Source organism: Alphaproteobacteria bacterium (assembly GCA_030740435.1).
Taxonomy (GTDB): domain Bacteria; phylum Pseudomonadota; class Alphaproteobacteria; order UBA2966; family UBA2966.
The window spans coordinates 1-54,340 of the sequence record JASLXG010000071.1 but is presented as its reverse complement, the minus strand read 5'-3'; the positions used below and the strand labels follow the sequence as shown (position 1 = coordinate 54,340).

Genomic DNA, 54,340 nt, shown 5'->3' with positions numbered 1-54,340 from the left:
CTGTGGCCCGACCACTGCGTCCAGGGCACGGTGGGCGCTGAGTTTCATGCTGAGCTCGAGACAGATCATTTCGAGCTGGTGGTGCGCAAGGGCTTTCACCCTGAAATCGATTCTTATTCGGCCTTCGCCGAGAACGACCGTACGACCCGGACAGGCCTCGAGGGCTACCTGCGCGAACGCGGTTTCAAGCGCCTCTTCATCGGCGGCCTGGCCGGCGATTATTGCGTCCTTTATTCGGCCCTGGATGCGGTGGCGGCCGGCTTCGAGACCTTCGTCATCGACGACGCCACCCGCTACATCGACCTCGAGGGCTCGAGGGCGGCGGCGCACCAGGCCATGACCGAGGCCGGTGTGCGCATCGTGACGGCGGCCGAGATTTCCTGACAAGTGAACGACCTGGCAAGGGAATTCCTGATTTGACGATAAATCGCAACGAGGCCCTGGTGTTCCTGACCGGTGCGGTGACGCTCTCGCTGGAGGTGCTGGCGTCACGCATCATGACCCCCTATTTCGGGGTCAGCCTGTATATCTGGTCGGGCATTCTCTCGACAACGTTGTTGTTCCTGGCAGTCGGCTATCATTTCGGCGGACGTCTATCCCAGCGCCATGGCGAGCAAACCCTCGAGACCCGCTTCCTGGCGGCGCCATTGCTCTCGACGGCCTCGATCGTCGTCGCCGCCGCGATCTATCCGATTACATTCAAGATTCTGGCCGAGGGAAACTTGATTGTCGGAAGCTTCCTCGGCGCCACCTTGCTCCTGGCGCTGCCGTTGGTCGCATTGTCGGCGATGAATCCTCTGCTGATATGCTTGCAACGTCGCGAAGACAGGACCGGGGATGCGGGCGCCGGAAGAGTTTTCTTCATCAGCACCTTGGGTTCGGTGCTGGGTGTCATTGTGACGGCCTTTGTTTTCATTCCTAATATGACGAATCACCGGGCAGTTCTGTTGTTGGGTTTGATAATGTGCGGTGCGGCCATGATTTTGGTGTTACTTTCAAATTCACTCCCTCGGATAGATAAGCGGCGTCTTCTGATTGGCGGTCTAGCCATGACGGTATTTGTCGGGTTGTTTTTCATGGGAAGAAATCTCTATTTGGAACTAATAGACTCATCATCCTCCGCAGATCTCGAATTCAAAATTCGCGCCGAGTACACATCGGTGTTCGGTAATATCAAGGTGGCGGATGTGCAATCCAGAAAGGCGCCGGACACCACCGAAAGATACCTTGTTCAAGATGGATTAATTCAAAATCAAACGACTCTGAATTATCAATCAGCAACCATGTACACCTACGTTCTCGAGTCCTTTGCTCATATCTACGCACCGAAGGCGCGTGATGCCTTGGTATTGGGACTTGGTGCGGGTATTGTCCCGCGGCACCTGAGTCAACACGGTCTTGAGGTGTCGGTTATGGAAATAAATCCAACAGCGCTGCGGGCCGCAACTGAAAATTTTGGATTTGACCGCAATCGAGTGAATATCTACCTTGAAGATGCACGAACATTCGTTCGTAGATGTAACAACAAATTCGATGTCATAATAGTCGATTTGTTTTGGGGGGATAATGTCTCGGACTATCTAATGACAAAGGGGTTTTTTCTGGATTTGCGAAATTGCTTGAAAGACAAAGGGCCTGTGATAATGAATACTGGTTTTGATGAATTTAACAAAGAGCCAAATTTTCGACTGATGGCAACCGTGGCCTATGCTTTTCCCAACATATTTCTTTCCGGTATTCAGGGGGGCAATATTTTCATCGTTGGAACTGCTGGTGAAAGACCCGAAAAATACCAAATGGAATCAACTGATGTGCATGCCCGGGTGGCCAGTATGGTTAATATTTCAGTCACAGAGGTCCGGAAGATCAATCCATTTCTTCTTGGTGATTCGGAGCCCTATTCCGATGATCATAACGTTTTTTCCGTGTTGTTTTCTGATGCCAGTCTAAGATTGCGAAAACGCTTCGCAAAATCCATGTCGCCAAGAATGTTGGTGAACTAAAAGCCGTGAAGCGACGCAGGATGGTGACCAAACCCAGTGGCGGATCGGAACAGGCGGCAAATGCGGGCTAATGATCTGCTTGGCCGCGCCACCGGCCCGCCGACTCGTGCCCGCCGCCCAGATTGTGCATGATGGTCCCCGAGGTCTCCAGACGGACATTTCCAAAAGCAGCGAGGTTCCATGACCTACAAGTACATCCGTGTCGAAAAGAAAGACGGCATCGGCTGGCTCACCTTCGACCGGCCCGACGTGCTCAACGCCCTGATCCCGCCGATGATGGAGGAAATTATCGAGGCCTTCGAGGACTTGGGCGGCGACGATGCCGTGCGGGTGGTGGTGATTACCGGCGCCGGCAAGGGTTTCTCCGCCGGCGGCGATTACGATTTCCTGGTCGAGCTCACCGAAGCCCGGCCCTTCGAGGTGAAGAACACCGTCTACAGCTTCTTTGGCGCCGGCGTGCGCGCCGTCAAGCTCTGTCCCAAGCCGACCGTGGCCGCCGTCAATGGCCCGGCCGCCGGGGCGGGCTGCGAGATTGCCCTGGCCTGCGATTTCCGCATTGCCTCGGAAGACGCCGTCTTTCGCGAATCCTGGATCGATCTCGGCCTGCTCTCGCCGCTCGGCGGCATGTACCTGCTGCCCCGCCTGGTGGGCCTGGCCAAGGCCAACGAGATGCTGATGCTGGGGAGCCGGGTGGCGGCGGCCGAGGCCCAGGAGATCGGCCTGGTGCGCGAGGTGGTGGCGGCGGACGCGCTGATGGAGGCCGCCGGCAAGCTCGCCGCCAAGCTCGCCGCCGGGCCGCCGCTGGCGCTCCGGGCCATGAAGGAGGGCATCCGGCGCGGCCTCGAATCGACCCTGGCGGCGGAGTGGGAACACAACGTCTACGTCCAAAGCATGCTCATCGATTCCGCCGACTTCGCCGAGGGCGTTGCCGCCATGACGGAAAAGCGCAAACCCCAGTTCCGCGGAGAGTAGGCGCTGGAGGAACAGCCATGCCCGAGACCATCGGCAACAATATCGACCGCCTGATCTCCATCGAGTTCAAGAACCGGGCCGTGCCCTATGACACGCTTCTGCCGCTCTACGAGGCGGCGCGACGCGAGGGCGGCGGCCGGCCGCTCTGCCTGCGGGCCGCCGAGGGGTTGGTGGCGGCGGTGGGCAAGGGCGATGTGGTTTTCATCATGACCGGTGCCGGTTGCCCGCCCTGGTTGCCCAAGGGCGAGAACGACGGCCCGCCCGGCGCCGCGGCTCTGGCCCGGGCGCTCCACAAGGGGCTGGGGGCAGTTCCCGTCTACGTCTGCGAGGCCAACCACAGAGACCCCATCGTGGCCAGCAGCGAGGCCGCCCATATCATGGTGCGCAGCCCCGACGAGGCCCGCCAGCGCTTGGGTGCGGCGCTGGCCGTGGCGCCCACGCAGGCCTCAGAGGTGGCGGCCTGGGCCGCCGCGATCTGCGACGAATTCCAGCCCAAGGCGGTGATCTCGATCGAGCGCGTGGGGCCCAGCGAGCACGGCATCGTGCATTCGGCCACGGGCTGGGTCCTGGGGCCCGAGCTTGAGCTTCTCGACCTTAGCCCGGTCGTCGACGAGGCGGCGGCACGCGGCGTCTTCAGCGTCGGCATCGGCGACTATGGCAACGAGGTCGGCTTCGGCCGCATCCACGATGAGGCCAAGGAGATCATGCCTTTCGGCCGCGAGAGCCAGACCGAGGGCAGCCCGGGCGGCAACGTCTGTGCGGTCAAGACCGACGTGCTGATTCCGGCCATGATCTCGAACTGGGGCGCCTACGGCGTCGAGGCGGCGCTGGCTTTCCTGCTCGGTAATCCCGACCTCATGCACGGGCCCGAGATGGAGGGCCGCCTTCTCAGGGATTGCCTGGCCGCCGGCGGCCTGGAGGCCATGAACTGTTCCACCGCCTTCAGTATCGACAACTGCGAGGGCGAAAGCTCCCAGGCCATCGTCCAGTTGCTCGGCAACATGGTGCGGCTCAATCTCCAGGAGCCGGACCTGGGCGTGGCGCATTAGAATCGACCGCAGCATGAAGGAACACCGGACGTGTCAAATTTGCGCCAGATGATCGAGGCTGACGAACCGGTTTGCGCGCCGCTGGTGCTCAATCCGCTGATGGCCAGGATGGCCGCCGAGGCGGGCTTTCGCGCGCTCTACCTCGGCGGCGGTGCCTCGGGCTACCTCAACACCCACCTCGAGGCGAATCTCACGCTGACCGAGATGGCCCAGGCCGGGCTGGAGATCCGCAGTGCCTGCGAGCTGCCGCTGATCCTCGACGCGGCCGCCGGCTGGGGCGATCCCATGCACATGCACCGCACCGTGTCGCTGGCCGAGGCGGCCGGCTTCGCGGCCCTGGAGATCGAGGACCAGATCCTGCCCAAGCGGGCCCATCACCACGTCGGCATCGAGCACATGGTGACGCTCGAAGAGATGGTCGACAAGGTGCGCGAGGCGGTGGCGGCACGGCGCCATCCGGATACCCTGATCATCGCCCGCACCAACGGCGTGCGCGCCAGTTCCATGGACGATGCGCTGCGCCGCCTCGAGGCCTACCGTGCCGCCGGTGCCGACGTGCTGTTGCCGCTGCCCTTTAACGGCCGACGACGTGCGCTTTGTCGGCGAGCGCCTGGAGGGGCCGCTGATGCTGTTCTTGCGGCCGGGCTGGCTGGCCGGCATGGACATGACGCCGGCCGACATGGGGGCGCTGGGATTTCGTATCCTGGTCGATCCGTCGACGCCGCTGCTGGCGGCTTATGAAGCCATGCGCGCCGTCTATGCCGAAATGGCTGACGGATTCGCCATCACCTCGCGGCCGCCGCAGGATTGGAGCGAGCTGCAGGAAGCCCAACATGCCACCATCGATCTCCAGCGCCTCTTGGACATCGAATCCCGAACCGTCGAAAACTGAACAACAGACAAGAATCCCATGACAGATACCCCCCTGCCGCTTGCCGATATCCGCGTGCTCGACCTGACCCACGCCCGGGCCGGGCCCACGGCGGTGCGCCAGCTCGCCGACTGGGGCGCCGACGTCATCAAGATCGAGGTGCCGCCCGATCCCGGCAGCGACAACGACGGCGTCGGCGGCTCGCGCGCGGCACCCGATTTCCTCAACCTGCATCGCAACAAGCGCAGCCTGACGCTGGACCTCAAGAACCCCGACGGCCACCGCATCTTTCTCGAACTGGTGGCCCAGGCCGACGTCGTGGTGGAGAACTTCCGGGCCGAGGTCAAGCACCGGCTCGGCGTCGACTACGACAGCCTCCAGGCCCACAATCCCAGGCTCATCTACGGCTCCATCTCGGGCTTTGGCCAGGATGGCCCCTACAGCAGCCGCGCCGGCGTCGACCAGATCGCCCAGGGCATGGGCGGCCTGATGTCGATCACTGGTCTCCCGGGCCAGGGACCGGTGCGCGTCGGCATCCCCATCGCCGACCTCGCCGCCGGCATGTACCTGGCCCAGGGCATTTTGCTGGCCATGATCGAACGCGGCCGCACGGGAAAAGGGCAATGGGTCCACACCTCACTGTTGGAGGCCATGATCAGCATGCTCGATTTCCAGGCGGCGCGCTGGCTGATCGACCACGACGTGCCCGGCCAGGCCGGCAACGACCATCCCACCGGCATCCCCATGGGCGTCTTTCCCACGGCCGACGGTGCCATCAACATCGCGGCGCCGGGCGGCCGCTTGTGGGAGCGCCTGCTCGACCACATCGGCGCCACTGAGCTGGCCCAGGACGAACGCTTTGCCACGGCCGGCGCTCGGTCCAAGAACCGCCAACTCCTGAATGCCGAGATCGGCGCCATCACGGCGACACGCTCCAGCGCCGAATGGGTCGAGGAACTCAACGCCCGTGGTGTGCCCTGCGGGCCCATCAACAGCATCGACCAAACCTTCAACGATCCCCAGGTCCAACACCTGGGCATTGCCTGGGAGATGCAGCACCCGGTACGAGGCAAGCTCGCCATCGTCGGCCAGCCGGTGCATCTGGAGGGCGCCGAAAGACCGCAACAGGCGCGCCTCGCGACCCCGGCAGCGGGCCAGCACAACGACGAGATCCTCAGCGCCCTGGGCTACGACAGCGCCGCCCTGGCCGACTTGCGCGCTCGAAGGGTGATTTAGTACCCACTTTCACATTAGGATGGTACGTCTGATCGCTTAGCCGGCGCTGTGGGTAGGAAGCAGCGGGCCGCCGATGCGGGGCCATCGGCAAGCGCTGCTGACGCCCTCCACAGCGCCGGAAAAGCGACCCGAAAGGCGGCCATGAAGGACCATCGGACGTCGTCCCGCGGCCCTTGTGATGGACCACCATCACGGCGGGCCGCGCTCCTGGCCGGTGGTCCTTCCTGGCCGTCAGACGTGCCATCCTAATGTGAAAGTGGGTACTGAATGAAGCTGGCAACGGAGAAAATGCTCGCCCGCCGGGAAGGCGCCATCGGCTGGATGACCTTCAACAACCCCCAGCGCCACAACGCCCTTTCGCTGGAAATGTGGCAGGCCATGGGTGAGATCCTGCCGGCCTTTCAACAGGACCCGGCGGTGCGCTTGGTGGTCATGACGGGGGCCGGCGACAAGGCCTTCGTCTCGGGGGCCGACATCTCCGAGTTCGACGACAAGCGCTCCTCGGCCGAGGCGGCCGAGGAATACGCCCGGGTCTCGGAGGGCGGCCGTACGGCGCTGGCCAATTTCGAAAAACCGCTGATTGCCATGATCCGGGGCTACTGCCTGGGCGGCGGCCTGGCCACGGCCTTGGCGGCCGACATCCGCATCGCCGCCGAGGGCGCCCAGTTCGCCATTCCGGCGGCGCGGCTGGGGCTGGGCTATGGCTTTGCCGGCGTCAAGGTGCTCAACGACCTGGTGGGCCCGGCCCTGGCCCGCGAGATCCTGTATACGGCGCGCAGGCTTTCGGCCGAAGAGGCGCTGCGCATCGGGCTCATCAACCGCCTGGTGCCGCCGGCCGAATTGGAAACCACGGTTCGCGAGCTGGCCGAAAGCATCGCCGCCAACGCACCGCTCACCATCCGGGCCGCCAAACGCGCCGTCGGCGAGGCTTGCAGGGATCCCCAGGATCGCGACCTGGCGGCGCTCGAGGCCATGGTTGCGGCCTGCTTCGACAGCGCCGATTACGCCGAGGGACGGTTGGCTTTCAAGGAAAAGCGTGCGCCCAAATTTACGGGTTCTTGATCAGGAGGGCGTGGTATGGCGAAGGATCCCGATTTCGACGTTGTCGAGGCGGTCTGCGGGCTCCGCGAAGCCGAGGTTTTGGCCTGGGTCGGTGCCGAACTGGCGGCCGAAGTGCCGCCGTTGGAGATCGCCGATGCCCTGGCCGCCGGTCTCGAGCAACTGGGTGCGCGCTTCGCCGAGGGCAGCGTTTTCATTCCCGAACTGGTGATCGGCGGCGAGCTCTTCGCCAAGGCCGTCGAGCTGCTGACCCCGGCGCTCGAGGCCAGCGGCAGCACACTGAAAAAACGCGGCACCGTGGTCATCGGTACGGTCAAGGGAGATCTGCATGATCTGGGCCAGAAGCTGGTGGCTGTCACCCTCTCGGCGGCCGGCTTCGAGGTCGTCAACCTGGGCTGTGACGTGGCGCCCGAACGCTTCGTCGACGAGGTCAAACGCAGCGGGGCCCAGGTGGTCGGGCTGTCGGCGTTGCTCACCACCACCATGCAGGTGCAGGCCGACGTCGTCGAGGCGTTGGCCCAGGCCGGCTTGCGCCACCAGGTGCGGGTGCTGATCGGCGGTGCCGTGGCCAACCAGCGCTGGGCCGACGAGATCGGCGCCGATGCCTACGGCGCCGACGCCATCGACGCACTGGACAAGGTTCGTGTTCTGGTCGGCATCAACGAATGAATGCGTTTTCCGGGAGTAGGGCATGCAACCGCGACTGACGTTCCTGAGCGAGGCGGAAACCGACCGCATCATCGACGGCGCCTTCGAGGTGCTGGGCCGCGTCGGCGTCCATGTGGGCAGCGACCGGGTGCTCGACATGCTGACCGGCCAATCCGGCGTCGAACGCGATGGCGAGCGCCTGCGGCTGGGCCGCGATTTGCTGGAAGGCTGTCTCAAGACCTGCCCCTCGGAGGTCAGGCTCTACCGCCAGGACCGCGACGCCCCCATCGTCTTGGCCGGCGACGAGGTCAATTTCGTGGCCGGCTCGACGGTGCCCTACGTTTACGATCCGGACACCGAGGGCCTGCGCGAAGCCACCTCGCGAGATCTCGTCAACCACACCAAGATCATCGACCGCTGCGACCACATCGATCTGCAAAGCGGCTCTTTCGTGCCCTCGGACGTGCCCAAGCCCATCGTCAGCGCCTACCGCTATTACCTGGCGCTGCTCTATTCCCCGAAACCCATGTTCAGCGGCGCCTTCGGCACTGACGACATCGCCGTCATCTGGGGCGTCATGGCGGCGCTGGCCGGTGGCGACAAGGCTCTCTCGCAGCGGCCCATCGCGCTCCTCTGCGTCAATCCCTCGTCGCCGCTGGGCCTGACCGACGTGGTGGCCGAGAACGCCGTCTTTTTGGCCGAGAAGAACTTTCCCACCCTGATGATTCCGATCCCGCTGGCCGGCGGCTCGTCGCCGGTGACACTGGCCGGAACGTTGGTCCAGCACACGGCCGAGAACCTGGCCACCATCGTGGTCAGCCAGACCGTGCGGGCGGGCGCGCCGGTGATTTTCGGCGGCGGCCCCTCGATCATGGACATGCGCAAGGGCACGGCCTGCCAGGCCGCCAGCGAGGCCATCATCATGGGCGCCGCCATCGGCCAGATCGCCAAGCGGCTCGGCTTGCCTTCGTCGACCAATACCGGCCGTGCCGACAGCAAATGCGTCGACTACCAGGCCGGCGAGGAAACCGGGGCGGCGCTCAATGCCATGGCGCTGGCGCGCATCAACCTCATCCGCGGCTCGGGCACGCTGGAGTACGCCAACGTCATCAGCACCGAGAAACTGCTCATCGACAACGAGATCTGCGGCATGGCCAAGCGCCTGATCCGGCCCATCGACACCGGCGACGAGGCCCTGGCGCTCGATGTCATCATCGAACGCGGTGCCACTACCACGGGTTTTCTCTCTTCCCCCCATACACTGAAGTGGTTCAAGGACGAATGTTTCCTGCCCTCCGACCTCATCGACCGCGGCCAGCGCCGGGAATTCGAGGCCCAAGGCAGCAAGGACGCCTTCGGCCGGGCCCGGGCGCGCGTGGCTGAGATCCTGGCCGACTACACGCCCCGCCAGATCGACCCCGAACGCAAACGCGAAGCCGACCGCATCATCGCCGCCTACGCCGCCCAACACGGCATGGACCAGCTACCGGTAACGGAACTCGAATAGCGCGGCGGCGCCGTTTTGTCTTGAGGCCCCTCGGTTGGCCAAAAGAAACGAGTTCAGCGCTGAACTCGGAAGAATAGTTGTTATTTATCAATATGAATGACGACTGGCCCGCATTTCCCACCGGGCCTCGGCCAGGGCCGGATCGCGTACGATGTGCCGCGGCAGGGTCTCGCCGGCGATGAAGGGCATGACGAAGCCCCGCTCCAAATCGTCGCCTTCCTCAAGCTCGAAGACCGGCGCCCGGGCGTCGGCGCCGAAATGACGGCGCACGGCGGCCGCCAGGCGGTCGAGAAATTCGCCATCATCCGACACGCGAACTAACCTATGCCGCTGTACCCGAGAGGGGCAAGATGGCCGCTATCGGGTCGGGGACGAAATCGACATGCAGGATATGGTTGGCGAACGCAGCTTCGATTATCTCGTCGTGGGCGCCGGGTCGGCCGGCTGCGTGCTGGCCAATCGTTTGAGCGAATCCGGCCGCGACAGTGTCCTGGTGCTGGAGGCGGGTGGCCGCGACAACAACCTCTTGCTCCACATGCCGACGGCCTTTTCGTTGGCCATGAATCTGCCGCGCTTCAACTGGGGCTACCTGAGCGAGCCTGAGCCGGGCCTCGACGGGCGGCGCATCAAGCAGGCCCGGGGCAAGGTCATCGGCGGCTCCTCGGCCATCAACGGCATGGTCTACGTGCGCGGCCATGCCGGCGACTTCGACGCCTGGGCCCAGGCCGGCGCCGAGGGCTGGAGCTTCGCCGAGGTGCTGCCCTATTTCCGCCGGGCCGAAAGCTTCGCCGGAGGCGACGCGGCCTTCCGGGGGCACGATGGTCCCTTGGGCATCAGCGCCGGCAGCATGCGAAACCCGCTCTACCGGGCCTTTGCCGAAGCCGGCCGCCAGGCCGGCTATGGCTCGACCGAAGATCCCAACGGCCGCCAGCAGGAAGGCTTCGGCCCGATGCAGATGACGGTGCGCAAGGGCCGGCGCTGTTCGGCCGCCGGCGCCTACCTGAAGCCGGCGCTGGGGCGCCCCAACCTGGCGCTGGAGACTTTTGCCACGACGCGGGAAATTCTTTTCGACGAGGGCCGGGCGGTGGGCCTCGAATACGAAAAGGGCGGCGTTCGCCACCGTGCCCGGGCGCGGCGCGAAATTATTCTTTCAGCCGGCCCCTTCGCCTCGCCGCAATTGCTGATGCTGGCCGGCATCGGCGACGGCGAACATTTGGCCGAATTCGGCTTGCCCGTGCGCCACCACCTGCCGGGAGTGGGCCAAAACCTGCAGGACCACCTGGAATTCTTCCTGCAGGTCGAATGCACCCGGCCGGTGTCGCTGAACCGCCAGCTTGCGCCCTGGCGCAAGCTGGCGATCGGTTTGCGTTGGCTTCTCTTCAAGCAAGGTCTCGGTGCCACCAACCATTTCGAATCCGGTGCCTTCATCCGCTCCCGTCCCGATCTCGACTATGCCGATCTGCAATACCATTTTCTGCCCGGCGCCATTGCCTACGACGGCTCCTCCGCCGCCCCGGGCTGGGGCTACCAGGTTCACGTCGGCCCCAACCGCCCCCAGAGCCGCGGCCGCCTCAGGCTGCGTTCAAGTGATCCTCACGAGCACCCCAGCCTGCTGTTCAACTACCTCAGCCACGAGGACGATATCCTGGCCATGCGCCAGGCCCTTCGGCTGACCCGCGAGGTGCTGGCCCAGGAGGCTTTCGCGCCCTATCGCGGTGCCGAGCTTTCGCCGGGCGCCGAGGTAACATCGGACGACGAAATCGACGCCTTCATCCGGGGCGCCGTGGAAACCGCCTACCACCCTTGCGGCACCTGCCGCATGGGCGCCCAGGCCGGCGATCCCGCGTCCGTTGTCGATGCCGCCGGCCGGGTCCGCGGCGTTGGGGGCTTGCGCGTCGTCGACAGCTCGATCATGCCCCAGATAACCAACGGCAATATCAACGCGCCGACTATAATGATCGCCGAGAAGATGGCCGATCACATCCGTGGCCGCGGCGTTCCGCGTGAGGATACCAGTAGATGAGCAGCCCCGAATTCCTGAACAAGAAACTCTATCGCAAAGGCGAGATCGTCTTCGACGAGGGGAGCGAAGGAAATACCGCCTTCCTCATCGAATCGGGCAGCGTCGAGGTCTTCAAAACGGTCGACGGCGAACGCGTCAGCCTGGCCCATCTGGGCAAGGGCGAGATGTTCGGCGAAATGGCCCTGATCGACCAGAGCCCCCGCATGGCCGGCGCCCAGGCGACGGAGGCTGCCAGCATCGTGGTCCTTCCCCGCGCCGTGCTGGACTCCAAATTGGACCGCTCGGACAAGTTCGTCAGGGGCCTGATCAAGATCCTGGTGGCCAATCTGCGCAACGTCCACCAGTCCTACATGCGCCGAGCCCGCAGCATCGACGACTACCTGGGCGCCGTCGACTTCTTTCTCGCCGGCCTGGGCGACTACCTCAATACGCCCGGCGGCGAAGCGGTCAGCGACCTGGCCGTGGCCCACCTGGAGCGCATCGACGAGGCGGTATTCGAACTCAAAGCGGTCTTCAAGGATCATCACGACAGGCGCGATAGCGTGCTGCGTGAGAGCGACACCACGCCCCAGGGCGAGCCTGGGCCTCCGGCGGAGGTCGCCGACCTGGTGGCTGATGAGGGCGAGGACCAGCCCGAACAGTAGTTGCTATGCTTGCGGCACCGTTCAAACTCGGCTGAACCAGGAGTCCCGCGTGTCGATCGATTGTACGCCTTCGTTGACCAGCCCAAGCCCCGTCCTGCCCCTCGAACCACCGGCGCCGCTGGAGAGCTTCGAGCTGATGATGGATGACGGTGCCCAAATCCGCCTGCGCCGCCACGGCCGGGCCGGTGGCGCCCGCCTCTTCGTCAGCCACGGCAACGGCTTTGCCAGCGACGGCTACTTTCCCTTCTGGCGGCTGCTGCTCGATCGTTTCGAGGTTATCGTCTTCGACCAGCGCAACCACGGCCTCAACCCGCTGCACGCCGGGGCCCACGATTTCCCCCGCTTCGCCCGCGATCTCGAGGCCATCATCGCGGCCGTCGACGAGCGCCTGGGCCCAGGCACCAACATCGGTGCCTTTCATTCGCTGTCGGCGCTGGCGGCCATGATGCACGCCGCCGATTTCGGCTGGCGCTGGGATGCGCTTTTTCTCTTCGACCCGCCGCTGCCGCCCTTGCCCGGGCACGAGGTCTACGAGGCCGCCGCCGCGACGCAACGCAAGCTGGCGGCCTGGGCCACGGCGCGCCGGACCCGCTTCGACGATCCCGGCGAACTGGCCGAGGTCTTCGCCGGAACCCGGGCCAACCGCTCCTGGCAGCCAGGCGCCCACGACCTGATGGCGCGCTCGGTACTGCGTTTGGATGTCTCGGCAGGCGAATGGCGCCTGGTCTGCCGCCCCGAACGCGAAGCCGCCGTCTACCTCGACGTGACGCCGACCACGTTCGCCTACCGCATCGACCGTTACGGCGGTCCCGCGAAGATGATCTGCGGCGACCCGGAGATGCCCAGCCCGGCCGTGACGGCGCTTTCGAACGCTGCGTTGCATGCCGAATTCGGGTATCCGTATGAGGTCGTGCCGGGCACCGGGCACCTCTTGCAGCTGGAAAAGCCGGACGTCTGCGTCGATATCATGACCCGGTTTCTGGAGGAACGCGGGGTCGCGTTCTAGGGCCCGCCTCGGCCCTCCCGCGTCTGCATCAACAACGTCGCGCTGCCGGTCTGCACCGTCTCGCTGGCCTGGTTCACGACCTCGAAACCGAGCTTCACGACACCGCGGTCGGGCTTGGCGCTGGGCCGCTTCTCCAGCGGCGTGACCAGGGCGTGGATGGTGTCGCCGAGCCTTACCGCGCCCTGAAAGTCCCAATTCACGTTAAGCAGCGCCAGCGCCGTGCCATCGATCAGATTTTGCTGCGACATCAGCCCGATAGCCATGCCCAGCGCCAGCGGGCCGTGCGCGATGCGCTCGCCGAAAGGGCTCTGGGCAGCAAAGGCGGCGTCGCAGTGCAGCGGATTGAAGTCGCCCGAGAGCCCGGCGAACATAGTCACGTCAGCCTCGGTCACCGTGCGGGCGCCGGTGGTGATGCTGTGGCCGAGCTCGAACTCCTCGAAATAAAGACCCATGATTGTGCCTCAAAGCTGGGGGCGGCGAGCTTAACGGGTTAGTCTGACGATCGCCAAATCTCCGCCACACGGGGAACCCATCATGAACGAAAACGAAAACCTGGTACGCGACTTCATCGCCGCCTGGTCGCGCCTCGATGCGGCCGAGTTGGCGGGCTATTTCACCGACGACGGCTGCTACCACAACATGCCGTTCCAACCGGTCCAGGGCCGCGACAAGGTCGAGCGCTTCATCGCCGGCTTCATCAAGGACTGGACAGCCACCGAGTGGGAGATCGTCAGCCTGACCTCTCAAGACGACCGCGTCGCCGTCGAGCGTGTCGACCGCACGCGGCTCGGTGACAAGGGCGTCGATCTGCCTTGCTTCGGGCTTTTCGAAATGTCCGAGGGCAAAATCAAGGTCTGGCGCGACTACTTCGATCTTGCTACCTACACCAGCGCTGCCGCCTGAACGGCGGCGGCAGCCCCCCCCAACCGGCAACCGAGAAGGACCCTCCGAGATGGCTGAGTACAAGGACATTTTCTACGAGATCAAGGACCAGGTGGCCACCATGACCATCAACCGGCCCAAGTCGCTGAACTCCTTCACCGGCGACACCATCATGGAGATGCAGGACGCCATCGAGGACGCCAGCACCAACCCCGAGGTCGGCGTGCTGGTGCTCACCGGAGTTGGCGAGCGGGCCTTCTGCGTCGGCGGCGACGTCAAGTGGGAGGCCGACGGTGGCCTCGACGGCCTCGACTTCAAGGTCAACCGCATGGTCGTCGATTGCCCCAAGCCGGTGATCGCCCGCATCAACGGCTATTCCATCGGCGCCGGCAACCACATCGCCTATTTCTGCGATTTCTCCATCGCCGCCGACCATGCCCGCTTCGGCCAGACCGGCCCGCGCGTCGGCTCGCCGGCCTCGGGCCATATCGTGCAGCACCTGGCCCACGTGGTGGGCCACAAGCGGGCCCGCGAGATGTGGATGATGTGCCGCCAATACACCGCCGCCGAGATGATGGATTGGGGCCTGATCAACGCTGTGGTGCCCTACGCCGAGCTCGACGCCGAGGTGGCCCGCTGGTGCCAGGAGCTCCTGGCCCTGAGCCCGAGCTGTCTCCGCGTCATCAAGCAGACCTTCCGCGACGACCTCGACCCCTTCATCGACTCGACCGTCAACGACGTGGTGGCGCGCGTCATCCCGAAGTATTTCGAGACCGGCGAGCAGCAGGAAGGGGCCAACGCCTTCCTGGAAAAGCGCGCGCCCGACTTCAGTCCCTGGCGTTAGTTACCCTGCCAAAGCCGCCTCGGCGGCCAGCCGGTCTTCCTCGAACTGGTAGACTGGCTGGTCGCCGCGGGGCTCGCGCTCGTCGCCGCTGTCCATGTCGTCCTCGGCGCGCTGCCAGCCCGGGTCGGGCCAACTATAGCCGAGATCGAGGATGGTGCCGGGCTCCTTGATGCCCTCCAGCGCCTCGAGGCCGGCGCGTACGATGGCGGTTTGCTCTTCGGGCTCGAAGGGGCGCCCGGTGGTGTGGCCCAGCGGATAGTCGACGAAGACGGCGCGCGGCGAGTTGCCGGCGGCGATGATGTCGCGGGCGCTGGCCAGGCACACTGTCGGCGTGCCTTGGGCTTCGATGTGTCGGGCGATCAGACTCACGGTCTGATGGCAGACCGGTCACAACGGCACCAGCGCCACCACGTCGACCTCTTGGCGGGCGAACTCGGCGGCCAGCGCGGGGATCAGCTCCTCGCGCGCGCGGCGTTGCGAATAGACGGCGCCCATGCACGAATATAGCTCCTCCGCCAGCTCGCCGATCACGCCCTCGGCCTCGAGCCGGCGCAGGGGCTCGATGGGAAAGACGCAGTTGGCGTCGCGCCGGGCGTCGGGCAGGTAGTGCTCGGTGAGGTGCGAGAAGCGGATCTCGGAGGTCGGCGTGGTCTTGGGGATGGCCCGGAACGAGGTGTCGTCCTTGTAATAGTAGGCCACCTGGCCCTTGACGTAGACGCCCGCCGTCGAGAGCACGCCGAGCTTGCATTCGGCCAGCGGCTTGGTCATGGGCGCGAAGGCCGGCGGCTCGTCCGCCTGGAACCAGCGATAGGTCTGATAACCCAGCCGCTGGTAGCGGTCGGTGATGGAAGCGATGTAGTCAAAAGGCGGCATGGGGTTCTCCTTCTGCTGCGTGACTAGTCTAAGCGTGCTGGGCGCGTCTCGGCAATCCGGGTTAGGATCGCCGGCATCATGCCTAAACACAGCCAGATAATTGTCCGGGAAATCCCCCGGGGCGCGCTCGCGGAGGGGCATTTCGAGCTGCAGCAAAGCGAGGTCCCGAGACCGGCCGCCGGCGAGCTGCTGGTGCGGACGCTGCTGATCTCGCTCGATGCCGCCAACCGCGCCTGGATGCAGGGCCCGACCTACCGCCGGGCGGTCAAGGCGGGCGACGTCATGCATGGCTACGTCATCGGCCAAGTGGTGCAATCGAGGGCCCAAGCCTTCGCCGCCGGCGACGTGGTGGCGGGCGAGGGCGGCTGGGCCGAATTCGCCACCATGGCGGCGGCCGAGGCCAGCCCGGTGCCGCCCGAGCGGCCGCTCAGCCATCATATTTCGGTCTTTGGCATCGCCGGCAAGACGGCCTACCACGGCCTCATGCGGATCGGCGCGCCGCGTCCCGGCGAGACCGTGGCGGTTTCCGCCGCCGCCGGTTCGGTGGGCTCGCTGGTGGGCCAGATCGCCAGGCTAAAGGGTGCCCGCGCCGTGGGCATCGCCGGCGGCCCGGACAAATGCCGCTGGCTGGTCGAAGAGCTCGGCTTTGCCGAGGCGGTCGACTACCGGGAAAGGGGCTTCGCCAAGCGTCTGGCGGCGGCCTGCCCGGGCGGCATCGACGTCTACTTCGACAACACCGGCGGCGCCGTGCTCGAGGCCGCGCTTTTCCAGATGAACCAGGGCGGCCGCGTGGTTTGCTGCGGCGCCGTCTCGCAATACGACACCATGGATATGTCGAGCCCCCGCGGCGTCCCCGGCCTGATCGTGGTCAAGCGTCTCAAGCTGCAAGGCTTCATCGTCATGGATTTTGCCGCCCACGACGCCGAGGCCGTGGCCGAGCTCTCGGCCTGGGCCGAAGCGGGTGACTTGGTGGTGGTGGAAGACGTCATCCCCGGCCTGGAAAATGCCCCGGCGGCACTGATCGGACTGCTGGCCGGCGAGAACCGCGGTAAACGCATGATCGAGGTGGCGGCGGAGCAATCGGGCTAACGGCGCGGGAGAGCGACATGGATAGCTACGATCCTCATCAGGCACCCGATCCGGAGGCCTGGCAGTCCTTGGACGAGCAGGAATGTCTAGATCTGGTGGCGGCTTACCATCGCCGGGCCGGGGTGGAGCTGCCCAACGAGTTGCTGCACGCGGCAATTCATGCGGTGGTGGAAAACCAGATCCTGATGGGCGGCGAGATTTCCACCGGCGAGACCATCGGACGCCTGATGCGGGAGGGCCTGGACCGGCACGACGCCATCCATGCCGTGGGCAGCCTCGTGGCCGATTTCCTGCACCAGCATATGACAAGAAAAAGCGGCGTCGGCAACGGCGACGCCGCGGTGGCCAACGCCAGGCTCGACGAAGAGATCAAGAATCTCACCGCCGCCAGTTGGCTGGAAGAGTTTTCCGAGGAGTAGCGCCAGGCTTCTGGCCGGCCCTGCGGACCGCGCCCTGCGGGCCGCGCCTAACGGCGCTTCTTGCCGAAGATCGAGTCCCAGTTGCTGCGGTAGCGCTGGGTCACCAGCTTCTGGCGCTCGCCGCGGCCAGCGCCTTTGCTGTCTTTGCCGCCTTTGCTGTCTTTGTCGCCGCCGCTATCGCCGTCAGAGGATGCCATCGGGCAAGAGGCACAGTCGGGCTTGCTGGGCGTCGGGGAAGAGGTGGTCTCGGCGCTGGTTTCGCTCATGGTCCTACTCTGCTAGGTCGCTGGGCTCCCTGGCCCACAACAGCCTCGCCAATTCGGCAACCCGGTATCTAGGTCATCAAGTCGCAGAAATCAAGGGGTGCGGAGACAGGCCAGATCTCCCCCACGAGCCCCCGCCAGACCGCGGCAGGCGAAAAAACAGGAATAAATGCGTCCCTCTGCCCGCCCACCGGTTTGCTGACGCCTGCGGGAAAAATCGCTACAATCGACTGTGATGCCTGCATCCGTGATGCTTGGTGCCGCGCGCCGATCCCGATAGGGGATGGCCGGCCCCGGCACCGGCCATCGGGACATCTCAGATAGGGAGGTTGTCATGGTCGAGAGCGTCTACAAAGTGATTGAGATCGTTGGCACGAGTTCGGAGTCCTGGGAGAGGGCGGCCGCCGCCGCCATCGAACGGGCCAGCAAGACGTTGCGCGATCTGCGTGTTGCCGAGGTTGTCAAGCAGGACGTGCAACTCGAGGACGGCAAGGTCGTGGGCTATCGCGTGCGGCTCAACATCTCATTCAGGTTCGAAGACGAGTAATACCGAATCCGAACGATCAATTCGGGTTCGCTTCCGAGCCGCCGTTGAGGCGGCGGCCCAGGGCGCGGATGCGCGTGGTGTTCAAAGCCGAGCCCGAGGGCCGGGCCACGGATTTCCACTACGAACTGGCGTAGGGCGAGGGGATGCCGGTCAAAGCCACTCTGCTAACAATAAAATTCCTGAGGGTTTTTTGCGACCGCGTGGGCCGTTGGGGCTCGCTGCTGATCATACCGCTGATCCTGGTCACGGCCTGGGACATCTTCGCTCGCAAGCTGGTGTGGATTCAGTTGTGGCTGATCGAGAACGCAGGCGCGATCTTCCAGTCCACCATCCTGCAGGAGATGGAATGGCATCTGCACACGGGGCTGTTTGCCCTGGTGCTGGGCATGGGCTACGTCAACAACCGCCACGTCCGTGTCGATCTCTTGCACGAGCGCCTGACCTTTCGCAGCCAGGCCTGGGTCGAGTTCCTGGGGTGTTCCTTCTTTTTGCTGCCGTTCGCTGCGCTGGTGGTCTATTTCGCCTTCATCTACACCTACGAATCCTACGCCATCGGCGAGATCTCGGCCTCCCTGGTCGGGCTTTCGCACCGCTGGCTGATCAAGTCGGTGCTGCTCATTGGTCTGGTCGTGGCCCTGCTGGCGGGCATCGCCGTCTGGCTGGAAACGGTATTGGTTCTCTTTGGCCCGCGCGAGCTGCGCTTCGAGATGATGACGCTCAAGCGCCGTGAGACGGCCGCGGCCGGCGAGAACGATGATTGACCTGCCAATCCATGAGCGCACCTTCAAGAACCTGCTGGGCAGGCTGGCCGCCGAACGAGGCGAGCAGAAGTTCCTGAGCTTCGAAGAGCGCAGCTTTACTTACGGCGAAACGGAGAAGATATCCAACCGCCTTGCCAACGGCCTGGCGGAACTCGGCGTCAAGCACGGCGATCACGTGGCGACGCTGCTCAACAACTGCCCCGAGATCCTCTGGTGCTATTTCGGCCTGGCCAAGCTGGGCGCCGTGACGGTGCCGGTCAACACGGCCGCCAAAGGGGAACTCCTGGCCTATTACATCCGCCAGTCCGACGCCCGGGCGGTGATCGTCGAGGCGGCGCTTTTCGACCGCCTGGCCGAGGTGGCGGGCGACATCGAGGGCCTGGAGCACGTCATCGTGTTCGACGAGCAGGGCGAGCTCGCTGCCGATCATGCCAGCCGCCTGAAGGTCCCCGTAAGCGACTACGCCGAGCTGGAGCGGGCCTCCCCCGAGCCCCCCGAAAGCGAGCCCCGCTTCAGCGATCTCGCCTTTCTGCTCTACACCTCGGGCACCACCGGCCCCTCGAAAGGCAACATGTGGGCCCAAGCCACCATCATCACGTCCGGCCTGGATATCGTGCCGGCCTATGGTTACACCGCCGACGATGTCTTGTTCGTTTGCCTACCGCTCCTGCACGGCAACGCCCTTCTCACCAGCCTGATGCCGGCCCTGGTGGCGGGCGCCGGGATCGCGCTCTCGCGGCGCTTTTCGGTCTCGACGTTCTGGGACGAAATCCGCCAGCACGGCGCGACGCAGTTCAATTCGCTGGGCGCCATGACGAATTTCATTTGGGCCCAGCCGGCCCGCCCCGATGACGCCCAAAATCCCGTGCGCCAATGCATGGTCGTGCCGACGCCCACCGAGTTCTACGACGACTTCCAAAACCGCTTCGGCCTCGAGTTCACCTCGCTGTTTGCCATGACGGATACCTGCATGGTGACGCTGCGCGGCCCCACCGACCCGCCGGAAAAATGGGCCTCCGCCGGCCGCACGCGCCCCGAGGTCGAGGTTCGAATCGTCGTCGACGACGACATTGAATTGCCGGCGGGCGAGGTCGGCGAGATCGTGCTGCGCGGCCGCGACCCCTGGCACCTGGCGCTGGGCTACTACAACAAACCCGAGGCTACGGCGGAGGCTTTCCGCAATCTCTGGTTCCACACCGGCGACCGCGGCCGGGTCGACGAAGACGGGTACTTGTACTTCGTCGACCGCAAAAAAGACGCTATTAGGCGCCGCGGCGAAAACATTTCGTCCTACGAGGTCGAACAAATCATCCTCAAGAACGAAACCGTCGAAGACGTCGCCGCCTTCGCCGTGGCGGCCGAGACCAGCGAAGACGAGGTCATGGCCAGCGTCGTGCTGCGCCCGGGCTCGAACCTCACCCCCGAGGCGCTGATCGATTTCTGCCAGGCCAACATGGCCTATTACATGGTGCCGAGATACGTCGAGTTCGTGCCGGACCTGCCACGCACCATGAGCGAGAAGGTACAAAAATACAAACTCCGCGAGGCGGCTGAGGCGCGGCTGGGGGAGGTTTGGGACCGGGAGAGAGAGGGCATTGTGGTGAGGCGGTGAAGCGGGAAGGCAGGAGCCCTCATTTCTCACCCTGGTCATGGCCTGCGTCGCTCTCAGGTGGCGAAAAAGCGGGAAAAAGCGGGGCAGGAACGCATTTTTCCAAAAAAATCGTTGTGCGGCAGAGGCTTAAACTGGGGACAGGGACCTATTTACGCGCTAAAACCCAAGCCGGTAGCGTGACAGGAGAACCCTCGATGACGACCAAACGCATCTGGCATGGCTGGACAACACCCGAGCGGGCCGACGATTACGAGCGGCTGTTGCTGGGCGAGGTGTTCCCCGGGATCGAGGCCAAGGGTATCGCCGGCTACCGCAGTATCGAGCTTTTGCGCCGCGACCTCGGCGACGAGGTCGAGTTCGTCACCATCATGACCTTCGATTCGCTGCAAAGCGTCATCGACTTTCAGGGCGAGGACTACCAGCGCTGCTATGTGCCCGACGCCGCGCAAGCTATTCTCAAGCGCTGGGACCAGGTCTCGGATCACTTCGAGGTCAAGGAAGTGAGAAACTACGGGTAAAACCCACTCCGACCCCAGTTTTACGGGTAAACCCACCCCACTCCGACCCCAGTTTTACGGGTAAAACCCACTCCGACCCCAGTTTGGTAAAACCCACTCCGACCCCAGTTTAGGGAAGGCGTTTTCGGGTCGCTCGTGCCTAAATGGGACACGAACCGAATTGCTCTGCAATTCGGATCATGTCCCTTATCACCCAACCGCTTCCTTGCCCATCATCGCCCGGGCGATCAGCAGCTTGGAGATCTCCGCCGTGCCGTCGCCGATTTGCCAGCCCAGGATATCGCGCAGGCGCTGTTCGAAGGGCAGCTCCTGGGTGTAGCCGTAGTGGCCGTGGATGGTCAGGCACTTGCGCACGATCTCGAAAGTGAGTTCCGGCACCCACCATTTGCACATGGCGCCCTCGCGGCTGTGGCGCTGGCCGGTCTGGCGCATCCACAAGGTCTTGTAGCAGAGCAGGCGGGCCGCCTCGAGTTGGGTTTCGGCCTCCGCCAGGGGAAAGCTGATGCCCTGGTATTGCGAGATCGGGCGGCCCATGGAGCGGCGCTGCTGCACGAATTCGCAAGTTTCGTCGACCGAGGCTTGGGCCGCTCCCAGGCACTTGAGCGCGATGTAGGCCCGGTTGGTGTCGAAGAAATCGGCCACCATGAAATAGCCCTCGCCCTCTTTGCCGATCAGGTGGTCGGCCGGCACGCGCACGTCGTCGAAAGCCACGCTTCCGCGCTTGGCGCCGCGGCTGCCGATGTCGGCCCAGATGCGCGCCTGGCCCACGCCCGGCGTCTCTTTGGGAATGAAAAAATTGCTCAGACCCCTGACCCCCGTGCTGCCTTCCTCGGAGCGACAGGTGATGATGAAATAATCGGCATCGACCCAGGAGATCGAGTTCTTGACGGCGTTCAGGCGCCACTGGTTGCCCTCCCGGACGGCGCGGCCCTTGAAAGCGGCCATGTCGCTGCCGCTTTCGGGCTCGGTGAAACCGACGGCGATGATGGCCTGGCCCGCCGCCACGGCCTGGCGGGCCGGGATGCCGATCTCGTCGGGCAGGCCGGGCAGGCGGTAGAGCTCATAAGGCTCAGTGGCGATGAGCAGCGGCAGCGCCGTGTTGAAATCCGCGTACCCCGCTTCCTCGACCAGGATTCCCCGGCTGATGAAGTCCATCTCGCGGCTCACCAAGCCGGCCGCCACGGCCGCCTCGATGATTGGACGCGGCAGCGCGCCGCCATCCCATTCGGCGCGCCTGGGCGCGATGACCTCGCGGCCGAAGCGGCGCATCTGTTCGCGGTAGAGGATTTGTTCCTCGGAGAGGGCGAAGTTCATGGTCATATTCGGTCTCCCGGGTGGGGGTTGGAGGCGCCAAGGTAGTAGAATAGGGCCGGAGTCGAAATTCGAGTCGTAATTCCAAACGTGCTAGCTTCGGGCCAGCGATGAACGATACGTCACCAGCCGCTATTTCCAACCGCCTGGCGCCCGAGCTCGTGGCCGGGCTGAGCCAGATCGAACGGAAGGTGCTGTGGCTGGCCTGTTGGATGATCCACCATGCCAACCATGTGCGGCCCTCGCGCGACGGCCTCAAGGTGGGCGGCCACCAGGCCTCGTGTGCCTCGGCCACGACACTGCTGACGGCGCTTTACTTCCACCAGCTCGAGGCCGCCGACCGGGTTGCCGTCAAGCCCCACGCGGCGCCGGTCTTCCACGCCATCCAGTACCTCATGGGCAACCAGGACCTGGAGGCGCTGAAGGCCTTTCGCGCCCTGGGCGGGGCCCAAAGCTATCCCTCGCGCAGCAAGGACCGCGACGGCGTCGATCTCTCGACGGGCTCGGTCGGGCTGGGCGTGGGCGCCACGCTGTTTGCCTCGCTGGTGCAGGATTACGTGCATCTTCACGGCCTGGTGCCGGCCGACCGGCCGCGGGGGCGGCTGGTGGCGCTGATGGGCGATGCCGAACTCGACGAGGGCAACGTCTTCGAGGCGCTGCTGGAGGGCTGGAAGCACGACGTCAGGGACCTCTGGTGGATCATCGACTACAACCGCCAAAGCCTGGACGGCGTGGTCAACGATTACCTGTTCGCCAAGATCAAGGACTTCTTCGCCACGGTCGATTGGCAAGTGGTGACGCTGAAGTACGGCAACCGACTGCGCCAGGCCTTCGAGGGGCCGGCTGGCGGGGCGCTCAGGCAATGGATCGATGATTGCCCCAACCAGCTCTATTCGGCGCTTTGCTTCAAGGGCGCCGAGGGCTGGCGCCAGCACCTCAAACACGACTTGCGCGGTGTCTCCGGCCTCAAGGAACTCCTCGACGGCCACGACGACGAGAGTTTGCACACCCTGATGACCAACCTCGCCGGCCATGACATGGAGACCGTGCTCGATGCCTTCCGCGAGGCCGAGGGCGACCGGCCGCACTGCTTCGTGGCCTACACCGTCAAGGGCTACGGCCTGCCGATTGCGGGCCACAAGGACAACCACGCCGGCATGATGACGCCCGACCAGATGGCCGAGTTCAAGGCCGCCATGGGCATTCCCGACGGTGACGAGTGGCAGCCGCTGGCTGGCCTCGAGCTGACGGCCGAGGCGCTGGCCGAACTGATCGAAGCGGCACCCATGGCGCGCCGCCGGCCGGACGGGCGCTTGGCGCCGCTGGTTACCTCGGCGGCGCTTTCGCCCGAGGGTGGCGCCCCCGGCGCCCAATCCACCCAGGAAGCCTTCGGGCGCATCATGAGCGAGCTCGGCAAGGCCGACGACGAGCTCGCTCGGCGCATCGTCACCACCTCACCCGACGTTACCGTCTCGACCAACCTGGGCGGCTGGGTCAACCAGCGCGAGGTCTTCCACCGCCACGAAAAGGCCGACATCTTCCGCCAGGAACACCTGCCGTCGGCCCAGCGCTGGACGCTGTCGCCGCGCGGCCGCCATATCGAGCTGGGTATCGCCGAGAACAATCTTTTCTTGCTGCTCACCGCGCTCGGCCTCTCGGGCGAGCTCTTCGGGGCGCCGCTGTTGCCCATCGGCACGCTCTACGATCCCTTCGTCAGCCGCGGCCTGGATGCTCTCAATTACGGCTGCTCCCAGGGCGCCAGATTCATGGTGATCGGCACGCCGTCGGGCATCTCGCTGGCGCCTGAGGGCGGCGCCCACCAGTCCTTCCTCACCCCGCTGATCGGCCTGGGCCAGGACGGGCTCAGCGCCTTCGAACCGGCCTTTGCCGACGAGCTGGCGCTGCTCATGAGTTGGGGCTTCGAGCACATGCAGGCCGACGATGGCGGCGCGGTTTACCTGCGCCTGTCTACCCGCACCCTGGAGCAGCCCGAGCGCCAGATGACGCCCGAGCTTGGCGCCCAGATCGTGGCCGGCGGCTATTGGCTGGTGCCACCGGCGCCGGGTGCGGAACTGGCCGTCGTCTACTCAGGCGCCGTGGCGCCCGAGGCCAGGGCCGGCCACGCCAAGGTCTGCCAGGACATCCCCGGTGCCGGCCTCTTGGCGGTGACGTCGGCCGACCGCCTGCACGCCGGCTGGCTGGCGGCCGGGCGCGGGGCTGAACTTGGGGCCCCCAGCCACGCCGAACAGCTTCTGGCGCCACTGGCCCCTGATGCCGGCCTGGTGACGCTGATCGACGGCCATCCCGCGGCGCTCGACTGGCTCGGTTCGGTGGCCGGCCAGCGCGTGGTGCCGTTGGGTGTCGAGCGCTTCGGCCAGTCCGGCGATATCGTCGACCTCTACCGCGAATACGGCATCGACGCCGACGCCGTGGTTGACGCCGCCGCCGCCGCCGCGCTGCGTCGGGCGAGGGGGTGAGGCGCGGGGCTCAGGCGGAGCAACCCTAAAGCGCACCCGAGGTGCCGAGTCCGAAAATGGCCAGACGGCGATGGTTGCCGGCGCCATAATGGCGCCATGGATCTCGATCGCGACATCTGCTACCGGGCGCTACTCACCCGCGACAGCCGCTTCGACGGACGCTTCTTTACCGCCGTACGAAGCACCGGCATCTACTGCCGTCCGATCTGCCCGGCTAGGACGCCGAAGCTCGAGAACTGCGAATTCTTCCCGCTGGCCGCGGCGGCGCAAGAGGCCGGATTTCGACCCTGCCTGCGCTGCCGTCCCGAGGCGGCGCCGGGCACGCCGGCCTGGGCCGGTACCTCGACGACGGTGGCACGGGCGCTCAGGCTGATCGCCGAGGGCGCCCTGGACGGGGCAGGGGTAGCCCAACTGGCCGGCCGCCTGGGTGTGGGCGAACGCCATTTGCGCCGGCTCTTTGCCAGCCACGTCGGCGCCTCGCCGCTGGCCGTGGCTCAGAACCGGCGGCTGCTGTTTGCCAAAAAACTCTTGGACGAGAGCGATCTGGCCATGACCGAGGTGGCGCTGGCGGCGGGCTTTGCCAGCCTGCGCCGCTTCAATGGTGCCATGCGCGGCGCCTACGGCCGGCCGCCCGGGAGCTTGCGCCGCCAGGGCGGCTGGTCCGGAGGCGCCACGGACTTGCGCCTGCAGCTCGGCTTGCGCCAGCCCTACCACTGGCCGGCGATCCGCGATTTCCTCGGCCGCCGCGCCATCCCTGGCGTCGAGGAGGTGACCGAGAGCTACCGCCGCAGCATTGCCGTCGCCGGCAGCCACGGTGTGGTCGAGGTGGCGCCCGGGGCACCCGGGGCGCTGGTGGCCCGCATCAAGCTCGCCCGTCCGATGCCGATCATCGGTATCGCCCAGCGCCTGAGGCGCCTTTTCGATCTCGACCTCGATCCCGCCGAAGTGGCGGCCCAGCTTGGCCAAGACCCGGTGATCGGCGCCGACGTGGAGCGGCTTCCCGGCTTGCGCCTGCCTGGCGCCTGGGACGGCTTCGAGCTCGGCGTGCGCGCCATCCTGGGCCAGCAGGTGACGGTCAAGGGGGCGACGACGCTGGCCGGCCGCCTGGTGGCGAGGTGGGGCGAGCCGCTGACGCTCAACGGCCGGCCGACCGCTTGCGGCGGCCTTGGCCACGTCTTTCCCGAAGCCGCCCGGCTGGCCGACGCCGACCTCACCGGCATCGGCCTGCCGCGGGCCCGGGCCGCCACGATTTCGGCCCTGGCCGCCGCCGTGGCCAGCGGCGAGCTGAGCTTCGACGGGGCGCTGCCGCCGGACGAGGCCCGGGCCCGCCTGCTGGCGTTGCCCGGCATCGGCGCCTGGACGGCGGACTACATCGCCATGCGGGCGCTCGGCGACCCCGACGCCTTTCCCGCCGGCGATCTGGGCTTGCGAAAGGCGTCCGCTGCCCGTGGCGGGCCGATTGATGCCAAGGGCCTGGTGGAGCTTTCGCAGGCCTGGCGGCCCTGGCGGGCTTATGCGGCATTACTGTTGTGGACGGCTGGGAAGGGGGAGAAAGAATGAAATTGCTGGTCGACGAAATCACCTCGCCGATGGGCACCATGCTTCTGGTCAGCGACGGTGCGGCGGTAGTGACGTTAGACTTCGCCGACTGCCGCCAGCGCCTCGAGGGATCGTTGGCGCGCCGTTTCGGGCCCTTTGAATTGCGGCCCGCGGCCGATCCCGGCGGGTTTTCCAGCGCCGTTCGGCGTTATTTTGCTGGCGACCTTGGTGCCGTTGCCGAACTGCCGGTTCGTCTCGCCGGCACGCCCTTTCAGGAGACCGTCTGGGCCGCCCTGCGCTCGATCCCGGTCGGCGCAACCACGACCTACGGCGAACTGGCGGCCGGCCTTGGCCGGCCCGGCGCGGCCCGCGCCGTGGGCCGCGCCAACGCCCTCAACCCGGTCGGCATCGCTGTCCCTTGCCACCGCGTCATCGGCGCCGACGGCTCGCTAACCGGCTACGCTGGCGGCATCGAGCGCAAACGCTGGCTGCTCGAACACGAGGGCGTTGTGGTGGCGGGGCTGGGTTAAGCCGCGGATTGCGGGCGGCTGCGGATTTCCCGCTCGAGCTGGTCGCCGATACGATCCTCGAGGGATTCCAGATCGTAGCGCTGCTGCAGGTTCATCCAAAATTCCGCCGAGACCCCGAAATAGTGTTCAAGTCGCAGCGCCGTGTCGGCCGTGATGCCCCGCTTGCCCAGGCGGATCTCGTTGATGCGCCGGGGCGGTACGTTGATGTCCCGGGCCAGGCGCGACTGGCTGATGCCCATGGGCTTGAGGAATTCTTCGCCCAGGATTTCGCCGGGATGAATGGGGGGCAATTTGCTCATGGTTGGAGACCGACTCAACGCAAGTGCGCGAAGATGGAAAACCGTTCCTGGCCCTCGATGGCGCGGGTGATGTGGCCGGGGCCGGTTTCGTCCTCGCCCAGATAGATGCCTCCGGGCAGCACACGATGGCGCTCGCCCAACCCGTTCTCGATTTCGGCACCGCCTGTAATGAAGAGTACCAACTGGCGCTGCGGTGCGCGGTGCCAGTAGTAGTTCAAACTGGTCGGTGCCAACACGTACTGCAAACCGACCAGCGGGATCTCGGCCGTCAGGCGTTCGCCGGCTGTCTCGGTATAGGGCAGCAGGTCGGATTTCGTGCGCGAACGGTCGTCGTCGGTCCAGGTGCGCAGGAAGGCGGCCCCGTTTGGATCGTCCGCGGCCTGGTCTAGGCGATCCGCCGTGGCTTCAGCCGCCGGCTGCAACGCCCCGGTGTCCGGCGCGGCTGGGCCCGAGAGCCTGAATTCAGGCCAATGGACCGGACTTTCGGCCCGGCGCACGGCGCCGGCGGTGCCGGAGGCGGTCATCAGCAGTAGCTCGCCAAGGCCGAATTGGCGCCTGGCCCCCGCTGCCAGGGTGACGTCGAGGCTGCCTTCCAGAACCACGATCAGGCGATCGGGGCCCTCGCCCTCGGGGGCCGAGGCGAATCCGGCCGGGGCCCAGCCGAAGCGGATCGCCGCGGCCGCCTGGCGCTCGGTGATGTTGAAGGGCGACGAGTCGCGCCCATAAGGCCGACTTTGATCCTCGAACCGCGCCTCGCCGTCCTTGCCGATCAGCGCCTGGGTGATGTCAAACGTGTCTCGCATGGCCATACGACTAACATCGGTGCCGGAACGGGGCAATCGATGTCGGTTGACAGGGTGGATCAATGTGAAGGCCGGGCGTTTGGCGACAATCTCAACGTTCTGCGGGTAGTATCAAGTCCGGACTTCGGCCGCGAGGAATTCTTCCGGTGTCACGATGCGGAAACCCCATGTCGTGGCGGCCGGCGCGGCCAAGGCCAGCAAATCGTGATCTCCGGTAACCAAATAATCGGCTTTTCCGTCAGCGGCGAGTTCCAGGAACATGTTGTCTTTCGGGTCCCTGCTGGCGTCAATCGTCGATGAAACCTGAACCCAATGGACGACGGAGGCGAACAATCGCAGGAATTCACGGCGCCTGGATAGGTCGACATAACGGTCGAATTTGCGGCGCTCGAGAACGTCCTCTAATTCGCCGTAGGTTGCTGGGGAAGAGAGGATCAAGCCGTTGTCGGCAGCGTGGTCAAAGGCTTTGCGCGGCGGCGTGCGGGAAACGAGGAGCGCGGAAACGATCAGATTGGTATCGAGGACGCTACGTAATTCGGTTGGCATCCATCAAGTCGCCGAGTTTCTCGTCGTCGAGGCCCGCTGCTTCCGCTTCGGCGCTGGCCGCGTCCATGACGGCGGCAATCTTCCGCCCTGCCGTATCTCGTGACTCGAGGATCAAAAGGCGCACCTCTTCGTCCGGGCGCACACCAGCCTTCCGCGCCAAGTCGGGGGGAAGTTCGCACCCCTTGTAGATTTCGGGGCGGGCGGGTTTGGCAACCATTTTCAAATTCCTGAGTTCGTTCCCTGATGATAGGCGCAAAACAGGGAAATGCCAAACGCACAGGCCGTTGAAGTCTTTTTCCGCCCCCCCCCCTCAGGCCGCCGTTTGGCGCTTGTCCGCGAAAGCCGCGCGCAAGCTCCGGGCGGCGCGTTCGGTGGCCACGGCGGCCTCGCCGAAGACGCCGGCCATGGAGAAGAAGGCGTGGATCATGGTGGGGTATTCGGCCAGTTCGACCGCCACGCCTGCCTCTTCCAGGCGGGCCGCATAAGCCCGGCCCTCGTCGCGCAGGGGATCGAAGCCGGCCGTTATGATGTGGGCCGGCGGCAGGCCCGAAAGATCCTCGGCCCGGAGTGGCGAGACCAGGGGGTCGGCGGCTTGCTCGGGCGATGCCAAATACTTGTCAAAGAACCATGCCATGCGCTCACGGGTGAGGAAAAAACCCTCGGCGAAAAGCTCGTAGGACTTTTGCGTCATGGCGGCATCAACCACCGGGTAGACCAGAAGCTGGAAACCGGGCTGCGGGCCGCCATCATCGCGACACGCCAGTGCCAGCGCGGCGGCGAAGTTGCCGCCCGCCGAATCACCGCCCACCGCCAGCCGCGCCGCATCGCCGCCGATCTCGGCGGCGTTGTTGGCGGCCCAGGCGAAAGCGGCGCGGCAATCGTCGAGGCCGGCCGGGAACTTGTCCTCGGGCGCCAGGCGGTAATCGACCGAGATCACCACGGCATCGGCCGCCCGGGCCATGCGGCGGCATGGCTCGTCGTGGCTGTCGACGCTGCCCAACGCAAAACCGCCGCCGTGGAACCAGAGCAGGACCGGCCGCGGCGCGCCGCCGGCACCGGGCTGATAGATGCGTATGGGAACGTCGCCGCCCGGTCCCGCTATGGTCCGGTCCTGGCTGGCATAGATCGGCGTGGGTCCACCGCGGAAGGGCGCCAGGGCGTTGGCCAGTTGCACCCGCGCCTCCAGCGGGTCGTCGGAGGGCACGTTGGAGCCGGCCAGGGCGCTGATGGTCTGGGCTCGGCTGTCCAGCGTGTTGCCGTCGATGGTGATGCGCCGGCCGATGTGGCTGAGGCCGGCAAAGAGGCCGGGGCCGCGGGCCAACATGGCCATGATCTCGGGATTGAAGCTGGGGGCCGGGCCGGGGCCGGTCATGGGGCGTTCCTCCGGGGCTGGCGGACGGCGCCCAGTGTATAGCGCTTTCAGGGCAGGACGCTAAGGTCCAGTTCAAGCACCTCGCCCATCCAGACGGCATAATCCGTGTGGTCGGCGATGTGGTTGCCGGTGCTGGGGTGAAGCAGCAGCACCAGCCCCTGGCGGTTCCGCATCAGCCAGGGCACGATCTCGGCAAAGAGATCGGGCTGGAAAACGAAGAGATACATCCAGCGCGGATGGGGCCCGACAAGTTGCTCGTGCCAGCGCCCCATGACCACGTCGAAATGCCGCTCGACCTCTGCGCGCAAGCTGCGCGCAGGATCGCGGCTGGCCGCTCCGAAATAGACGTGGACGTGATAGTCGCGGATGGTGCCGGTGACCGGCTCAGGCGGCTTCGACTTCGACGCCTTTTTCCGCCACCAGGGCCGAGAGCTCGCCGTTTTCGTACATCTCGCGGATGATGTCGCAGCCGCCCACGAATTCGCCCTTGAGATAAAGCTGGGGAATGGTCGGCCAGTCGGAAAACTCCTTGATGCCTTCACGCAACGCCGGGTCCATGAGCACGTCGATGCCCTTGAACTTGACACCCAGATTGGTCAGCACCTGGACCACGGCGGCGGAGAAGCCGCACTGGGGAAAGACCGGCGTGCCCTTCATGAAAAGCACCACCGAGTTGTCGTCGATTTCCTGCTGGATGCGCTCGGAGACCGGATTGTCGCTCATGCCATCTATCCTCTATATGTTTGCTATTCCGGGACCGCCGTCTGCAGTGCCAGAGCATGAAGTGTGTCGCCCATGCGTCCTTTCAAGGCCTTGTAGACCATTTGGTGCTGTTGTACCCGGGATTTGCCCACGAATTCCTGCGCCACCACCAGGGCGGCGTAATGGTCGCCGTCGCCGCGCAAGTCCTCGATGGTCACTTGGGCCCCGGGAATGCTCTCCTTGATGAGCCGCTCGATGTCGGCAGATTCCATCGCCATGGTGTTTTCCTTCCAGCGCTAGGTTGTCGGCGAGGCCATGTAAGCGGGCAGCCAGCCGGCATGCGCGCGGCGTAAATCCGCTATCGATATGGTATGAACCCGGTTGACTGTCAAACCCTTTCCACCCGTACGGCCCAGCCGCTGGGCCGGGATATGGGCCGCCGCGGCGCTTTCCAGCACGGCCGCCGCCGAGGTTTCCGGCAGCGCCAACAGATAGCGCCCCTGATCCTCGCCGAACAGCACGGCCGGCAGTTCAAGCGCACCCTCGGCGATCTCGATCTCGACGCCCAGGTCGCCGGCCAGCGCCATTTCGGCCAGCGCCACCAGCAGGCCGCCGTCCGAGATGTCGTGGCAGGCATCGACCAGGCCGTCAGCGATGACCTGGCGCACGAAGTCGCCGTGGCGGCGCTCGCAGGCCAGGTCGACGGGCGGTGCCGGGCCGGCTTCCCTTCCACAGACCTCGCGCAGATAAAGCGATTGTCCGAGATGGCCCCGGTTCTCGCCGATCAGCAAGACCACGTCGTCGGCCTCGCCAAGCGCGAGATCGGTGACGTTTGCCACGTCCTCGATCAGGCCGACGCCGCCGATGGTCGGCGCCGGCTGCACGGCCGAGCCCTGGGTTTCGTTGTAGAAGGAGACGTTGCCCGAAACCACGGGGAATTCGAGTTCTCGGCAGGCCTCGGCCATGCCCCGGATGCAGCCCACGAACTGGCCCATGATCTCCGGCCGTTCGGGGCTGCCGAAGTTGAGACAGTCGGTTAGCGCCAGCGGCCGGGCGCCGACGGCGGTGAGGTTGCGCCAGGCCTCGGCCACGGCCTGGCGGCCGCCCTGCAGCGGCTCGGCGGCGCAGTAACGCGGCGTGCAATCGCTGGTCACGGCGATGGCCTTGCCGCGGTGGCCTATCCTGATGACACCGGCATTGCCGCCCGGGCGCTGCACCGTGTCGCCCCGCACCAGGTGGTCGTACTGCTCCCATATCCAGCTTTTTTCGGCCAGGTCGGGCGAGCCCAGCAGGGTGGCGAGCGCCGCCATGGGGTCGCCATGCTCGACCTCGGGCGTTGCTTCCGGTGCCGGAGCTTCGACGAAGGGCCGGTCGTATTCCGGCGAGGCATTGGCCAGCGGCGCGATGGGCAGGTCGGCGACGACCTTGCCGGCCATGCTCACCACCATGCGGCCGGTATCGGTGATCCGGCCGACCACGGCGAAATCGAGTTCCCATTTCTCGAAGATGCGGGCGGCCTCGTCCTCGCAGCCCTGGCGCAGCACCATGAGCATGCGTTCCTGGCTTTCCGAGAGCAGTATTTCATAGGGCGTCATGGCGTTTTCGCGCTGCGGCACCCGGTCCAGGTCGAGTTCGACCCCGACGCCGCCCTTGCCGGCCATCTCGAAGGACGACGAGGTCAGGCCGGCCGCTCCCATGTCCTGGATGGCGACGATGGTGTCGGTGGCCATCAGCTCGAGGCAGGCCTCGATCAACAGCTTTTCGGTGAAGGGGTCGCCGACCTGGACGGTGGGGCGCTTGGCCTCGCTGTCGTCGTCGAACTCGGCCGAGGCCATGGTGGCGCCGTGGATGCCGTCGCGGCCGGTCTTGGAGCCCACGTAGATCAGCGGATTGCCCACCCCGCCGGCGGTCGAATAGAAAATACGGTCCTGCTCTGCCAGGCCCACGGTCATGGCATTGACCAGGATGTTGCCATTGAAACTGGGATGGAAGGTGCATTCACCGGCCACCGTGGGGATGCCGACGCAGTTGCCGTAACCGCCGATGCCGGCCACCACGCCGTCCACCAGGTGTCGGGTCTTGGCGTCCTGGGGGCTGCCGAAACGCAGCGCGTTGAGGTTGGCGATGGGCCTCGCCCCCATGGTGAAGACGTCACGCAGGATGCCGCCGACGCCGGTGGCGGCGCCCTGGTAGGGCTCGATGAAGGAGGGATGGTTGTGGCTTTCCATCTTGAAGATCACCGCCTGGCCGTCGCCGATGTCGACCACGCCGGCGTTTTCGCCGGGGCCGCAGATCACCCAGGGGGCCTCGCTGGGCAAGAGGCGGAGCCACTTCTTGGAGGACTTGTAGGAGCAGTGCTCGCTCCACATCACGGAAAAGACGCCGAGCTCGGTGAGGTTGGGGGCGCGGCCCAGGATCTCCACCATGCGCCGGTGCTCCTCGGGCGAAAGCCCGTGCTCGGACACCAGCTCGGGCGTGATGACGGTGTCTTCCCCAGAATTTTCGGCCGCACTCACGCCAGGCTCCGGGCCAGATTCTCGAACAGCGCCCGGCCGTCGCTCGAGCCCTGAGCCTCTTCGATGTGGTTCTCCGGGTGCGGCATCAGGCCCAGCACGTTGCCAGCAGTGTTGAAGATGCCGGCGATGGAGCGGGCCGAGCCGTTGGGATTGCTGCTCGCGGCCACGCCGCCCTCGGCATCGCAGTAGCGGAAGGCAACGCGGCCCTCGCCCTCCAACTCGTCGAGCGTCTCTGGGTCGGCGAAATAATTGCCGTCGTGGTGGGCTACTGGGATCGAGATCACCTGGCCTTCGGCATAACCACCAGCGAAGGGGCCGCGGCCGGCCCCGGCCTGTAGGTGGACGTTGCGGCAGATGAACTTGAGGTCGCGGTTGGGCATCAGGGCGCCGGGCAGGAGGCCCGCTTCGGTGAGGGTCTGAAAACCGTTGCAGATGCCCAGCACGGCCACGCCGGTTGTGGCCCGAGCCACCACCTGGCGCATGATGGGTGAGCCTGCGGCCATGGCGCCGGAACGCAGATAGTCGCCGTAGGAGAAGCCGCCGGGCAGCACGATCAGATCGCAATCCGGAAGCTCGGTGTCGCGATGCCAAACCGTCGCCGGTGGCCGGCCACTGACCTGCGCCAGGGCGTAGCAAACGTCGCTGTCGCGATTGCTGCCGGGAAAGATGATGACGACGGACTTCATGGCCGCCGGGCGGTCCCCCCGGCCCCAGCCTCGACCTCGATGGAATAGTCCTCGATGACGGTGTTGGCGAGCAATTTGCCGCACATCTCCTCGACCCGTTGACGGGCCTCGCCGGCATCCGTGTCGGTTAGGTCCAGTTCGATGTACTTGCCCTGGCGGACGCCCTCCACGCCACTGAAGCCAAGGGCCTCCAGGGCCCGGGCGATGGCCTTGCCCTGGGGGTCAAGGACCCCCTTCTTCAGCGTCACGTGAACCCGAGCCAACACCGCAGAAAACCGCTATTGCATCACCGTCGGGCCCTGGAAGTCGCGGGGCCCGGACTCGGGCATGATACCGAGCCGGCGGGCCACTTCCTGGTAGGCTTCGGCGGCGCCGCCAAGATCGCGGCGGAAGCGGTCCTTGTCCATCTTCTCGTTGGTTTGCAGGTCCCACAGCCGGCAATTATCGGGGCTGATTTCGTCGGCCAGGATGGTGCGCTGCTCTTCGTTGTCGAAATAGCGGCCGAACTCGAGCTTGAAGTCGACCAGCTTGATGCCGATGCCGAGAAAGACGCCGGAGAGAAAGTCGTTGATGCGCAGGCTCATGGACATCATTTCATCGATCTCGTGGGGTGCCGCCCAGCCGAAGGCGGTGATGTGCTCCTCGGTGATCAGGGGATCGCCGAGCTCGTCCGACTTGAGGCAGAACTCGACGATCGAGCGCGGCAGAACCGTGCCCTCGGCGATGCCCAGGCGCTCGGAAAAGGCACCGGCGGCGACGTTGCGCACGATCACCTCGATGGGGATGATCTCGACCTCCTTGACGAGCTGCTCGCGCATATTGAGGCGGCGCACGAAATGGGTCGGGATGCCGATCTCAGCGATGCGCATCATCAGGTATTCCGAGATGCGGTTGTTGAGCACGCCCTTGCCGGTGATGGTGCCGCGTTTCTGGTTGTTGAAGGCGCTGGCGTCGTCCTTGAAATACTGCACCAAGGTGCCGGGCTCGGGCCCTTCGAACAGCACCTTGGCCTTGCCTTCATAGATCTGTCTGCGGCGCGACATGAAATTTGTCCGGATTGTCTTGAGGGAGCGCCTGGGGCGAGCCCGGGGCGGCGGGCGCCCTCGGCGGCCCGCGAATTGACGAGCGGACCATAACCGAATTGCTCTCGCCTTACAACGATTTGCAGCCGCCGCCGGGGCACAGCCTGGGCTGCCGATGGACGGTTGATTCCGGCCCCTCGAGGGGCTATGCCTGGGGCCGCCATTATTTCAGGGGATTCGGGCGGCATGACCAGCTTTGACAAACGCAAGAAGGCCCACGAGGCGAAGTTTGCCCGTGATCAGGAATTCGAATTCAAGGCCAATGCCCGGCGCAACAAGCTGTTGGGCTTGTGGGCGGCGGAATTTCTCGGCCTGGCCGGCGACGATGCCAAGGCCTACGCCCTCGAGGTGGTCAAGTCCGACTTCGACCGGCCCGGCGACGAGGACGTTTTCGAAAAGGTTTCGGCCGATCTCAGCGCTGCCGACGCCGATGTCTCGGAACACCGTTTGCGCAACCAGATGGAGGGTCTGCTCGACGAGGCCCGCGAGCAGATCGATAACGAGAGCGCGGGCTAAAACTCCCCGAAGACCCGCCGGAAAATGGTGTCGACCTGGGCGGTATGATAGCCGAGGTCGAAAAGCGCCGCCAAATCGGCCGCCGGAAGGGATTTGCCGACGCGCTCGTCGGCCTCCAGCAGGGTCTGGAAATCGGCCCCTTCCTGCCACACCCGCAGGGCGTTTTCCTGGACGATGAGGTAGGCCTCTTCGCGGCTCGTGCCGGCCTGGGTCAAGGCCAGCAGGACGCGCTGGGAATGGATCAAGCCGTGCAGGCTCTCGAGGTTTTGCTGCATGGCTTCGGGGTAGACCAGCAGCTTGTCGATGACGCCGCTGAGGCGCGCCAGGGCGAAGTCCAGCGTCACCGTGGCATCGGGCCCGAACATGCGTTCCACCGAGGAATGCGAGATGTCGCGTTCGTGCCAAAGCGCCACGTTCTCCAGCGCCGGCACCACGGCGGCCCGCACCACGCGGGCCAGTCCGGTGAGGTTCTCGGTGAGGATCGGGTTGCGCTTGTGGGGCATGGCCGAAGAGCCCTTCTGGCCCTGGGAAAAGAACTCCTCCGCCTCGCGCACCTCGCTACGCTGCAGGTGGCGGATCTCGGTGGCCAGGCGCTCGATCGACGAGGCGATGACGCCCAGCGCGGCGAAAAAGGCGGCGTGGCGGTCGCGAGGAATGACCTGGGTCGAGATTGGCTCGGGCGCCAGGCCGAGCTTGGATGCGACGTATTCCTCGACCCGGGGATCGATGTTGGCGAAGCTGCCGACGGCGCCGGAAATGGCACAGGTGGAGATCTCGGCCCGGGCCGTCACCAGGCGCTGGCGGTTGCGTTCGAATTCGGCATAGGCCTGGGCCAGCTTGAGGCCGAAGGTGGTGGGTTCGGCGTGGATGCCGTGGCTGCGGCCTATGCAAACCGTGTCCTTGTGCTCGATGGCGCGCCGTTTCAGGACCAATAGCAACTCGTCGAGGTTGGCCAGCAGGATGTCCGAGGCGCGCGTGAGCTGCACAGCCAGGCAGGTGTCCAGGACGTCGGACGAGGTCATGCCCTGGTGGACGAAGCGGGCGGGCTCGCCCACATGCTCGGCCAGATTGGTCAAAAAGGCGATGACATCGTGCTTGGTTTCACGTTCGATCTCGTCGATGCGGGCGATTTCGAAGGCGCCTTTTTGGCGCACGGCCTCGGCGGCCTGGGCCGGGATGACGCCCAATTCGGCCTGGGCCTCGCAGGCAAAGGTCTCGATATCGAGCCAGATTTGAAAGCGGCTTTCGGGCTCCCAAATGGCGACCATCTCGGGCCTGCTGTAGCGCGGGATCATGGCGCCAGGCGCTCCTCGGCCAATTCCACCCAGTAGCGCACGCCCTGCGTCAGGATCTCGTCGTTGAAGTCGTAGCCGGCGTTGTGAACCATGCAGCTGCCCTCGCCGTCGCCGTTGCCGATGAAAAGATAACAGCCCGGCCGCTTTTGCAACATGAAGGCGAAATCTTCCGATCCCATCAGCGGCGGCGTGTCGACCACGACGTTGTCGTCCCCGGCCACGGCCCGGGCGGCGGCGATGGCGTGGGCGGTTTCCTGGTGGCTGTTGATGGTTGCCGGATAGCCGCGCTTATAGACCAATTCGTGGCTGGCGTCGTGGGCGGCCGAGATGCCCGCCAGCACGCGTTCCATGGCGGCCTCGATCAGATCCTGGACAGCGGGCTCCAGGCTGCGGGTACAGCCGCGCAGTGTGACGCTGTCGGGAATCACGTTGAAGGTCTCGCCGGCCGTCATCTGGGTGACCGAGATGACGGCTCCTTCCAGGGGATCGACGTTGCGCGAGACGACGGTCTGGAAGGCCTGCACGGCCTGGGCGGCGATGGGAACCGGATCGATGCCGGTGTGGGGCATGGCGGCGTGGGTGCCGCGGCCGGTGATGACAGCCTCGAAGGTGTCGAAGGCGGCCATGATGGGGCCCTGGCGCACGGCGAACGAGCCCACTGGCAGCTTGGGCATGTTATGCAGGCCGTAGACCTCGTCTACCGGGAAGCGCTCAAACAGCCCCTCTTCGATCATCACCCGGGCACCGCCCTCGTTTTCCTCGGCCGGCTGGAAGAAGAATTGGATGGTGCCGTCGAACCTTTGGCTTCGCGCCAGGTATTTGGCGGCACCGAGCAACATGGCGGTGTGGCCGTCGTGGCCGCAGGCGTGCATCTTGCCCTCGTTGACGGAGCGATGGCCGAAATCGTTGGCCTCAACGATCGGCAGCGCATCCATATCGGCGCGCAAGCCGATGGTGCGCGGCGACGAGCCCAGCCGCAGGGTGCCGACGACGCCGGTGCCGGCCAGGCCGCGCTCGACCTCGAGGCCGAAGCTCTCGAGCTTTTCGGCGACGATCTTGGAAGTCCTGACCTCTTCGAAGGCGAGTTCGGGATGGCGGTGGAAATCCTGACGCCATTCGACCAATTCGTCGCGCAACGCTTCGACGGTTTCGTTGCTCTGGGCGGCCTCGGACATGATGTAACCTCGGCTGTTGGGACGGGCCGATTGCCCGTCCCGAATTCCTAACTTCTGGGATCACAGCCGTCAATCGGCGCTTCTGGCGGCGGCTTCAGTTCGCCGCCGCCAGGAGCTGGCCGACGGGGGCAAAAGTGCCCCCGGCGGAGCCCGGCGTCAGGTTTGCCGTGGCGCCCGGCTGGCGGGGCTTCGGCAGGACGGTGATTTCGACCCGCCGGTTGCGCCGCTCCCGGGTGCCGTCGGGCGTGGCGATGCGGGGCCGGCCCTCGCCGTGGGCGCTGAGCGCCAGGCGCTGGCGGGGGATGCCGAGGCCATGCAATACCGCGCCGACGGCGGCGGCCCGGCGTTTCGAGAGCCCCATGTTGTGGGCCTCGCTGCCGGCCCGATCGGCATGCCCGGCAACCTCGATAGCCCCTTGGAGTTTCCTGGTGTTGCCGGCCAGGGCAACCAGCAGATCGAGATCGGCAGCCTCTAAGGTGGCGCTGTCGAAAGCGAAATGGATGGTGCGCGGGGCGGGTTTGTCGAGCTGCTCCATGGCCGCGTCGAAGCCCTGGCGGCAGGCCGCGATGTGGTGGCGCTGCCAGTTTTCCTCCTGCTGCTCGACCCAGCAGTCAAAGCGCGCCTGGGCCATTGCGGCGACCTTGGGCAGCCGATCCCGGGCGCCCTTTTGCAAGGTCTCGACCAGGCGTTGGTGGGCCTCGATCAGGCCTTTGACCTGGTGTTCGGGCAGGTTCCAATCAACCGGGTTCTCAGGCTCGACGGGACTTCCTGCCGCCGTTTGCAGGCCCTTGGCGGCGAAGTGCCGGGCGTCGGGCCAGTCGATCATTTGCTCGGCCTCGAACTCGGCAAAGGAAAGGTACTCACGCGTCAATTGGCGCGTGAATTCGGAGCCCGTTGGCGCGGTTTCCCGCAAGGCCGTCAATTCCTGGGCGCAGGCGCCAAGAATAAGTGCCGCCAAGGCGATGGCGATCGGCCGCAAATTGGTCATCTCCGTCTCCTCGTGTCCTTGAAGTCTCCGGGAGACAGGAGTAACGGCCGATGGTGGCGATTTGGCGGCCAATCGTGGCGATCTTGCGGCGCCGGCAAGGTAATTGTGTGGCCCTGGGGCCCGAATACCCGCTTGAGTTCCCTGTCATATCCGCCAAGGGCGTTTGATTAGATGCAGATTCCAGACATATATCAGTAACCTGATTGTGCTTTCATAGAGCCGTGCCTGGAAGCACCAGTGATGATCTGAAGGACCCTTAGATGTTTGCAAACCCGAATGCCAGGTGGCCATTGGCCTGTGCAGCCGCCGTGCTGGCATTTGCCTCGTTGAGCGGTTCTGCTGGCGCGGCCTCGGCCGGCGCCAACCATAACCGGGTCATCAACCTGGCGGGCAAGCAGCGCATGCTGACCCAGAAGATGAGCAAGGAATTCCTGCTCATCGCCCTCGAGATCGATCAGGCGAGGAACCTGAAAAGCCTGAGAGCGACCCGCAACCTTTTCGACCGCACCCTCAAGGGGCTGCGCCGTGGCGATCTCGAATTGGGTCTGCCGCCGACCAAGAAGCCGGCCATCTTAAAACTGCTGGGCAAGGTGGATGGGTTATGGCGCGAATTCGATGCGGCAATCAGTAGAACAATCCGGTCGGGCGCCATCAGCGGCAAGCGACTGGTCGCCGTGGCGTGGTTCAACCTGCCTTTGCTGGCAGCCCTGGACGAGACCGTCAGTGCATACCAGGGCAATGCCAAACGGCAGGGCGTGGATCCGGCGCTGGCCGTAGCCATTAATGTTTCCGGCCGCCAGCGCATGCTGACGCAGAAGATGTCCAAGGAATTTCTGCTCATCGCCTACGGCTTCGAGATGGACAAGAACAGAAAAAGCCTGAAAAGGTCCGCGGCTCTCTTCGAAACGTCGCTCGACGGATTGCTGGCAGGCGATGCCCAGTTGGGATTGCCGCCACCGCCAAGCAAGAAGATCGCGGCCCAGCTCGAGCGCGTGAAGCGGCTTTGGCTGTCGTTCGTGCCGTTGTTGGCGGAGGTGTCCAAGGGCAAAAACGTAAGCTCGCGGACGGTGCAGGAAGTGGCCTCCCGCAATCTTGCGCTGCTGCGCGCCATGAACAAGGCGGTAAACATGTACGAGGCGCTCTAACCCTCCGACGTCCGGCTCGTGACGCATCCGGGTGCGGGCGATATAATCGGCCCAATTTAGCGACGTTAGGCGCTTGCAGCGCCGCCGCTTCCCTTGATGAGGCGTCGACCATGGCCCAATACACCGTCAACACCCTCGAACACCACTGGATGCCCTTCACCGGCAACCGCGACTTCAAATCCGATCCCCGCCTCCTGGTGCGGGGAGAGGGCATGTATTACTGGAACCACAAGGGCGAGAAGCTGATCGACGGCGTGGCCGGGCTGTTTTGCTGTGCCGCCGGGCACGGCCGGCGGGAGATCACCGAGGCCGTGACCAAACAGCTCGAGGAAATGGACTACGGCCCCCACTTCCAGACCGGCCACCCGGCATCCTTTGAACTGGCCAGCCGGGTGGCGGCTCTGACGCCGGGATCGCTCAATCGTATCTTTTTCGGCAATTCCGGCTCCGAGGCCATCGATACGGCGATCAAGATCTCTCTGGCCTACCACCGGGCCCGCGGCGAGGGCCAGCGTCAGCGCCTGGTATCGCGCGAACGGGCCTATCACGGCGTCAATCTCGGGGGCACGGCGCTGGGCGGGCTGGTCAAGAACCGTGAGGCCTTCGGGCTTGGCCTCCCCGGGGTCTTCCACATGCGTCACACCTGGCTGGAGGAGAACAGGTTTACCAAAGGCCAGCCGGCGGCCGGCGCCGAACTGGCCGACGATCTCCAGCGTTTCGTCGAGCTCCAGGGCCACGACACCATCGCCGCCTGCTTCGTCGAGCCCATCGCCGGCTCCACCGGGGTTCTGGTGCCGCCCGTGGGCTATCTCGAGCGCTTGCGCCAGATCTGCGACCGGCACGGCATCCTCTTGGTCTTCGACGAAGTGATCTGCGGCTTTGGCCGCACCGGCCAGGCCTTCGCCGCCGACAGCTTCGGCGTCACCCCCGACATCATCACCATGGCCAAGGCCTTGACCAACGGCAGCCAGCCCATGGGTGCCGTGGCGGTCAAGGAGGGGATTTACGACACCATCGTCGATGCCGCCCCCGAGAACGCCGTCGAACTTTTCCACGGCTACACCTATTCCGGCCATCCGGCGGCCTGTGCGGCCGGCATCGCCACCATGGAGATCTACGAGAAAGAAGGGCTCTTCGAGCGCGCCGCCAAGCTCTCGCCGGCTTTCCTCGACGCCGTGTTCGCTCTTCAGGACATCTCCATCATCACCGACATCCGGGGCTATGGCATGCTGGCGGCCTTCGATCTGGCCCCGGCCGCCATGCCGGGGCTGCGCGGCCTGGAAGTCCTCAAGCGCCTCTTTGCGGCCGGCCTGCACGTCAAGATGACAGGCGATAGTTGCCTGTTGTCGCCGCCGCTGATCGCCGAGGAATCGCACATCGAGGAGATTTGCTCCATCGTGCGCGGCGTCCTCGCCGAGCTTTGATGGATGGTGCTGTGATGGCAGGCAAACTTCCCGATCAGGCCCAGGTCGTCATCATTGGCGGCGGCATCGTCGGCTGTTCCGTGGCCTACCACCTGGTCAAGCGGGGCTGGTCGGGCGTGGTGCTGCTGGAGCGCAAGAGCCTGACCTCGGGTACCACCTGGCACGCCGCCGGTCTGGTCGGCCAGTTGCGCGCCACCCATAATCTTACCCGCCTGGCCCAGTACACCACCGAGCTCTACGCCTCGCTGGAGGCCGAGACCGAACAGGCCACCGGCTTCAAGCAGAACGGCTCGCTGGCCGTGGCGGCCGACGAAGAACGCTTCGAGGAGCTCAGGCGCGGCGCCTCCATGGCGCGCTGCTTCGGCCTCGAGGTCGAGGTGGTGACGCCGGCCGAAGCCGGCCGCATGTGGCCGCTCTTGAACATCGACGACCTGGTGGGCGCCGTCTTCCTGCCCAAGGACGGCCAGTGCAATCCCACCGACACGACGCAAGCCCTGGCCCGCGGGGCCCGCAATGGCGGTGCCCGAATATTCGAGAACACTGCCGTCAGGGCGGTTCACACGAAGGCGGGAAAGGTCAGCGGCGTGGCCACCGACCAGGGCGATATCACGGCCGAATACGTGGTCAACTGTGCCGGTATGTGGGGGCGCGAAATCGCCGCCAGCGTCGGCGTCAACGTACCGCTGCACGCGGCCGAGCACTTCTACGTCGTCACCGAGTCCATGGACGGCATGCACGGCAAACTGCCGGTGTTGCGCGATCCCGGCGGCTGCACCTACTTCAAGGAAGATGCCGGCAAGATGCTCTTTGGCGCCTTCGAGCCGGTGGCCAAGCCCTGGGGCATGGACGGCATCCCCGAGAACTTCGAATTCGGCCACCTGCCCGACGACTGGGAGCATTTCGAGCCGATCATGGAACTCGCCCTCAATCGCGTGCCGGCGCTGGCCGAGGCCGGTATCCAGCTCTTCTTCAACGGCCCCGAGAGCTTCACGCCCGACGACCGTTATTTGCTCGGCGAGGCGCCCGAGCTGGGCAATTTCTTCGTTGCCGCCGGCTTCAACTCGATCGGTATCCAATCCGCCGGCGGTGCCGGCCGGGTGCTGGCCGACTGGATGGTCGATGGCCACCCGCCGATGGATCTCTGGGACGTCGACGTGCGTCGCTGCCTGCCCTTCCAGGGCAACCGGCGGTATTTGCACGACCGCACGGTGGAAGCGCTGGGCTTCTTGTACGCCATGCATTGGCCCTACCTCCAGCCCGAGACGGCACGGCCGGTGCGCACCTCGCCCCTGCACGAGAGGCTCGAGCGGGCCGGTGCCTGTTTCGGCGAAACGGCGGGCTGGGAGCGACCCAACTGGTATGCCCCCGAGGGCGCCGATGCGCGCTACGAATACAGCTACGGCCGCCAGAACTGGTTCGAATATTCGGCCGCCGAACATCGGGCGGCGCGTCAGGGCGTGGTGCTCTTCGACCAGACCTCGTTCGCCAAGTTCCGCCTCGAAGGCCCCGACGCCGAGGCCGAGCTCGGCCGCATTTGCGCCGGCGACGTGGCGGTAGCGCCGGGCCGCGTGGTCTATACCCAGTGGCTCAACGTGCGCGGCGGCATCGAGGCCGATCTCACCGTGGCGCGCCTTGGCGAAACCGCCTACCTGATCGTCAGCGCCGCCGCCAGCCAGGTGCGGGATTTTGCCTGGCTCCAGGCCTCGCTCTCGCCCGAGGCCCGGGTCACGGCCACCGACGTGAGTTCGGGAATGGCGGTGATCGGCCTGATGGGCCCCAAATCACGCCAGTTGCTGGCCGAACTTACGCCTACGGCGCTCGACGACGCCGCCTTCCCCCGGGGCCACCATCGCGAGATCGAAATCGGCTACGCCCTGGCCACAGCCATGCGTATTTCCTACGTCGGCGAATTGGGCTGGGAGATCTACCTGCCGACCGAATTCGCACGCTCGGCCTACGACGTCATCGTCGCCGCCGGCCGCGGCCACGGCCTGCTTCACGCCGGCTTTCACGCCATGGATTCGCTGCACCTGGAGAAGGGCTACAAGCACTGGGGCCACGACATCACCGACGAGGACACGCCGCTGGAGGCCGGCCTGGGCTTCGCCGTGGCCTTCGACAAGGCGGCCGATTTCGTCGGCCGCGAGGCCTTGCTGCGCCAGCGCGAAAGCGGCGTCGGGCGGCGCCTGGTGCTTTTCGCTCTCGATGATCCCGGACCCATGCTCTATCACAACGAACCGATCTGGCGCGACGGCGCGCTGGTCGGCCGTCTCACATCGGGCGCCTACGGCCACAGCGTGGGCAGCGCCATCGGCATGGGTTACGTCGAGCTTCCCGGCGGCGCGGCCAGCGCCGACGAGGCCCGCGACTTCATCGCCTCGGGCCGCTACGAGATCGAGGTGGCCTGCCAGCGCCTGGCGGCGAGGGTCCTGCGCTAGGCCGAGTGAGGACGGACCGGGATCCCATAATGAATTTGGCAACGGAGAACGGCCGGCCGCCGGGTGGCCAAGGTGTCGATTTGCGCCGCGGCATCATCTACATGTGCCTCGGCGTGACGCTTTGCTTTCCGGTCATGAACGCCTTGGCCAAGCTGCTGATGGAGAGCTACGCCATTCCGCAGGTGATCTGGGCCCGCTTCGCCGGGCATCTGGTCGTCATGATCCTGTTCTTCGGGCCGCGCCATGGCTGGGGCCTGTTGCGAACCAAACATCCCGCCATCCAGCTGGCGCGCTCGGCCTTGATCATGGGGGCGACGGTGTTCTATTTCATCGCGCTGCATTTCATCTCCCAGCCCACGGTCGCGGTGATCGGCTTCACCGGTCCCCTGGTGGTGGTGATTCTGTCCATCCCGATCCTCGGCGAACAGGTGGGCGCGCGGCGCTGGGCGGCCGTGTTCGCGGGTTTCGTCGGTGCCGTGATCATCATCCGGCCGGGCCTGGGGGTGATGCACTGGGCCGCCATCTTGGTGCTCGGAACGGCTTTTTGCTACGGCTTCTACCAGGTTCTCACACGCCGGATCTCAGGGGCCGATGCGCCAGAAACGAGCAACTTCTACACCGCCCTGGTGGGCTTTCTGGTGCTCAGTGCGGTGCTGCCGTTCGATTTCAGCTGGCCGCAAAACGGCTCCCACCTGGCGGCTTTTGCCGGCCTCGGCACGTTGGGGGCGGTGGGTCATTATTTCGTGGTCAGGGCCTACGAATTCGGCCCGGCCTCGGTGATTTCGCCCTTTGGCTATTTCCAGCTCATCGGCGCCACGGTGGTGGGCTATGGCGTCTTCGGGGATTTTCCAGACACCGTTACCTGGTTGGGTGCGGCGGTGATCGTGGTCAGCGGGCTCTACATCATTCACCGTGAAGCCGTGCAGCAATAGCGTGTTTTTGTAGCCCCTCACCGGGCGGGCGCATCCGCGCCCTTGGCCTCCGCCCCCCTGGGGGGGCGGCTTAGCGCGGCCGCCGTTTGTTCCTTTTTCTGCTTGGTCCTTTTGTGCAACGGGAGCGACCGCGACCCGCCGCTACTGCGGCGCCCCCGCGGAGGCAGCGGAGCGTAGCGGAGCCGCCGTGAGCGATAAAAACCCAACGGGAGCGACCGCGACCCGCTGCCGTGAGCGACAAAAAAACCTAGCCCGGATCTCATGAAATGAGATCCGGGCTAGGCCCAGCCGCCGGCCAGCGGCATGACGTGGCCGGTGATGAAGTCGCTTTCGCCCAGCGCCAGGAAGGCGATGGCGGCCGCCGCTTCGGCCGGCTTGCCCAGGCGGCCCAACGGGATGTTGCGGGTGATCTTGGCCAGGGCCTCGGCGTTGGCCAACAGGTCGGGCGGAAAGTAACTCGGGCTTTCGACGTAGTTGGGGGCGATGGCGTTGACCTGGATGTTGTGGCGCGCCAGCTCCTTGGCCAGCGACAGCGCCAGAGCGTTGGCGCCGCCGCGGGCGGCCACGTACATGGAATAGTTGGGCAGGCCGTGAAAGGGTACGGCCGAGGTGACGAAGATGATCTTGCCGCCTGCCTGCGCCTTCATCTGCGGCACTGCCGCCGCCGACATGGCGAAGGGCGCCACCAGCATGCTCTCCAGGCCGGCCCGCAGGTCGTCGAGGTCGGCCTCCTCGACGGCCGCTCGAATGGCCGGAAAGGCGTCGTTGCAGACCAGCGCGTCGAGCCGGCCGTGAGCGCCTACCACCGCACCAATCAGTTTTCTGGGGTCGCTTTCCGGGCTGGCCGAGAGCCCTGGATTTTCGACCTCGAATTCCTCTCGTGCCGTGGCTTCGGCGAAACTCGCATCATGGCAAACCACGGTCGCGCCCTGGTGCGCCAGTTCGCTGGCGGCCGGCAGTCCGACGAAGTGGCGGACGTTGGTGACGAGGGCTATTGGGCTCATGGCTCTCTCCCCGATCGATCCTGACGCATCCTGGAAACCGAGTGCCTCCCCGGCCATTGTCATTACTCGGTGCAATCGGCTACGGTTTCGGCAGAGGGGGGATGATAGTCGCGGACGCCCCCAGCGTGCATCCGTAAAATCTGGTCGCCAAAATAAACGCCCGCCCAGGCCGCCGAGGGAGAGAGTTCATGCTTGAGGTCAGAGATCTCCACGCCTACTACGGCAAAAGCCATATCCTGCAGGGCGTCAATTTCAGCGTCGGCGAGGGCGAGATCGTCAGCCTGCTGGGACGCAACGGCGTGGGCCGCTCGACCACCATCAAGGCCATCATGGGCGATGTGCCGCCCCAGGGCTCGATCAAGTTCCGCGGCAGCGAAATCGCCGGCCGCAAGACCCACGACATCGCCCGGCTCGGGCTGGGCTACGTGCCCGAGAACCGCGACATCTTTCCCACCCTGACGGTGCGGCAAAACCTCATTCTCGGCATGAAGGGCACCAAGCAGACCGGGCGCTGGTCGATCGACGACATGTTTCGTATCTTTCCCCAGTTGCGCGAACGCGCCGACACCTCGGGCGGCGTCATTTCGGGGGGCGAGCAGCAGATGCTGACCATGTGCCGCACCTTGATGGGGGACCCGGAGCTGGTCATGGTCGACGAGCCGACCGAGGGCCTGGCGCCCAAGCTCGTCGAGCAGGTGGCCAACCTTTTGGACGAGATCGCCAAGCGCGGCGTCTCCATCCTGCTGGTCGAGCAGAAGCTGACCATCGCGCTCAAGATATCCCATCGCCTCTACGTCATGGGCCACGGCCGTATCGTCTTCGAGAGCACGCCCGACGAGTTTCGTGCCAACGACAACGTGCGCAAGGAATGGCTGGAAGTTTCCTGAGGCCGCCACGGGCGGCTCCGCCCCATACCAATTCTAAACTCATGGAATGCAAATGAACGATCTCGTTGATTTCACCCGCGACGGTAACATCGGCGTCATCACCATCAACAACCCGCCGGTCAATGCGCTGGCCCAGGTCGTGCGCCAGGGCATCCAGGACGGCGTCGAGCAGGGCATAGCCGATGCCGCCGTCGAGGCCATCATCATCGTCGGCGGTGGCCGCACCTTCATCGCCGGGGCCGACATCAGCGAATTCGGCAAGCCCCTGGCGGCGCCCGATTTGAACAGCGTGCTGGCGACCATCGAGAATAGCCCCAAGCCCGTGGTGGCGGCGCTGCATGGTACGGCGCTGGGCGGCGGCCTGGAAGTGGCGCTGGCCTGTCATTATCGCTGTGCCCTGGCCTCGGGCGCGGTAGGGCTGCCCGAGGTCAAGCTCGGGCTGCTGCCGGGCGCTGGTGGCACCCAACGCCTGCCGCGCCTGGTGGGGCCGGAAGCGGCGGCCGACATGATTATCGGCGGCAATCCCGTCGCGGCACCCAAGGCGGCCGAACTGGGCATCGTCGACGAGATCGTCGAGGGCGATCTGACGGCCGCGGCGGTCGCCTATGCCGCCCGTCTGGTGGCTGAGGGTGCGCCACTCAGGCGCATCCGCGACATCGACGATAAGGTTGCCCCGGCGCGCGGCGACGCGGCGCTCTTTGAGGGCCTGCGCAAGAAATTCGCTCGTCAGGCTCGCGGCCAACCGGCCCCCTACGCCTGCCTGGAAAGCGTGCGGAATGCCGTTGAGTTGCCCTTCGAGGAGGGCATGAAAAAAGAACGCGAGATCTTCACCGGCCTCATGGCGTCCCCCGAATCGGCGGCGCTACGCTACGCCTTCTTCGTCGAGCGCGAGGCCAACAAGATCCCCGACGTTCCCCGGGACACGCCGAAGCGCGAAATCAAAAGCGCCGCCATCATCGGCGCCGGCACCATGGGCGGCGGCATCGCCATGAATTTCGCCAACGCCGGCATACCGGTGACGCTCTTGGAGGTGACCCAGGAGGCGCTCGACCGCGGGCTCGGCGTGATCGAGCGAAATTATGCCTCGACGGTCAAGCGCGGGCGCCTGAGCGAGGCCAAGATGAAGGATCGTCTGGCGCTGATCCGGGGCGTGCTCGACTACGACGAATTGGCCGAGGCCGACGTCGTCATCGAAGCCGCCTTCGAGGAGATGGAGCTGAAAAAGGAAATCTTCAGCAAGCTCGACGCCGTCTGCAAGCCTTCCGCCATCCTCGCCTCCAACACTTCGACTCTCGACATCGACGAGATGGCGGCCCAGACCAAGCGCCCGGGCAGCGTCATCGGCATGCATTTCTTCAGCCCGGCCAACGTCATGCGCTTGCTGGAAGTGGTGCGCGGCGCCGAGACCGACAAGGACGTCATCGCCACCGTCATGGCCCTGGGCAAAAAGATAGGTAAAGTCGCCGTGCTGGTGGGGGTGTGCGAGGGCTTCGTCGGCAACCGCATGCTGCACGGCTATGGCCGCGAGGCCAATTTCCTCTTGGAGGAAGGCGCGCTGCCGGCCGACATCGACCGGGTGATCTACGATTTCGGCATGCCCATGGGGCCCTTTGCCATGGGCGACATGGCCGGCCTCGACATCGGCTGGCGCATCCGCAAGGCCAAGGCCGCCAGCCGGCCCCGCAACGTGCGCTATTCGCCCATCGCCGACAAGCTTTGCGAACTCGGTCGCTTCGGCCAGAAGACGGGCTCGGGCTGGTACCGCTACGAAGAAGGCAAGCGGGCGCCCATCGATGATCCCGAGGTCGAAAAGATCATCGTCGAGACCTCGGCCGAACTGGGCTATGAGCGCCGCCAGATATCGGACGAGGAAATCCTGGCGCGCTGCCTCTACCCCCTGATCAACGAGGGCGCCCGCATCCTCGAGGAAGGCATGGCGCTGCGCGCCAGCGACATCGACATCATCTGGATCAACGGCTACGGCTTCCCGGCCTATCGTGGCGGGCCCATGTTCTACGCCGACCAGGTGGGGACCAAAGCGGTCTACGACGCCATCGTGCGTTTCGCCGAGGAACAAGGCCCCCAGTTCTGGGAACCGGCACCCTTGCTGGCTAAGCTGGCGGCCGAGGGCAAGGGGTTCCTGGAGCGCTAACGCCCATGGCCCGCCAAAACTTCAACTTCTTCTTTCCCTTCCGCGTGCGCTACGCCGAAACCGATGGCCAGGGCGTGGTCTTCTACGGCAATTATCTCATCTACTACGACACCGCGATTTCCGAATACTTCCGCGAGCTGCCCTACGACTACATGGCCGAGGTCAAGCGCACCGGTGCCGACTTCCACGTCGTGCGGGCCAGCGTCGATTACAAGGAACCCATGCTCTACGACCAGGTGATCGAGGTCGGCGTGCGGGTATCGAAGATCGGCCGATCAAGCCTCACCTTCGCCGCCGCCATCTTCGAGCAGGGCGGCGAGCGGCTTTTCAGCACGGGCGAGATCGTCTGGGTCAACACTGACCAGACCAGCCACAAGTCGGTGCCGGTGTGGCCGGATTTGGTGGCGTTGATCGAGAAGCGGGAAGGGGGCGAGGTGGCGGCCTAACTAAAGCAGCCCCAGCGCCTTGAAGCTGGCCTCCCCCTTCTTGCCGATGACCACATGGTCGTGCAGCGAAATCCCCAGCTTCTCGCCGGCCGCCGCCACTTCGCGGGTCATTGCGATGTCGGCCTTGGAGGGTGTCGGGTCGCCGCTGGGGTGATTGTGCACCATGATGATGGCCGAGGCTTCGAGCTCGAGGGCGCGCTTGACCACCTCGCGGGGGTAGACCGGGGTGTGGTCGACGGTGCCCTTTTGCTGCTCCTCGTCGGCAATGAGGAAGTTCTTGCGGTCGAGAAAAAGTATGCGGAAGCGTTCGGTCCTGCTGTAGGCCATTGAGGAACGGCAGTACTCCAGCAGCGCTTGCCATGAGCTCAGCGCCGGGCGGTTGAGCACCTGCGCCTGGCCCAGGCGCAGCGCCGCGGCACGCACCGTCTTGAGGGCGGCGATGGTGCTTTCGCCGACGCCACTGACTTCCTCGAGGCGGGCGGGATCGGCGTTCATCACCTCGGCGAAATCTTTGTTGAAGTGCGCCAGCAGGTCCTTGGCCAGCGGCTTGACGTCACCTCTGGGCTTGGCCAGAAACAGCACCAATTCCAGCAGCTCGTAATCGGCCAGGCCGCCGGCGTCGCTGGCCAGGCGTTTTCTCAGGCGGTCGCGATGGCCGAGATAATGGGGTTTCTTGTCAGCCATAGGGCGGGCTGTGCAAGCCGGCCGGGCTGAGCGTGAGGATCTCGTGGCCCGCCTCGGTGACGGCGATGGTGTGTTCGAACTGGGCCGAGAGCGAGCGGTCCTTGGTCACCGCCGTCCAGCCGTCGTTCAAGAGCTTCACCTGCCACTTGCCCAGGTTGATCATGGGCTCGACCGTGAAAAACATGCCGGGGCGGAATTCCGGGCCCGAGTGCGGCTCGCCGTAGTGCAGCACGTTGGGGGCGTCGTGGAAGAGGCGCCCCAGGCCGTGGCCGCAGAAATCGCGCACCACGGAACATCTTTGGCCCTCGGCAAAGCTTTGCACGGCATGGCCGATATCGCCGAAAGTGGCGCCCGGCCGGATCACCTCGATGCCGCGCATCATGGCTTCATAGGTGACGTCACAGAGCCGCCTGGCCTTGACGCCGACCGGGCCCACGAAGCACATGCGGCTCGAATCGCCGTGCCAGCCGTCGACGATGACGGTGACGTCGATGTTCAGGATATCGCCCTTCTTGAGCACCTTGTCGCCGGGAATGCCGTGGCAGACGACGTGATTGACCGAGGTGCAGATCGAGGCCGGATAGCCGCGGTAGTTGAGCGGGGCCGGCACCGCGCCGGCGGCCCGGATGAAGTCGTAGCACTGGCGGTCGAGGAAGGCGGTGGTGACGCCCGGCTCGACCAATTGGACCACGTAATCCAGCGTTTCGGCGGCCAGGGCGCCGGCCTTTCGCATACCGGGCAGGTCCTCGGCAGCATGCACCCTGACGCTGCCGGTGCGGCGCGGTGGCGCCTCGGTCTGTTCGGTGGTGTTCATCTAGCTCTTTCGCAACACTCGAGATTAGCGAAGGGGCCCCTCGATCGCCTTGTCGACGACGATTTGCCGAGGCGTGAGTTTACAGCAATAAGCCATCGCCTCAACGCCGACCGCCAAGGCCCGATCCAAGGCGGCGTCGTAAACGGGGTCGATGTCGGCGGCGATGGCCAGGCGCCGGCAATCGCCGCGCTGAACCAGATAGAGCATGACGGCGCGCCGGCCAGCCTTGACCATGTCGGAAAGCTCGGCGAGGTGCTTGGTGCCCCGTGCCGTCACCGCATCGGGAAATTCGGCCAACCCGGGCTGGCGGCGGAAGTGGACGTTTTTGATTTCGACGTAGCAGGGCGGTTTGGCGTCGTCCTCGAGCAGGATGTCGATGCGCGAGTTGCGGCCGTAACGCACCTCGCGGCGCAAGCCGGCATAGCCCGCCAGTTCGGGGATTTTTCGCCGCTCGATGGCCTCGGCCACCAGGGCGTTGGGGTGCTGCGTGTTGATGCCCACCAGGCTGCGGCCCGAGCGCACCAGTTCCCAGGTGTATTTGAGCTTGCGTTTTGGGTTTTGGGCCGGCGACAGCCAGACCTCGGCGCCCTCCTCACAAAGGCCCCGCATCGATCCCGAATTGGCGCAATGCGCCGTCACCCGCCGGCCGTCGGCCAGTTCGACATCGGCCATGAAGCGCTTGTAGCGCCGGATCAGTCGGCCGGCGATCAGGGGATCGGCAAAGCGCATGGTTCGATTCCGTTGGTTTTCGCGGGGATGCTATAACGGGGGGAGCGAACCGGCGCAAGCACACGGGTGAGGGGCCATGGCGGCTGAGGAACGCATCGTAAGCGGCTGTTTGATCATCATCGGCGACGAAATTCTCTCCGGCCGCACGGTGGATGCCAACCTCTCCTTTCTGGCGCGCCGCCTCAACGAAGTGGGCGTGCGCCTGACCGAAGCCCGGGTGATACCCGACGACGAGGAGACCATCGTCGCCACCGTCAACGGGTGCCGGGCGCGCTACGACTACGTCTTCACCACGGGCGGCATCGGGCCCACCCATGACGATATCACTGGGGCCGCCATCGCCAAGGCCTTCGGCGTCGACTGGGCGCTCAGCGACGAGGCCCATGCCATCCTCACCGGCCACTATAAGATGACCGGTGCCGAGCTCAACGAGGCCCGGCTCAAGATGGCGCACGCTCCGGTGGGCGCCGAGCTCATCGAGAACCCCATCAGCAAAGCGCCGGGCTATCGCCTGGAGAACGTCTTCGTCTTCGCCGGCATTCCCGCGGTCATGCAGGCCATGTTCGAAAGCATCGCCCATCGCCTGACGGGGGGCGCGCCGGTGCTTTCGAGGACAGTTGCGGCGACGCTCCCTGAGGGCACCATCGCGGCCGATCTCGGCGCCTTGCAGGAGCGCTATCCCGGCATCGACATCGGCTCCTACCCCTTTTACCGCCGGGGCAAGTTCGGCTGCTCGCTGGTGCTGCGCGGCACCGACGCGGCGGCGCTGGGTGCCGCCGCCGACGAGTTGGCCGCCATCATCCGGGCATTGGGCGAAGAGCCCATCCTCGGCGAAGAGGGCGAGGAGCCCATCCTCGGCGAAGAGGGCGGGGAGCCCATCCTCGGCGAAAAGGGTGAAAATCCCGAGGCTGGCCAGGAAGCAAAATGAGCCGCCAAGCCGCCCACCTCAGGAGCGCCTCGCCGGCCGATGCCAGCGCCATCGCCGAGGTCTATATCGAAAGCTGGCGCAGCAGCTATCGCGGTCTGATACCCGAGCCCGTGCTGGACGGCATGAACGCCCTCAAGCAGACCAGCGACTGGTGGGGTGTGCTCTGCCGCTCCGAGCCCGGGCGCGGCGCCGTGGCGGCTGTGGACGATGCCGGCCGGGTGTTCGGCTTCGCATCCTTCGGGCCGGCCCGCCAGGGCCAGGCGGGCGATTGCGGCGAGGTTTACACCCTTTACCTGTTGGCCGCCCGGCAGGGCCGCGGCAGCGGCAGGCGTTTACTGGCGGCGGCGGCCCGGCGCTTGCGGGCCGCGGGCTTTCGCTCGCTGGCGGTTTGGGCGCTCGCCGACAACCCGGCCTGCGCCTTTTACGAGCATCTGGGCGGTGTCGCGGGGGAACGCCGGACGATCACCATCGGCGGTACCGGGCTGCACGAGGTTTGCTATTTGTGGCCCGAGCTTGGGCCCCTGACGGGCCACTTGTTGGCGGCCGAAGAAGCACCTTGAGGGCGCTGCATTCCGACAAAAATATGCAATAATGCATAGACAAAAAGCCTTGCCGCTGCGGCTGCCACAAGGCGCCGAGAATTCTAGGCGCGCACTTTGAGGGCGGCGACGACGAGGTGCACGGCGGCCACCTCGGCGGCGTCGTAGGCCAGGCTGTCGGGCGGGCCGAATTGTTCCAGCAGGAGCTGGGCGGCACTGCGCCGGACCAGGCGCTTGACGAAACCCTGGCCGTCGCCGAGCTGCACCACGACATCGTCGCCCGGCGCTGGCGGCAGGGTCGGATTGACATACAGCAGATGGCCGTGGCCAAACACCGGCTCCATGCTGGTGCCGTTGACGTAGACGGCGTAGGCCGTCGGCACGCCCATCAGAAACCAGGGCCTCTCGGCGTATGATTGGATCACGCCCTGATCGAAAAAATAACCCTCCGAGCCGCCTCTGGCCTCACCCATCACCGGTAGATCCCGCGGTCCCGCCAGCGCTGGCGGGGCGCCTTCGCCGGCCTGGCCGAGATCGCCCCCACCGCCGCTTAAGTCGGTGCCTCCGCCGGTTTCCCAACCGCTCCCCATGCCGCCGCCGAACTCGGCCGGCAGCGCCAGACCGCTGGCCGCCGCCACTTTGGCCAGGCTGCGGGCGCTCAGCGAGTGCGTCACCTTCGGGTTGTTGAGAAATCGGGTGATGGTGGTTGGTGCCAGTCCGGCCCGGCGAGCCAGGGTGGTGGCCTCCCAGCCGGTTTCCCGCAGCACGCCGCGAACGTAGTCCCGGGCGATGCGTTGATGTTCGTCGATCATGGGCGATTATGCCATCGCAACGAATGCAAATGCAAATGCATTATTGCTTGCATTTTGGCAAAGACTACATACAATTAGTGCATATTTGCAAATGGGGTGAACGGCGACCGGGCAACAGACAAACCAACGACAGCAAAAGGTTGCCGGCCCCCTAGTGTGATGATTCTGAAGTTCGGCGCATTTCAGGCGGCGAAATTCGGGATCTGAATCACACTAGAATCAAATGTTTAGTGGCCTGCTTATCCCAGAAATTCATCCTATGAATTTCTGGGGTAGGGCACTAGGGGATGACTGGATCACAGGGAGGGCAGGCAGTGACAGCAGCCAAATCAACCAACAAAGGGAATTCCACTATGCGGGCGGCCACGGCGCGGTATGAGCCGTGTCGGCTGGCCTTGCGCTGGCGCGTCATGCCGGCTCCGGCCAAACATTGGTAGCAGGCCGAGCGGCCGGGCACGACCAGGGGGCCAACCCGCACCACATGGGCCGCCATCAGGGCAAAGCTGAAGGGCCGCTTGACCTCGAGCGCCGCGGCGTTGGCCTTCCTCAGGGCAATCGGGTCGCCATCGTCGCTGCAGATCAGCGTTAGCGACGATGCCGGCTGAAGTAGCGTAGGCGAGTTCTGTGGGGTGGCGGGCATCATGGACGGTCGCACGGCAGTGGTGGCAATTGTGATCGGGCTCGGCGGGCTCGGCGGACTTGGCGCCGTGGCCGGGTTGGGCGGCTGTGCGCTGCCGCGCGAT

General features: G+C 65.4%; 61 protein-coding genes (1 of these 61 cut by a window edge). 34 read left to right on the top strand and 27 right to left on the bottom strand.

The window, feature by feature from the left end:
• The 10 genes from pncA to QGG75_08565 form a co-directional block, all read left to right on the top strand.
• Positions 1-384: the 3' portion of a bifunctional nicotinamidase/pyrazinamidase gene (gene pncA / locus QGG75_08610; GenBank protein MDP6067299.1), read on the top strand. Its footprint begins 252 nt before the window's first position; 384 of the gene's 636 nt are visible here — the last part of the coding sequence; the start codon falls outside the window, past its left edge; it ends in the stop codon at positions 382-384.
• Positions 385-443: 59 nt separating this feature from the next.
• A complete protein-coding gene (locus QGG75_08605; GenBank protein ID MDP6067298.1) occupies positions 444-2,003 on the top strand; it encodes a fused MFS/spermidine synthase in 1,560 nt (519 codons plus the stop codon).
• Positions 2,004-2,183: 180 nt separating this feature from the next.
• Complete coding sequence (locus QGG75_08600; GenBank protein MDP6067297.1) at positions 2,184-2,975, top strand: enoyl-CoA hydratase-related protein; 792 nt, start codon at positions 2,184-2,186, stop codon at positions 2,973-2,975.
• 17 nt (positions 2,976-2,992) lie between these two features.
• Positions 2,993-4,024: a DUF4392 domain-containing protein gene (locus QGG75_08595; protein MDP6067296.1), complete on the top strand. Its 1,032-nt coding sequence runs from the start codon at positions 2,993-2,995 to the stop codon at positions 4,022-4,024.
• 30 nt (positions 4,025-4,054) lie between these two features.
• On the top strand, positions 4,055-4,765 hold the full coding sequence (locus QGG75_08590) for an isocitrate lyase/PEP mutase family protein (GenBank protein ID MDP6067295.1): 711 nt from the start codon (positions 4,055-4,057) through the stop codon (positions 4,763-4,765).
• Entirely contained in the window at positions 4,689-4,916 is a 228-nt protein-coding gene (locus tag QGG75_08585; GenBank protein ID MDP6067294.1) for a hypothetical protein, read from the top strand. The genes QGG75_08590 and QGG75_08585 overlap by 77 nt, the downstream gene beginning before the upstream one ends.
• 18 nt (positions 4,917-4,934) lie before the next feature.
• Positions 4,935-6,131 carry a CoA transferase gene (locus QGG75_08580; GenBank protein ID MDP6067293.1) on the top strand — a complete coding sequence of 399 codons (1,197 nt, stop codon included), beginning with the start codon at positions 4,935-4,937 and terminating at the stop codon, positions 6,129-6,131.
• A 267-nt stretch (positions 6,132-6,398) separates the two neighbouring features.
• Entirely contained in the window at positions 6,399-7,193 is a 795-nt protein-coding gene (locus tag QGG75_08575) for an enoyl-CoA hydratase (protein MDP6067292.1), read from the top strand.
• A gap of 15 nt (positions 7,194-7,208) precedes the next feature.
• Positions 7,209-7,859, top strand: a complete 651-nt coding sequence (locus QGG75_08570) for a cobalamin-dependent protein (GenBank protein MDP6067291.1) — start codon at positions 7,209-7,211, stop codon at positions 7,857-7,859.
• Between the two features lie 22 nt (positions 7,860-7,881).
• The gene (locus QGG75_08565; GenBank protein MDP6067290.1) at positions 7,882-9,345 is read left to right on the top strand and encodes a trimethylamine methyltransferase family protein; all 1,464 of its coding nucleotides are present in this window, start codon (positions 7,882-7,884) and stop codon (positions 9,343-9,345) included.
• Between the two features lie 87 nt (positions 9,346-9,432).
• On the opposite strand, the gene QGG75_08560 is transcribed toward QGG75_08565, so the two are convergent.
• The gene (locus QGG75_08560) at positions 9,433-9,657 is read right to left on the bottom strand and encodes a hypothetical protein (protein ID MDP6067289.1); all 225 of its coding nucleotides are present in this window, start codon (positions 9,655-9,657) and stop codon (positions 9,433-9,435) included.
• Positions 9,658-9,727: 70 nt separating this feature from the next.
• On the opposite strand from QGG75_08560, the gene betA reads away from it, so the two are divergent.
• Genes betA through QGG75_08545 form a run of 3 tightly spaced genes read left to right on the top strand, consistent with a single transcriptional unit; the run spans position 9,728 to position 13,018 of the window.
• Positions 9,728-11,368: a choline dehydrogenase gene (gene betA, locus QGG75_08555; protein MDP6067288.1), complete on the top strand. Its 1,641-nt coding sequence runs from the start codon at positions 9,728-9,730 to the stop codon at positions 11,366-11,368.
• Positions 11,365-12,012, top strand: a complete 648-nt coding sequence (locus tag QGG75_08550) for a cyclic nucleotide-binding domain-containing protein (GenBank protein ID MDP6067287.1) — start codon at positions 11,365-11,367, stop codon at positions 12,010-12,012. The genes betA and QGG75_08550 overlap by 4 nt, the downstream gene beginning before the upstream one ends.
• 49 nt (positions 12,013-12,061) lie before the next feature.
• Positions 12,062-13,018 carry an alpha/beta hydrolase gene (locus tag QGG75_08545; GenBank protein ID MDP6067286.1) on the top strand — a complete coding sequence of 319 codons (957 nt, stop codon included), beginning with the start codon at positions 12,062-12,064 and terminating at the stop codon, positions 13,016-13,018.
• On the opposite strand, the gene QGG75_08540 is transcribed toward QGG75_08545, so the two are convergent.
• Positions 13,015-13,470, bottom strand: a complete 456-nt coding sequence (locus QGG75_08540) for a MaoC/PaaZ C-terminal domain-containing protein (protein MDP6067285.1) — start codon at positions 13,468-13,470, stop codon at positions 13,015-13,017. The two genes, QGG75_08545 and QGG75_08540, sit on opposite strands and share 4 nt — an antisense overlap.
• Before the next feature lie 82 nt (positions 13,471-13,552).
• Here QGG75_08540 and QGG75_08535 point away from each other — a divergent pair, with 82 nt between their 5' ends.
• The gene (locus tag QGG75_08535; GenBank protein ID MDP6067284.1) at positions 13,553-13,921 is read left to right on the top strand and encodes a limonene-1,2-epoxide hydrolase family protein; all 369 of its coding nucleotides are present in this window, start codon (positions 13,553-13,555) and stop codon (positions 13,919-13,921) included.
• Between the two features lie 49 nt (positions 13,922-13,970).
• Positions 13,971-14,744 (top strand): enoyl-CoA hydratase-related protein, encoded by a 774-nt coding sequence (locus tag QGG75_08530; protein ID MDP6067283.1) that lies wholly within the window; start codon positions 13,971-13,973, stop codon positions 14,742-14,744.
• On the opposite strand, the gene QGG75_08525 is transcribed toward QGG75_08530, so the two are convergent.
• Positions 14,745-15,113: a hypothetical protein gene (locus QGG75_08525; GenBank protein ID MDP6067282.1), complete on the bottom strand. Its 369-nt coding sequence runs from the start codon at positions 15,111-15,113 to the stop codon at positions 14,745-14,747.
• 18 nt (positions 15,114-15,131) lie between these two features.
• Positions 15,132-15,617 (bottom strand): glycine/sarcosine/betaine reductase selenoprotein B family protein, encoded by a 486-nt coding sequence (locus QGG75_08520; protein MDP6067281.1) that lies wholly within the window; start codon positions 15,615-15,617, stop codon positions 15,132-15,134.
• Positions 15,618-15,695: 78 nt separating this feature from the next.
• Here QGG75_08520 and QGG75_08515 point away from each other — a divergent pair, with 78 nt between their 5' ends.
• The gene (locus QGG75_08515) at positions 15,696-16,706 is read left to right on the top strand and encodes an NADP-dependent oxidoreductase (GenBank protein ID MDP6067280.1); all 1,011 of its coding nucleotides are present in this window, start codon (positions 15,696-15,698) and stop codon (positions 16,704-16,706) included.
• 17 nt (positions 16,707-16,723) lie between these two features.
• A complete protein-coding gene (locus QGG75_08510; protein ID MDP6067279.1) occupies positions 16,724-17,125 on the top strand; it encodes a hypothetical protein in 402 nt (133 codons plus the stop codon).
• A gap of 47 nt (positions 17,126-17,172) precedes the next feature.
• Here QGG75_08510 and QGG75_08505 read toward each other — a convergent pair whose 3' ends face one another.
• A complete protein-coding gene (locus QGG75_08505; GenBank protein MDP6067278.1) occupies positions 17,173-17,391 on the bottom strand; it encodes a hypothetical protein in 219 nt (72 codons plus the stop codon).
• Positions 17,392-17,722: 331 nt separating this feature from the next.
• Between QGG75_08505 and QGG75_08500 the strand changes: the two genes are divergently transcribed.
• The 4 genes from QGG75_08500 to QGG75_08485 all read left to right on the top strand — a co-directional run bounded on the left by QGG75_08500 (position 17,723) and on the right by QGG75_08485 (position 20,826).
• Positions 17,723-17,935: a dodecin family protein gene (locus QGG75_08500; GenBank protein ID MDP6067277.1), complete on the top strand. Its 213-nt coding sequence runs from the start codon at positions 17,723-17,725 to the stop codon at positions 17,933-17,935.
• A gap of 200 nt (positions 17,936-18,135) precedes the next feature.
• Positions 18,136-18,696 carry a TRAP transporter small permease subunit gene (locus tag QGG75_08495; GenBank protein ID MDP6067276.1) on the top strand — a complete coding sequence of 187 codons (561 nt, stop codon included), beginning with the start codon at positions 18,136-18,138 and terminating at the stop codon, positions 18,694-18,696.
• On the top strand, positions 18,689-20,308 hold the full coding sequence (locus QGG75_08490; protein MDP6067275.1) for an ATP-dependent acyl-CoA ligase: 1,620 nt from the start codon (positions 18,689-18,691) through the stop codon (positions 20,306-20,308). Before QGG75_08495 ends, QGG75_08490 begins: the two co-directional genes overlap by 8 nt.
• 194 nt (positions 20,309-20,502) lie before the next feature.
• Positions 20,503-20,826, top strand: a complete 324-nt coding sequence (locus tag QGG75_08485; GenBank protein ID MDP6067274.1) for an antibiotic biosynthesis monooxygenase — start codon at positions 20,503-20,505, stop codon at positions 20,824-20,826.
• A 189-nt stretch (positions 20,827-21,015) separates the two neighbouring features.
• On the opposite strand, the gene QGG75_08480 is transcribed toward QGG75_08485, so the two are convergent.
• Positions 21,016-22,146, bottom strand: a complete 1,131-nt coding sequence (locus tag QGG75_08480; GenBank protein MDP6067273.1) for an acyl-CoA dehydrogenase family protein — start codon at positions 22,144-22,146, stop codon at positions 21,016-21,018.
• Positions 22,147-22,247: 101 nt separating this feature from the next.
• Between QGG75_08480 and QGG75_08475 the strand changes: the two genes are divergently transcribed.
• The 3 genes from QGG75_08475 (at position 22,248) to QGG75_08465 (ending at position 26,683) form a co-directional block, all read left to right on the top strand.
• Complete coding sequence (locus QGG75_08475; protein MDP6067272.1) at positions 22,248-24,614, top strand: transketolase; 2,367 nt, start codon at positions 22,248-22,250, stop codon at positions 24,612-24,614.
• A 96-nt stretch (positions 24,615-24,710) separates the two neighbouring features.
• Positions 24,711-26,174 (top strand): Ada metal-binding domain-containing protein, encoded by a 1,464-nt coding sequence (locus QGG75_08470; protein ID MDP6067271.1) that lies wholly within the window; start codon positions 24,711-24,713, stop codon positions 26,172-26,174.
• Positions 26,171-26,683 (top strand): methylated-DNA--[protein]-cysteine S-methyltransferase, encoded by a 513-nt coding sequence (locus QGG75_08465; protein MDP6067270.1) that lies wholly within the window; start codon positions 26,171-26,173, stop codon positions 26,681-26,683. The genes QGG75_08470 and QGG75_08465 overlap by 4 nt, the downstream gene beginning before the upstream one ends.
• On the opposite strand, the gene QGG75_08460 is transcribed toward QGG75_08465, so the two are convergent.
• From QGG75_08460 to QGG75_08405, 12 genes are all read right to left on the bottom strand, one after another.
• Positions 26,680-26,982 carry a HigA family addiction module antitoxin gene (locus tag QGG75_08460; protein MDP6067269.1) on the bottom strand — a complete coding sequence of 101 codons (303 nt, stop codon included), beginning with the start codon at positions 26,980-26,982 and terminating at the stop codon, positions 26,680-26,682. The two genes, QGG75_08465 and QGG75_08460, sit on opposite strands and share 4 nt — an antisense overlap.
• 14 nt (positions 26,983-26,996) lie before the next feature.
• The gene (locus QGG75_08455; protein ID MDP6067268.1) at positions 26,997-27,785 is read right to left on the bottom strand and encodes a hypothetical protein; all 789 of its coding nucleotides are present in this window, start codon (positions 27,783-27,785) and stop codon (positions 26,997-26,999) included.
• 111 nt (positions 27,786-27,896) lie between these two features.
• A complete protein-coding gene (locus QGG75_08450) occupies positions 27,897-28,331 on the bottom strand; it encodes a putative toxin-antitoxin system toxin component, PIN family (GenBank protein MDP6067267.1) in 435 nt (144 codons plus the stop codon).
• Positions 28,312-28,548, bottom strand: coding sequence for a hypothetical protein (locus tag QGG75_08445; protein ID MDP6067266.1), 237 nt, complete (start codon positions 28,546-28,548; stop codon positions 28,312-28,314). Before QGG75_08445 ends, QGG75_08450 begins: the two co-directional genes overlap by 20 nt.
• Positions 28,549-28,641: 93 nt before the next feature.
• Complete coding sequence (locus QGG75_08440; protein ID MDP6067265.1) at positions 28,642-29,703, bottom strand: alpha/beta hydrolase; 1,062 nt, start codon at positions 29,701-29,703, stop codon at positions 28,642-28,644.
• Between the two features lie 47 nt (positions 29,704-29,750).
• A complete protein-coding gene (locus QGG75_08435) occupies positions 29,751-30,071 on the bottom strand; it encodes a DOPA 4,5-dioxygenase family protein (protein ID MDP6067264.1) in 321 nt (106 codons plus the stop codon).
• 16 nt (positions 30,072-30,087) lie between these two features.
• On the bottom strand, positions 30,088-30,426 hold the full coding sequence (grxD, locus tag QGG75_08430; GenBank protein ID MDP6067263.1) for a Grx4 family monothiol glutaredoxin: 339 nt from the start codon (positions 30,424-30,426) through the stop codon (positions 30,088-30,090).
• 23 nt (positions 30,427-30,449) lie between these two features.
• Positions 30,450-30,683 carry a BolA family transcriptional regulator gene (locus QGG75_08425; protein ID MDP6067262.1) on the bottom strand — a complete coding sequence of 78 codons (234 nt, stop codon included), beginning with the start codon at positions 30,681-30,683 and terminating at the stop codon, positions 30,450-30,452.
• An 18-nt stretch (positions 30,684-30,701) separates the two neighbouring features.
• Positions 30,702-32,921 carry a phosphoribosylformylglycinamidine synthase subunit PurL gene (purL, locus tag QGG75_08420; GenBank protein ID MDP6067261.1) on the bottom strand — a complete coding sequence of 740 codons (2,220 nt, stop codon included), beginning with the start codon at positions 32,919-32,921 and terminating at the stop codon, positions 30,702-30,704.
• On the bottom strand, positions 32,918-33,607 hold the full coding sequence (gene purQ / locus QGG75_08415; GenBank protein MDP6067260.1) for a phosphoribosylformylglycinamidine synthase subunit PurQ: 690 nt from the start codon (positions 33,605-33,607) through the stop codon (positions 32,918-32,920). The genes purL and purQ overlap by 4 nt, the downstream gene beginning before the upstream one ends.
• Complete coding sequence (gene purS / locus QGG75_08410; protein MDP6067259.1) at positions 33,604-33,873, bottom strand: phosphoribosylformylglycinamidine synthase subunit PurS; 270 nt, start codon at positions 33,871-33,873, stop codon at positions 33,604-33,606. Before purS ends, purQ begins: the two co-directional genes overlap by 4 nt.
• Before the next feature lie 12 nt (positions 33,874-33,885).
• The gene (locus tag QGG75_08405; GenBank protein ID MDP6067258.1) at positions 33,886-34,650 is read right to left on the bottom strand and encodes a phosphoribosylaminoimidazolesuccinocarboxamide synthase; all 765 of its coding nucleotides are present in this window, start codon (positions 34,648-34,650) and stop codon (positions 33,886-33,888) included.
• A 225-nt stretch (positions 34,651-34,875) separates the two neighbouring features.
• On the opposite strand from QGG75_08405, the gene QGG75_08400 reads away from it, so the two are divergent.
• Positions 34,876-35,205 carry a DUF1476 domain-containing protein gene (locus tag QGG75_08400; GenBank protein MDP6067257.1) on the top strand — a complete coding sequence of 110 codons (330 nt, stop codon included), beginning with the start codon at positions 34,876-34,878 and terminating at the stop codon, positions 35,203-35,205.
• Here the strand turns inward: QGG75_08400 and purB are convergent.
• The 3 genes from purB to QGG75_08385 all read right to left on the bottom strand — a co-directional run bounded on the left by purB (position 35,202) and on the right by QGG75_08385 (position 38,663).
• A complete protein-coding gene (gene purB / locus QGG75_08395; GenBank protein MDP6067256.1) occupies positions 35,202-36,500 on the bottom strand; it encodes an adenylosuccinate lyase in 1,299 nt (432 codons plus the stop codon). The genes QGG75_08400 and purB overlap by 4 nt on opposite strands.
• Positions 36,497-37,675 (bottom strand): M20 aminoacylase family protein, encoded by a 1,179-nt coding sequence (locus tag QGG75_08390; protein MDP6067255.1) that lies wholly within the window; start codon positions 37,673-37,675, stop codon positions 36,497-36,499. Before QGG75_08390 ends, purB begins: the two co-directional genes overlap by 4 nt.
• Positions 37,676-37,769: 94 nt before the next feature.
• On the bottom strand, positions 37,770-38,663 hold the full coding sequence (locus QGG75_08385) for an OmpA family protein (protein ID MDP6067254.1): 894 nt from the start codon (positions 38,661-38,663) through the stop codon (positions 37,770-37,772).
• 308 nt (positions 38,664-38,971) lie between these two features.
• Between QGG75_08385 and QGG75_08380 the strand changes: the two genes are divergently transcribed.
• The 4 genes from QGG75_08380 (at position 38,972) to QGG75_08365 (ending at position 44,602) form a co-directional block, all read left to right on the top strand.
• Positions 38,972-39,808, top strand: a complete 837-nt coding sequence (locus QGG75_08380) for a type IV pili methyl-accepting chemotaxis transducer N-terminal domain-containing protein (protein ID MDP6067253.1) — start codon at positions 38,972-38,974, stop codon at positions 39,806-39,808.
• Positions 39,809-39,918: 110 nt separating this feature from the next.
• Complete coding sequence (locus tag QGG75_08375) at positions 39,919-41,232, top strand: aspartate aminotransferase family protein (protein MDP6067252.1); 1,314 nt, start codon at positions 39,919-39,921, stop codon at positions 41,230-41,232.
• A gap of 14 nt (positions 41,233-41,246) precedes the next feature.
• Entirely contained in the window at positions 41,247-43,670 is a 2,424-nt protein-coding gene (locus QGG75_08370) for an FAD-dependent oxidoreductase (protein ID MDP6067251.1), read from the top strand.
• Positions 43,671-43,699: 29 nt separating this feature from the next.
• Positions 43,700-44,602 (top strand): DMT family transporter, encoded by a 903-nt coding sequence (locus tag QGG75_08365; GenBank protein ID MDP6067250.1) that lies wholly within the window; start codon positions 43,700-43,702, stop codon positions 44,600-44,602.
• A 278-nt stretch (positions 44,603-44,880) separates the two neighbouring features.
• Here the strand turns inward: QGG75_08365 and QGG75_08360 are convergent, their stop codons facing one another.
• On the bottom strand, positions 44,881-45,606 hold the full coding sequence (locus QGG75_08360) for an SDR family oxidoreductase (GenBank protein MDP6067249.1): 726 nt from the start codon (positions 45,604-45,606) through the stop codon (positions 44,881-44,883).
• A gap of 188 nt (positions 45,607-45,794) precedes the next feature.
• Here QGG75_08360 and QGG75_08355 point away from each other — a divergent pair, with 188 nt between their 5' ends.
• From QGG75_08355 to QGG75_08345, 3 genes are read left to right on the top strand one after another with little or no spacing between them, the layout of a single operon-like run.
• On the top strand, positions 45,795-46,493 hold the full coding sequence (locus QGG75_08355; protein ID MDP6067248.1) for an ABC transporter ATP-binding protein: 699 nt from the start codon (positions 45,795-45,797) through the stop codon (positions 46,491-46,493).
• 52 nt (positions 46,494-46,545) lie between these two features.
• A complete protein-coding gene (locus tag QGG75_08350; GenBank protein MDP6067247.1) occupies positions 46,546-48,645 on the top strand; it encodes a 3-hydroxyacyl-CoA dehydrogenase NAD-binding domain-containing protein in 2,100 nt (699 codons plus the stop codon).
• 5 nt (positions 48,646-48,650) lie between these two features.
• Positions 48,651-49,091 (top strand): thioesterase family protein, encoded by a 441-nt coding sequence (locus QGG75_08345; GenBank protein ID MDP6067246.1) that lies wholly within the window; start codon positions 48,651-48,653, stop codon positions 49,089-49,091.
• Here the strand turns inward: QGG75_08345 and radC are convergent, their stop codons facing one another.
• Genes radC through sfsA form a run of 3 tightly spaced genes read right to left on the bottom strand, consistent with a single transcriptional unit; the run spans position 49,092 to position 51,318 of the window.
• Positions 49,092-49,775 (bottom strand): DNA repair protein RadC, encoded by a 684-nt coding sequence (radC, locus tag QGG75_08340; protein MDP6067245.1) that lies wholly within the window; start codon positions 49,773-49,775, stop codon positions 49,092-49,094.
• Positions 49,768-50,589, bottom strand: coding sequence for a type I methionyl aminopeptidase (gene map / locus QGG75_08335; protein MDP6067244.1), 822 nt, complete (start codon positions 50,587-50,589; stop codon positions 49,768-49,770). The genes radC and map overlap by 8 nt, the downstream gene beginning before the upstream one ends.
• Positions 50,590-50,613: 24 nt before the next feature.
• Entirely contained in the window at positions 50,614-51,318 is a 705-nt protein-coding gene (gene sfsA / locus QGG75_08330; GenBank protein ID MDP6067243.1) for a DNA/RNA nuclease SfsA, read from the bottom strand.
• 76 nt (positions 51,319-51,394) lie between these two features.
• Here sfsA and QGG75_08325 point away from each other — a divergent pair, with 76 nt between their 5' ends.
• Together QGG75_08325 and QGG75_08320 are read left to right on the top strand one after the other, a co-directional pair.
• Positions 51,395-52,246: a molybdopterin-binding protein gene (locus tag QGG75_08325; protein ID MDP6067242.1), complete on the top strand. Its 852-nt coding sequence runs from the start codon at positions 51,395-51,397 to the stop codon at positions 52,244-52,246.
• Entirely contained in the window at positions 52,243-52,806 is a 564-nt protein-coding gene (locus QGG75_08320) for a GNAT family N-acetyltransferase (GenBank protein ID MDP6067241.1), read from the top strand. Before QGG75_08325 ends, QGG75_08320 begins: the two co-directional genes overlap by 4 nt.
• An 83-nt stretch (positions 52,807-52,889) precedes the next feature.
• Here the strand turns inward: QGG75_08320 and QGG75_08315 are convergent, their stop codons facing one another.
• Positions 52,890-53,597, bottom strand: a complete 708-nt coding sequence (locus QGG75_08315) for a S24 family peptidase (GenBank protein ID MDP6067240.1) — start codon at positions 53,595-53,597, stop codon at positions 52,890-52,892.
• Positions 53,598-53,877: 280 nt separating this feature from the next.
• Positions 53,878-54,240, bottom strand: coding sequence for a hypothetical protein (locus QGG75_08310; GenBank protein ID MDP6067239.1), 363 nt, complete (start codon positions 54,238-54,240; stop codon positions 53,878-53,880).
• Between the last annotated feature and the right edge of the window lie 100 nt (positions 54,241-54,340).

What these genes read in the sequence shown, in the direction of transcription:
- QGG75_08600 (MDP6067297.1), top strand. Translation starts at nt 2,184, where the DNA reads ATGACCTACAAGTACATCCGTGTCGAAAAGAAAGACGGCATCGGCTGG.
- QGG75_08595 (MDP6067296.1), top strand. Translation starts at nt 2,993, where the DNA reads ATGCCCGAGACCATCGGCAACAATATCGACCGCCTGATCTCCATCGAG.
- QGG75_08585 (MDP6067294.1), top strand. Translation starts at nt 4,689, where the DNA reads ATGACGCCGGCCGACATGGGGGCGCTGGGATTTCGTATCCTGGTCGAT.
- QGG75_08580 (MDP6067293.1), top strand. Translation starts at nt 4,935, where the DNA reads ATGACAGATACCCCCCTGCCGCTTGCCGATATCCGCGTGCTCGACCTG.
- QGG75_08575 (MDP6067292.1), top strand. Translation starts at nt 6,399, where the DNA reads ATGAAGCTGGCAACGGAGAAAATGCTCGCCCGCCGGGAAGGCGCCATC.
- QGG75_08570 (MDP6067291.1), top strand. Translation starts at nt 7,209, where the DNA reads ATGGCGAAGGATCCCGATTTCGACGTTGTCGAGGCGGTCTGCGGGCTC.
- QGG75_08565 (MDP6067290.1), top strand. Translation starts at nt 7,882, where the DNA reads ATGCAACCGCGACTGACGTTCCTGAGCGAGGCGGAAACCGACCGCATC.
- betA (MDP6067288.1), top strand. Translation starts at nt 9,728, where the DNA reads ATGCAGGATATGGTTGGCGAACGCAGCTTCGATTATCTCGTCGTGGGC.
- QGG75_08550 (MDP6067287.1), top strand. Translation starts at nt 11,365, where the DNA reads ATGAGCAGCCCCGAATTCCTGAACAAGAAACTCTATCGCAAAGGCGAG.
- QGG75_08540 (MDP6067285.1), bottom strand. Translation starts at nt 13,470, where the DNA reads ATGGGTCTTTATTTCGAGGAGTTCGAGCTCGGCCACAGCATCACCACC.
- QGG75_08535 (MDP6067284.1), top strand. Translation starts at nt 13,553, where the DNA reads ATGAACGAAAACGAAAACCTGGTACGCGACTTCATCGCCGCCTGGTCG.
- QGG75_08530 (MDP6067283.1), top strand. Translation starts at nt 13,971, where the DNA reads ATGGCTGAGTACAAGGACATTTTCTACGAGATCAAGGACCAGGTGGCC.
- QGG75_08520 (MDP6067281.1), bottom strand. Translation starts at nt 15,617, where the DNA reads ATGCCGCCTTTTGACTACATCGCTTCCATCACCGACCGCTACCAGCGG.
- QGG75_08515 (MDP6067280.1), top strand. Translation starts at nt 15,696, where the DNA reads ATGCCTAAACACAGCCAGATAATTGTCCGGGAAATCCCCCGGGGCGCG.
- QGG75_08510 (MDP6067279.1), top strand. Translation starts at nt 16,724, where the DNA reads ATGGATAGCTACGATCCTCATCAGGCACCCGATCCGGAGGCCTGGCAG.
- QGG75_08505 (MDP6067278.1), bottom strand. Translation starts at nt 17,391, where the DNA reads ATGAGCGAAACCAGCGCCGAGACCACCTCTTCCCCGACGCCCAGCAAG.
- QGG75_08500 (MDP6067277.1), top strand. Translation starts at nt 17,723, where the DNA reads ATGGTCGAGAGCGTCTACAAAGTGATTGAGATCGTTGGCACGAGTTCG.
- QGG75_08490 (MDP6067275.1), top strand. Translation starts at nt 18,689, where the DNA reads ATGATTGACCTGCCAATCCATGAGCGCACCTTCAAGAACCTGCTGGGC.
- QGG75_08485 (MDP6067274.1), top strand. Translation starts at nt 20,503, where the DNA reads ATGACGACCAAACGCATCTGGCATGGCTGGACAACACCCGAGCGGGCC.
- QGG75_08480 (MDP6067273.1), bottom strand. Translation starts at nt 22,146, where the DNA reads ATGACCATGAACTTCGCCCTCTCCGAGGAACAAATCCTCTACCGCGAA.
- QGG75_08475 (MDP6067272.1), top strand. Translation starts at nt 22,248, where the DNA reads ATGAACGATACGTCACCAGCCGCTATTTCCAACCGCCTGGCGCCCGAG.
- QGG75_08470 (MDP6067271.1), top strand. Translation starts at nt 24,711, where the DNA reads ATGGATCTCGATCGCGACATCTGCTACCGGGCGCTACTCACCCGCGAC.
- QGG75_08465 (MDP6067270.1), top strand. Translation starts at nt 26,171, where the DNA reads ATGAAATTGCTGGTCGACGAAATCACCTCGCCGATGGGCACCATGCTT.
- QGG75_08460 (MDP6067269.1), bottom strand. Translation starts at nt 26,982, where the DNA reads ATGAGCAAATTGCCCCCCATTCATCCCGGCGAAATCCTGGGCGAAGAA.
- QGG75_08455 (MDP6067268.1), bottom strand. Translation starts at nt 27,785, where the DNA reads ATGCGAGACACGTTTGACATCACCCAGGCGCTGATCGGCAAGGACGGC.
- QGG75_08450 (MDP6067267.1), bottom strand. Translation starts at nt 28,331, where the DNA reads ATGCCAACCGAATTACGTAGCGTCCTCGATACCAATCTGATCGTTTCC.
- QGG75_08445 (MDP6067266.1), bottom strand. Translation starts at nt 28,548, where the DNA reads ATGGTTGCCAAACCCGCCCGCCCCGAAATCTACAAGGGGTGCGAACTT.
- QGG75_08440 (MDP6067265.1), bottom strand. Translation starts at nt 29,703, where the DNA reads ATGACCGGCCCCGGCCCGGCCCCCAGCTTCAATCCCGAGATCATGGCC.
- grxD (MDP6067263.1), bottom strand. Translation starts at nt 30,426, where the DNA reads ATGAGCGACAATCCGGTCTCCGAGCGCATCCAGCAGGAAATCGACGAC.
- QGG75_08425 (MDP6067262.1), bottom strand. Translation starts at nt 30,683, where the DNA reads ATGGCGATGGAATCTGCCGACATCGAGCGGCTCATCAAGGAGAGCATT.
- purQ (MDP6067260.1), bottom strand. Translation starts at nt 33,607, where the DNA reads ATGAAGTCCGTCGTCATCATCTTTCCCGGCAGCAATCGCGACAGCGAC.
- QGG75_08405 (MDP6067258.1), bottom strand. Translation starts at nt 34,650, where the DNA reads ATGTCGCGCCGCAGACAGATCTATGAAGGCAAGGCCAAGGTGCTGTTC.
- QGG75_08400 (MDP6067257.1), top strand. Translation starts at nt 34,876, where the DNA reads ATGACCAGCTTTGACAAACGCAAGAAGGCCCACGAGGCGAAGTTTGCC.
- purB (MDP6067256.1), bottom strand. Translation starts at nt 36,500, where the DNA reads ATGATCCCGCGCTACAGCAGGCCCGAGATGGTCGCCATTTGGGAGCCC.
- QGG75_08390 (MDP6067255.1), bottom strand. Translation starts at nt 37,675, where the DNA reads ATGTCCGAGGCCGCCCAGAGCAACGAAACCGTCGAAGCGTTGCGCGAC.
- QGG75_08385 (MDP6067254.1), bottom strand. Translation starts at nt 38,663, where the DNA reads ATGACCAATTTGCGGCCGATCGCCATCGCCTTGGCGGCACTTATTCTT.
- QGG75_08375 (MDP6067252.1), top strand. Translation starts at nt 39,919, where the DNA reads ATGGCCCAATACACCGTCAACACCCTCGAACACCACTGGATGCCCTTC.
- QGG75_08370 (MDP6067251.1), top strand. Translation starts at nt 41,247, where the DNA reads ATGGCAGGCAAACTTCCCGATCAGGCCCAGGTCGTCATCATTGGCGGC.
- QGG75_08365 (MDP6067250.1), top strand. Translation starts at nt 43,700, where the DNA reads ATGAATTTGGCAACGGAGAACGGCCGGCCGCCGGGTGGCCAAGGTGTC.
- QGG75_08360 (MDP6067249.1), bottom strand. Translation starts at nt 45,606, where the DNA reads ATGAGCCCAATAGCCCTCGTCACCAACGTCCGCCACTTCGTCGGACTG.
- QGG75_08355 (MDP6067248.1), top strand. Translation starts at nt 45,795, where the DNA reads ATGCTTGAGGTCAGAGATCTCCACGCCTACTACGGCAAAAGCCATATC.
- QGG75_08350 (MDP6067247.1), top strand. Translation starts at nt 46,546, where the DNA reads ATGAACGATCTCGTTGATTTCACCCGCGACGGTAACATCGGCGTCATC.
- QGG75_08345 (MDP6067246.1), top strand. Translation starts at nt 48,651, where the DNA reads ATGGCCCGCCAAAACTTCAACTTCTTCTTTCCCTTCCGCGTGCGCTAC.
- radC (MDP6067245.1), bottom strand. Translation starts at nt 49,775, where the DNA reads ATGGCTGACAAGAAACCCCATTATCTCGGCCATCGCGACCGCCTGAGA.
- map (MDP6067244.1), bottom strand. Translation starts at nt 50,589, where the DNA reads ATGAACACCACCGAACAGACCGAGGCGCCACCGCGCCGCACCGGCAGC.
- sfsA (MDP6067243.1), bottom strand. Translation starts at nt 51,318, where the DNA reads ATGCGCTTTGCCGATCCCCTGATCGCCGGCCGACTGATCCGGCGCTAC.
- QGG75_08325 (MDP6067242.1), top strand. Translation starts at nt 51,395, where the DNA reads ATGGCGGCTGAGGAACGCATCGTAAGCGGCTGTTTGATCATCATCGGC.
- QGG75_08320 (MDP6067241.1), top strand. Translation starts at nt 52,243, where the DNA reads ATGAGCCGCCAAGCCGCCCACCTCAGGAGCGCCTCGCCGGCCGATGCC.
- QGG75_08315 (MDP6067240.1), bottom strand. Translation starts at nt 53,597, where the DNA reads ATGATCGACGAACATCAACGCATCGCCCGGGACTACGTTCGCGGCGTG.
- QGG75_08310 (MDP6067239.1), bottom strand. Translation starts at nt 54,240, where the DNA reads ATGATGCCCGCCACCCCACAGAACTCGCCTACGCTACTTCAGCCGGCA.